General features: G+C 44.5%; 50 protein-coding genes and 1 tRNA gene (1 of these 51 only partly in view). 30 read left to right on the forward strand and 21 right to left on the reverse strand.

What is annotated here, in order from left to right:
• The 7 genes from BQ5375_RS02995 to BQ5375_RS03025 all read left to right on the forward strand — a co-directional run.
• Positions 1 to 314: the 3' portion of a response regulator transcription factor gene (locus BQ5375_RS02995; protein ID WP_022131452.1), read on the forward strand. It extends 361 nt beyond the left edge of the window; the window shows 314 of its 675 coding nt (coding positions 362-675); the start codon falls outside the window, past its left edge; it ends in the stop codon at positions 312 to 314.
• Positions 311 to 1,555, forward strand: a complete 1,245-nt coding sequence (locus BQ5375_RS03000) for a sensor histidine kinase (RefSeq protein WP_022131451.1) — start codon at positions 311 to 313, stop codon at positions 1,553 to 1,555. Before BQ5375_RS02995 ends, BQ5375_RS03000 begins: the two co-directional genes overlap by 4 nt.
• 210 nt (positions 1,556 to 1,765) lie before the next feature.
• The gene (locus BQ5375_RS03005) at positions 1,766 to 2,740 is read left to right on the forward strand and encodes a S1C family serine protease (protein WP_022131450.1); all 975 of its coding nucleotides are present in this window, start codon (positions 1,766 to 1,768) and stop codon (positions 2,738 to 2,740) included.
• A 216-nt stretch (positions 2,741 to 2,956) separates the two neighbouring features.
• Positions 2,957 to 4,540: a carbohydrate-binding domain-containing protein gene (locus BQ5375_RS03010; protein ID WP_022131449.1), complete on the forward strand. Its 1,584-nt coding sequence runs from the start codon at positions 2,957 to 2,959 to the stop codon at positions 4,538 to 4,540.
• A gap of 40 nt (positions 4,541 to 4,580) precedes the next feature.
• On the forward strand, positions 4,581 to 5,192 hold the full coding sequence (locus BQ5375_RS03015) for a GTP pyrophosphokinase (protein ID WP_235849971.1): 612 nt from the start codon (positions 4,581 to 4,583) through the stop codon (positions 5,190 to 5,192).
• A gap of 203 nt (positions 5,193 to 5,395) precedes the next feature.
• A complete protein-coding gene (locus BQ5375_RS03020; RefSeq protein WP_022131447.1) occupies positions 5,396 to 5,686 on the forward strand; it encodes a zinc-ribbon domain-containing protein in 291 nt (96 codons plus the stop codon).
• Positions 5,687 to 5,689: 3 nt separating this feature from the next.
• Entirely contained in the window at positions 5,690 to 6,055 is a 366-nt protein-coding gene (locus tag BQ5375_RS03025; protein WP_022131446.1) for a DUF2085 domain-containing protein, read from the forward strand.
• Positions 6,056 to 6,096: 41 nt separating this feature from the next.
• Here BQ5375_RS03025 and BQ5375_RS03030 read toward each other — a convergent pair whose 3' ends face one another.
• On the reverse strand, positions 6,097 to 6,408 hold the full coding sequence (locus BQ5375_RS03030; RefSeq protein ID WP_022131445.1) for a hypothetical protein: 312 nt from the start codon (positions 6,406 to 6,408) through the stop codon (positions 6,097 to 6,099).
• Positions 6,409 to 6,559: 151 nt separating this feature from the next.
• Here BQ5375_RS03030 and BQ5375_RS14315 point away from each other — a divergent pair, with 151 nt between their 5' ends.
• Entirely contained in the window at positions 6,560 to 6,736 is a 177-nt protein-coding gene (locus BQ5375_RS14315) for a hypothetical protein (protein WP_022131444.1), read from the forward strand.
• 428 nt (positions 6,737 to 7,164) lie between these two features.
• Here the strand turns inward: BQ5375_RS14315 and BQ5375_RS03035 are convergent, their stop codons facing one another.
• The 3 genes from BQ5375_RS03035 to BQ5375_RS03045 are packed head-to-tail and all read right to left on the reverse strand — an operon-like array spanning position 7,165 to position 10,116.
• Positions 7,165 to 7,836, reverse strand: coding sequence for a DUF6320 domain-containing protein (locus BQ5375_RS03035; protein WP_022131373.1), 672 nt, complete (start codon positions 7,834 to 7,836; stop codon positions 7,165 to 7,167).
• Positions 7,833 to 9,107 carry a hypothetical protein gene (locus BQ5375_RS03040; RefSeq protein ID WP_022131372.1) on the reverse strand — a complete coding sequence of 425 codons (1,275 nt, stop codon included), beginning with the start codon at positions 9,105 to 9,107 and terminating at the stop codon, positions 7,833 to 7,835. The genes BQ5375_RS03035 and BQ5375_RS03040 overlap by 4 nt, the downstream gene beginning before the upstream one ends.
• Positions 9,088 to 10,116, reverse strand: a complete 1,029-nt coding sequence (locus tag BQ5375_RS03045) for an alpha/beta hydrolase (protein WP_022131371.1) — start codon at positions 10,114 to 10,116, stop codon at positions 9,088 to 9,090. The genes BQ5375_RS03040 and BQ5375_RS03045 overlap by 20 nt, the downstream gene beginning before the upstream one ends.
• A gap of 302 nt (positions 10,117 to 10,418) precedes the next feature.
• On the opposite strand from BQ5375_RS03045, the gene BQ5375_RS03050 reads away from it, so the two are divergent.
• The 3 genes from BQ5375_RS03050 (at position 10,419) to BQ5375_RS03060 (ending at position 16,740) form a co-directional block, all read left to right on the forward strand.
• Positions 10,419 to 11,558, forward strand: a complete 1,140-nt coding sequence (locus tag BQ5375_RS03050) for a cysteine desulfurase family protein (protein ID WP_022131370.1) — start codon at positions 10,419 to 10,421, stop codon at positions 11,556 to 11,558.
• A gap of 31 nt (positions 11,559 to 11,589) precedes the next feature.
• On the forward strand, positions 11,590 to 12,765 hold the full coding sequence (thiI, locus tag BQ5375_RS03055; protein WP_022131369.1) for a tRNA uracil 4-sulfurtransferase ThiI: 1,176 nt from the start codon (positions 11,590 to 11,592) through the stop codon (positions 12,763 to 12,765).
• 147 nt (positions 12,766 to 12,912) lie between these two features.
• Complete coding sequence (locus tag BQ5375_RS03060) at positions 12,913 to 16,740, forward strand: Ig-like domain-containing protein (RefSeq protein WP_022131368.1); 3,828 nt, start codon at positions 12,913 to 12,915, stop codon at positions 16,738 to 16,740.
• Positions 16,741 to 16,799: 59 nt separating this feature from the next.
• On the opposite strand, the gene BQ5375_RS03065 is transcribed toward BQ5375_RS03060, so the two are convergent.
• The 4 genes from BQ5375_RS03065 to BQ5375_RS03080 all read right to left on the reverse strand — a co-directional run bounded on the left by BQ5375_RS03065 (position 16,800) and on the right by BQ5375_RS03080 (position 22,511).
• Positions 16,800 to 17,762 (reverse strand): SpoIID/LytB domain-containing protein, encoded by a 963-nt coding sequence (locus BQ5375_RS03065; RefSeq protein WP_022131438.1) that lies wholly within the window; start codon positions 17,760 to 17,762, stop codon positions 16,800 to 16,802.
• A gap of 38 nt (positions 17,763 to 17,800) precedes the next feature.
• A complete protein-coding gene (gene srtB, locus BQ5375_RS03070; RefSeq protein ID WP_022131437.1) occupies positions 17,801 to 19,783 on the reverse strand; it encodes a class B sortase in 1,983 nt (660 codons plus the stop codon).
• A gap of 175 nt (positions 19,784 to 19,958) precedes the next feature.
• Positions 19,959 to 21,896 (reverse strand): threonine--tRNA ligase, encoded by a 1,938-nt coding sequence (thrS, locus tag BQ5375_RS03075; RefSeq protein WP_022131436.1) that lies wholly within the window; start codon positions 21,894 to 21,896, stop codon positions 19,959 to 19,961.
• Positions 21,897 to 21,929: 33 nt separating this feature from the next.
• A complete protein-coding gene (locus BQ5375_RS03080) occupies positions 21,930 to 22,511 on the reverse strand; it encodes an NUDIX hydrolase (protein WP_076917395.1) in 582 nt (193 codons plus the stop codon).
• 966 nt (positions 22,512 to 23,477) lie between these two features.
• Between BQ5375_RS03080 and rny the strand changes: the two genes are divergently transcribed.
• The 7 genes from rny (at position 23,478) to phnX (ending at position 31,809) form a co-directional block, all read left to right on the forward strand.
• Complete coding sequence (gene rny / locus BQ5375_RS03085) at positions 23,478 to 25,046, forward strand: ribonuclease Y (protein ID WP_143529417.1); 1,569 nt, start codon at positions 23,478 to 23,480, stop codon at positions 25,044 to 25,046.
• Positions 25,047 to 25,340: 294 nt separating this feature from the next.
• Positions 25,341 to 26,222, forward strand: coding sequence for a MurR/RpiR family transcriptional regulator (locus tag BQ5375_RS03090; RefSeq protein WP_022133419.1), 882 nt, complete (start codon positions 25,341 to 25,343; stop codon positions 26,220 to 26,222).
• Positions 26,223 to 26,432: 210 nt separating this feature from the next.
• Positions 26,433 to 27,200 (forward strand): ABC transporter ATP-binding protein, encoded by a 768-nt coding sequence (locus tag BQ5375_RS03095; protein ID WP_022133418.1) that lies wholly within the window; start codon positions 26,433 to 26,435, stop codon positions 27,198 to 27,200.
• 9 nt (positions 27,201 to 27,209) lie between these two features.
• Positions 27,210 to 28,874 carry an ABC transporter permease subunit gene (locus BQ5375_RS03100; protein ID WP_022133417.1) on the forward strand — a complete coding sequence of 555 codons (1,665 nt, stop codon included), beginning with the start codon at positions 27,210 to 27,212 and terminating at the stop codon, positions 28,872 to 28,874.
• 18 nt (positions 28,875 to 28,892) lie between these two features.
• The gene (locus BQ5375_RS03105; RefSeq protein ID WP_022133416.1) at positions 28,893 to 29,894 is read left to right on the forward strand and encodes an extracellular solute-binding protein; all 1,002 of its coding nucleotides are present in this window, start codon (positions 28,893 to 28,895) and stop codon (positions 29,892 to 29,894) included.
• Positions 29,895 to 29,926: 32 nt separating this feature from the next.
• Positions 29,927 to 31,036, forward strand: coding sequence for a 2-aminoethylphosphonate--pyruvate transaminase (locus BQ5375_RS03110; protein WP_022133415.1), 1,110 nt, complete (start codon positions 29,927 to 29,929; stop codon positions 31,034 to 31,036).
• Positions 31,033 to 31,809, forward strand: coding sequence for a phosphonoacetaldehyde hydrolase (gene phnX / locus BQ5375_RS03115; RefSeq protein ID WP_022133414.1), 777 nt, complete (start codon positions 31,033 to 31,035; stop codon positions 31,807 to 31,809). Before BQ5375_RS03110 ends, phnX begins: the two co-directional genes overlap by 4 nt.
• A gap of 48 nt (positions 31,810 to 31,857) precedes the next feature.
• Here the strand turns inward: phnX and BQ5375_RS03120 are convergent, their stop codons facing one another.
• Entirely contained in the window at positions 31,858 to 32,094 is a 237-nt protein-coding gene (locus BQ5375_RS03120; RefSeq protein ID WP_022133413.1) for a hypothetical protein, read from the reverse strand.
• 162 nt (positions 32,095 to 32,256) lie between these two features.
• Positions 32,257 to 33,633, reverse strand: coding sequence for an MATE family efflux transporter (locus BQ5375_RS03125; protein ID WP_022133412.1), 1,377 nt, complete (start codon positions 33,631 to 33,633; stop codon positions 32,257 to 32,259).
• 205 nt (positions 33,634 to 33,838) lie between these two features.
• Between BQ5375_RS03125 and BQ5375_RS03130 the strand changes: the two genes are divergently transcribed.
• Positions 33,839 to 34,444, forward strand: a complete 606-nt coding sequence (locus BQ5375_RS03130) for a flavin reductase family protein (protein ID WP_022133411.1) — start codon at positions 33,839 to 33,841, stop codon at positions 34,442 to 34,444.
• 71 nt (positions 34,445 to 34,515) lie between these two features.
• Positions 34,516 to 34,602, forward strand: a tRNA-Leu gene (locus BQ5375_RS03135).
• A gap of 173 nt (positions 34,603 to 34,775) precedes the next feature.
• Here the strand turns inward: BQ5375_RS03135 and BQ5375_RS03140 are convergent.
• Positions 34,776 to 35,129, reverse strand: coding sequence for a helix-turn-helix domain-containing protein (locus tag BQ5375_RS03140; protein ID WP_022131664.1), 354 nt, complete (start codon positions 35,127 to 35,129; stop codon positions 34,776 to 34,778).
• A gap of 371 nt (positions 35,130 to 35,500) precedes the next feature.
• On the opposite strand from BQ5375_RS03140, the gene BQ5375_RS03145 reads away from it, so the two are divergent.
• Positions 35,501 to 36,022: a GNAT family N-acetyltransferase gene (locus BQ5375_RS03145; RefSeq protein ID WP_076917397.1), complete on the forward strand. Its 522-nt coding sequence runs from the start codon at positions 35,501 to 35,503 to the stop codon at positions 36,020 to 36,022.
• Between the two features lie 106 nt (positions 36,023 to 36,128).
• Here the strand turns inward: BQ5375_RS03145 and BQ5375_RS03150 are convergent, their stop codons facing one another.
• Complete coding sequence (locus tag BQ5375_RS03150; RefSeq protein ID WP_076917398.1) at positions 36,129 to 38,213, reverse strand: glutamine synthetase III family protein; 2,085 nt, start codon at positions 38,211 to 38,213, stop codon at positions 36,129 to 36,131.
• Between the two features lie 336 nt (positions 38,214 to 38,549).
• On the opposite strand from BQ5375_RS03150, the gene BQ5375_RS03155 reads away from it, so the two are divergent.
• Both BQ5375_RS03155 and BQ5375_RS03160 read left to right on the forward strand, forming a co-directional pair.
• Positions 38,550 to 40,196, forward strand: a complete 1,647-nt coding sequence (locus BQ5375_RS03155) for a peptide ABC transporter substrate-binding protein (RefSeq protein WP_235849981.1) — start codon at positions 38,550 to 38,552, stop codon at positions 40,194 to 40,196.
• Between the two features lie 60 nt (positions 40,197 to 40,256).
• Complete coding sequence (locus tag BQ5375_RS03160; RefSeq protein WP_022131668.1) at positions 40,257 to 41,039, forward strand: 4Fe-4S binding protein; 783 nt, start codon at positions 40,257 to 40,259, stop codon at positions 41,037 to 41,039.
• 37 nt (positions 41,040 to 41,076) lie between these two features.
• On the opposite strand, the gene rsmA is transcribed toward BQ5375_RS03160, so the two are convergent.
• From rsmA to deoD, 5 genes are all read right to left on the reverse strand, one after another.
• The gene (gene rsmA, locus BQ5375_RS03165; protein ID WP_022131669.1) at positions 41,077 to 41,931 is read right to left on the reverse strand and encodes a 16S rRNA (adenine(1518)-N(6)/adenine(1519)-N(6))-dimethyltransferase RsmA; all 855 of its coding nucleotides are present in this window, start codon (positions 41,929 to 41,931) and stop codon (positions 41,077 to 41,079) included.
• Positions 41,932 to 42,048: 117 nt separating this feature from the next.
• Entirely contained in the window at positions 42,049 to 42,249 is a 201-nt protein-coding gene (locus BQ5375_RS03170) for a DUF4177 domain-containing protein (protein ID WP_022131670.1), read from the reverse strand.
• A gap of 23 nt (positions 42,250 to 42,272) precedes the next feature.
• Positions 42,273 to 42,689 (reverse strand): cytidine deaminase, encoded by a 417-nt coding sequence (gene cdd / locus BQ5375_RS03175; RefSeq protein WP_022131671.1) that lies wholly within the window; start codon positions 42,687 to 42,689, stop codon positions 42,273 to 42,275.
• Between the two features lie 15 nt (positions 42,690 to 42,704).
• A complete protein-coding gene (locus BQ5375_RS03180; RefSeq protein ID WP_022131672.1) occupies positions 42,705 to 43,889 on the reverse strand; it encodes a phosphopentomutase in 1,185 nt (394 codons plus the stop codon).
• Between the two features lie 15 nt (positions 43,890 to 43,904).
• Positions 43,905 to 44,612, reverse strand: a complete 708-nt coding sequence (gene deoD, locus BQ5375_RS03185; protein ID WP_022131673.1) for a purine-nucleoside phosphorylase — start codon at positions 44,610 to 44,612, stop codon at positions 43,905 to 43,907.
• A 216-nt stretch (positions 44,613 to 44,828) separates the two neighbouring features.
• Between deoD and BQ5375_RS03190 the strand changes: the two genes are divergently transcribed.
• From BQ5375_RS03190 to BQ5375_RS03210, 5 genes are all read left to right on the forward strand, one after another.
• Positions 44,829 to 45,701 (forward strand): DegV family protein, encoded by an 873-nt coding sequence (locus tag BQ5375_RS03190; RefSeq protein ID WP_022131674.1) that lies wholly within the window; start codon positions 44,829 to 44,831, stop codon positions 45,699 to 45,701.
• Between the two features lie 28 nt (positions 45,702 to 45,729).
• Positions 45,730 to 46,218: a deoxycytidylate deaminase gene (locus tag BQ5375_RS03195; protein ID WP_022131675.1), complete on the forward strand. Its 489-nt coding sequence runs from the start codon at positions 45,730 to 45,732 to the stop codon at positions 46,216 to 46,218.
• A 149-nt stretch (positions 46,219 to 46,367) separates the two neighbouring features.
• On the forward strand, positions 46,368 to 47,786 hold the full coding sequence (locus BQ5375_RS03200) for a TlpA family protein disulfide reductase (RefSeq protein ID WP_076917400.1): 1,419 nt from the start codon (positions 46,368 to 46,370) through the stop codon (positions 47,784 to 47,786).
• Between the two features lie 258 nt (positions 47,787 to 48,044).
• On the forward strand, positions 48,045 to 49,109 hold the full coding sequence (locus BQ5375_RS03205) for a transglutaminase domain-containing protein (RefSeq protein WP_022131662.1): 1,065 nt from the start codon (positions 48,045 to 48,047) through the stop codon (positions 49,107 to 49,109).
• Between the two features lie 351 nt (positions 49,110 to 49,460).
• Positions 49,461 to 50,372, forward strand: coding sequence for an AraC family transcriptional regulator (locus tag BQ5375_RS03210; RefSeq protein ID WP_076917401.1), 912 nt, complete (start codon positions 49,461 to 49,463; stop codon positions 50,370 to 50,372).
• A 36-nt stretch (positions 50,373 to 50,408) separates the two neighbouring features.
• Here BQ5375_RS03210 and BQ5375_RS03215 read toward each other — a convergent pair whose 3' ends face one another.
• On the reverse strand, positions 50,409 to 51,017 hold the full coding sequence (locus BQ5375_RS03215) for a DUF3267 domain-containing protein (protein WP_076917402.1): 609 nt from the start codon (positions 51,015 to 51,017) through the stop codon (positions 50,409 to 50,411).
• Positions 51,018 to 51,198: 181 nt separating this feature from the next.
• On the opposite strand from BQ5375_RS03215, the gene BQ5375_RS03220 reads away from it, so the two are divergent.
• Together BQ5375_RS03220 and BQ5375_RS03225 are read left to right on the forward strand one after the other, a co-directional pair.
• On the forward strand, positions 51,199 to 52,548 hold the full coding sequence (locus BQ5375_RS03220) for an MATE family efflux transporter (protein WP_143529429.1): 1,350 nt from the start codon (positions 51,199 to 51,201) through the stop codon (positions 52,546 to 52,548).
• A 9-nt stretch (positions 52,549 to 52,557) separates the two neighbouring features.
• A complete protein-coding gene (locus BQ5375_RS03225; protein ID WP_076917404.1) occupies positions 52,558 to 53,442 on the forward strand; it encodes an MBL fold metallo-hydrolase in 885 nt (294 codons plus the stop codon).
• Between the two features lie 56 nt (positions 53,443 to 53,498).
• On the opposite strand, the gene BQ5375_RS03230 is transcribed toward BQ5375_RS03225, so the two are convergent.
• The 3 genes from BQ5375_RS03230 to ypeB form a co-directional block, all read right to left on the reverse strand.
• Entirely contained in the window at positions 53,499 to 54,029 is a 531-nt protein-coding gene (locus BQ5375_RS03230; protein WP_235849972.1) for a GNAT family N-acetyltransferase, read from the reverse strand.
• Positions 54,030 to 54,051: 22 nt separating this feature from the next.
• The gene (locus tag BQ5375_RS03235; RefSeq protein WP_022131656.1) at positions 54,052 to 55,833 is read right to left on the reverse strand and encodes an Rqc2 family fibronectin-binding protein; all 1,782 of its coding nucleotides are present in this window, start codon (positions 55,831 to 55,833) and stop codon (positions 54,052 to 54,054) included.
• Between the two features lie 426 nt (positions 55,834 to 56,259).
• Positions 56,260 to 57,618, reverse strand: coding sequence for a germination protein YpeB (gene ypeB, locus BQ5375_RS03240; protein WP_022131655.1), 1,359 nt, complete (start codon positions 57,616 to 57,618; stop codon positions 56,260 to 56,262).
• Positions 57,619 to 57,671 lie beyond the last annotated feature (53 nt).

Genomic DNA, 57,671 nt, shown 5'->3' on the forward strand with positions numbered 1-57,671 from the left:
CTCAGGCAAACTCACAGCTGCATATCGGAAATGTAGTGTTGGATCGTGCCACCTATGAGCTTTCCACTCCATCCGGAAGTTATCGGCTGGCAAACAAGGAATTTCAGATGATGGAAATGCTGATGAGCAATCCTAAAAATTTGATTTCTTCCGAACGGTTTATGGAAAAGATTTGGGGATATGACAGCGAAGCAGAAATCAATGTGGTTTGGGTGTACATTTCCTATCTGCGCAAAAAATTAGCTGCACTGCACGCCAATATCCAGATTAAAGCCATGCGAAATGCCGGTTATACTCTGGAGGAAATTGTATGATACGAAAACTTCGAATAAAACTGATTCTTGCATCCATGCTGTCTTTGCTGCTTGTTTTAACTATAATTTTGGGTGTTGTAGGGGTCCTGAATCATAGAAAAATCGTACAAGATGCAGACAGCATATTGGCACTCCTGCAGGAAAATGACGGCAACTTTCCACTCGATGAACGTATGGGAAACGATTTATTTTCCATAGAAAAACATCTTAGAAACAATCACCGCTTTTCTCCGGAGCTGCCTTATGAGTCCAGATACTTTTCTGTGTTTTTGACAGAAACCGGTGATGTCATTTCTGTAAATACCGGTAAGATTGCAGCTGTGGATACCACAACAGCGATCAACTATGCACATACGGTACTCCGTACAGGGCTTTTAAAGGGATTTGTGGATGATTATCGTTATACAACCTATACGGTTGGAAATGAAATTCACATTATTTTTCTTGACTACGGTCGTGAAATGACTTCGTTCCGAAGCTTTTTATTTACCAGTATGGGGGTTTCCGTAGTTGGGCTGATGGCTGTATTATTTTTGCTGATCTTTCTTTCCGGTCGAATTGTTAAGCCATTTTCAGAAAACTACGAGAAACAGAAACGCTTTATCACCGATGCAGGTCATGAGTTGAAAACACCATTAACAATCATTGATGCGGATGCAGAAGTGCTGGAAATGGATATTGGCGAAAACGAATGGCTGCGTGACATTCAAACACAAACAAAACGTCTGGCACAGTTGACCAATAGCTTGATTCTGTTGTCTCGAATGGAGGAACAGCCTCGCACCGAAAAAATTGAGTTTCCAATTTCTGATCTGGTGGAGGAAACGGTAGAAACATTCCAGGCATTAGCAAAAACACGCAACAAAAATCTTTCTGCAAATATTCAGCCTATGCTTTCCATGAGCGGAGATGAAAAAGCGGTCCGGCAACTGATCACAATCCTTTTGGATAATGCTATCAAGTATGCTAATGATGGGGGTAAAATTGAGATTACGCTCAAAAAACAAAAGAATATGATATACCTCAGCACATTCAATACGGTAGAGTCGATTTCCAAAGAGAACATAATGCATCTGTTTGATCGTTTTTACCGAGTAGATCAATCAAGAAATTCTCAAACAGGTGGTTATGGACTGGGACTTTCCATTGCGGCAGCAATTGTGAATGCTCATAAAGGAAAAATTACAGCAAGTACCGAGGATGAAAAGTCACTTCTAATTACGGCAGCTTTTCCGGTATAACGAAAAATAAGATATATTATAAGACTATTATAAAACGCCATCTTAGAAAAGATGGCGTTCTTTTTTGGCTTAAATTTGGAAAAATATCAATTTTAAGTTGAATTAAGTTTGTACTTTAAGTTTGCCTAAGGTTTAAAATCTATACTTTATTCAAACAAAAGATATTACAACAACCAATTGAGAATACGATAAATTGAAAGGAGCTTGTTTATGTATAACAATCAAGAATATATTTCCGCAAACTTTACAACAGAATCGAATTTACCAAAATCTCCAAATTACAAAAAAACTCCGCATAAGAAAAACAAGATTGCAAGAAAAATCGTTGCACTAGGATTAAGTGCAGTTTTCTTTGGTGGTATTGCAGGAGGAAGCTTTTATGGGGTCAATAATCTGCTTGAAAGTTTCCAGACACAGGGGGAACAGAATTCTGTTTCGAGCAGTGATCTTTCCCTCTCCAATGTGTCATATACGTCCAACTCATCGAGCCAATCTCTGGATGTGTCGACTATTGCAGAACAGGGACTTTCCTCTGTTGTGTCGGTAACTAATAGCTCGGTTCAGGAAGTGCAGAGTTTCTTTGGACAGTTTGGCCGAAATGGCCGTGGCCAGATGCAGCTGCAGGAAACAACAAGCTGTGGATCAGGTGTGATTATCCATTCAGATGATTCTTATCTCTATATGGTTACCAACTACCATGTTGTGGAAGGTGCAACTACCCTATCTGTAACGTTCGTGGATGACCAAACCTATGAAGCTCAATTGTGCGGCTACGACGAATCAATGGATATCGCATTGCTGAAGGTACCGGTTGGTTCGCTGTCTTCGGATACACTGTCGCAAATTTCTGTAGTTACCATTGGTGATTCGGAGGAACTGGTTGTAGGCGAACAGGTTGTTGCGATCGGAAATGCTCTTGGATATGGTCAATCGGTAACCACCGGTATTGTTAGTGCTCTGAATCGTACCATCAGCACAGATACAGGTGCTTCTGCATATATTCAGACCGATGCAGCAATTAACCCGGGCAACAGCGGCGGCGCACTGTTCAATATGAATGGTGAACTGGTTGGAATCAACACCGCAAAGGTTTCATCTACGGATGTTGAAGGAATGGGTTATGCAATTCCTATCTCTCAGGTGCTGGAACTGATCGAATCCATGATGAATGGATACCAGGTCTAGTCGTTTTAAGAATTTCAGTTTTCATCAAGAAGCCTCTTCCTGTGGTTGATATTGGTCAGGTAATCTGAAAAATCTGATCTGACCATACAATCGATTTTGAACTGAACCAGTAACAAGCAAGAAAATCAATAGATAAGCTGCGTTACCAACGTAAGGAGCTGAAGATTTCAATTTGCATCCAGGAAACGGTGATGAATGATAAAAGGAGGTTCACTCATGAATAAAAAATCCATATTGTCGCTGGTTCTTGCTGTTCTTTTTGTTTTTTCAGCATGTGGCTCCACAGATTTGGCAGAATCAGAAAGCTCCTCTACAGAACAAAGTGAGACAGAATCTGAGCAGCCAATATCAACAGCAGGTTCGTCTGATATGTTTACGGACAAAGACATGGAAATCGGGTATAACGAGGAAACAAGTACATGGATTACATTGTCTGGAGATAATGCTTCCAGTAATTCGGATACAGTGCAGGTTTCGGGCAGTACAGTTACGATTACAGATGCAGGTACCTATATTCTGTCCGGTTCGCTGGAAGATGGAATGATTGTTGTCAATGCAGAGGACACAGATAAAGTCCAGTTAGTGCTCAAGGGGGTGCAGATAACAAGCTCTACCTCAGCAGCCATTTATGTTTTACAAGCAGATAAGGTATTTATTACCACTGCATCCGGCACACAGAATACCCTTGCAAACGGTGGAGAATATGTCGCAATGGATGATAATAACATCGATGGGGTGATTTTTTCAAAATCAGATCTGACACTCAATGGCGATGGAACGCTGACAATTTCTGCTGATGCCGGTCATGGAATAGTTTCCAAAGATGACTTGGTTATTACAAGCGGAACTTACAATATCACAGCTGCAAGCCATGGAATTTCCGGCAAGGACAGTGTGAGAATTGCAAACGGAACTTATATGATTGAATCCGGCAAGGATGGAATTCATGCCGAAAATACGGAAGACAGCAGTATGGGATTTCTCTATGTTGGAGGTGGAACCTTTGATATTACAGCGGACGGCGATGGAATGAGTGCCAGCTCATATTTGCAGATTGAAAATGGAACCTTTACCATTACTTCCGGAGAAGGAAGCGCCAGTGTTTCCACCACAAGCAACACAACGGAATTCGGACAAAGCAGCAGCTTACAGGTAGAAACAACAACCGCACAGGATGACACCATCAGTCAGAAAGGCATCAAGGCAGATGGAAATATCAGCATTACAAGTGGTACCTTTAATCTGGATTCAGCTGATGATGCTATCCATGCAGCAAATGAAATTTCCATTGCTGCCGGTGAATTTAATATAGCCAGCGGAGATGATGCTATTCATTCGGACTCTTCTGTTGTGATTGAAGATGGTTCTTTTAAGATCAGCGATTGTTATGAAGGAGTAGAAGGCATGTCCATCACTGTTGATGGAGGAACTTTCGATATTACATCCGAGGATGATGGCTTGAATGCTGGCGGTGGAAATGACAGTTCTGGCTTTGGCGGCAGGATGTCTCAGCAGGACGAGTTTTCGACTAGCTCAGGCGGATTTATTACCATCAATAATGGCAGTCTTACCATAGTCTCAACGGGTGATTGCATTGACTCTAACGGTGATTTGACGATTAACGGAGGTGTGCTGAATCTTACCTGTAACGGTAGCGGAAATACAACGCTGGATTGCGATGGAAGCTACACCAATAATGGAGGCGAAATAACCACCAATGATGGATCGGAAAATAATCCTGGACAGATGGGCGGAATGGGAAAAACTGGCGGAAAAGGACAAGGTCATTCCGGATTTTAAAAAAGCCCAAAATTAAAAATACGATTTTTCAAAATGGAGAATGATGGCATTGACTTACGAAGAATATTACGGGGATGATTTTTTTCGTCTGAAGCGTGTGGAAGAAATTTTGTTGGACACCATTCGTCAGTACCCGGCGAAGGATTATGCGGACGGTGTGGAGCCGATTTTATACTGCAAATCCAGAATCAAAAATCCAGATAGTATGATTCATAAATTGAAAAAGCGCGGCGTTGCAACAGATGGAAAAACTGCAATCAGAGAAACGCATGACGCAGTGGGAGTGCGCATCATATGCTCCTTTATAGATGATGTCTATAAAATTTCTCAATGGCTGAGCACACAAAATAATTTTACGATTGTTGCTACCAAGGACTATATTGCCTATCCAAAACCAAATGGATACCGCAGCCTGCACCTCATTTTAAAATTTCATGATGGACCCGAACAGGGCATTCAGGCAGAAATTCAGCTTCGCACCATTGCTATCGACTTTTGGGCAGCTTTGGAACATCAGATGAAGTACAAGAAAAATATCCAATATGAAAAGACAATCTGTGATGAGCTCAAGCGCTGTGCAGATGAGATTGCTTCGGTGGATATGTCGATGCAGGCTTTGCGGGATATCATCCAAAACGATAAATGGGATTAAGTTTGTATTTGGGTTGCTAAAAGACGCAGCATAAGGTCAAAAATCCGGCAGAAAACCTAAGATAGCACGGTTTAGAGTCAACCTTGATTCCCCAAGAAATCATTTTCTGTTTTGCTTTTTTTACAATTTACAAAATTTCTTCTTGACGAGAGAATTGCTTTTAGATAAACTGAAAGTAATCCAAGATAAGGAGGAATTTTGTCATGTATTGCAGAAATTGCGGACAACCAATCGATGACAACGCAACGGTATGCCAGAACTGTGGGGCATATCAGAATAAAAATCCAAATGTGGAAGATAATGGCGGAATCGGCTGGGGACTTTTGGGATGCTGTATCCCTGTTGCGGGACTGGTCCTGTTCCTGGTTTGGAAGGATACTAAGCCCAGAACAGCAAAGGCAGCTGGAATTGGTGCACTGGTGTCAGTGATTCTGGGTATCCTGTATTATTTGCTTGTTTTTGTAGGAGCCCTCACCTTTGGTTTGTTGAGCTAGGTCATGCAGGCTTGGCTGTATCGCTGGCTGCCGATTATTTTCGGCTGTCATTGCCGGAGCGACCGTTCGTTTTTCTATCGTGGGAAACAGTTTCCAATCTGCGCCCGATGTACCGGTGAACTGATAGGAATTTTGTGCGCACTTCCCTGTTTTGTGCTTTTCTCAGTGCCCGACTTGAAAACGTGCCTTTTCCTGATGCTGCCGCTGCTGCTGGACGGTTTTGCTCAGAAACTGACAAGCTATCAAAGCGGAAATCTTCGCCGTTTGGTGACGGGGGTTCTGTTTGGTTATGCTTTGGTGGGTCTGGTGTCGATTACGACGATTTTTGCAGCGCAGGCAGGATTTGAGTTTGGAAAAAATCTAAAATAAAAACGTCCCATTCGGGACGTTTTTATTTTTATATCGATACTTTAAAGAAACAGAGAGTAAATGATTTTAGGATTTTCCAGCACCCTGTCAAAATCCAGCCGAAGCATCATGGTGACATGGCAGCAAAAATCGACCTGCTGTGAAATGGGCGAAATTCCCATCTCCTTGAGAAACTGTGTAAATTCGGGATACAGCGGCAGCAGGCTGCTGATTTCGGTATAATAGTCCCAGTGGGGAGTATCAATGTGATGGTCGGAAACAGATAAAATCAGGTCAGCTTGTCTTTGCTTCTGAATTTTTTCCATTAAGCCGCTTTCCTTAAAAAAATCCAGAATTCTTTCCGCGTCCGTCATCTGATCTTCCCCCTCAAATGATATGATTTCCTGAAAATAATATATCATATTTTAATATATAAAATCAATATCTATAACAAATATCTTATTTTGAGATATATCAATGATAGATAAAACTATATATGATATAAATATCATAGGAGGGATAAAGATGGAATTTTCACCGGGCAAAGTTGAGAAAATTTTAATTTCTTTAAGGATAGAAGAGCCTTTTTTAAATAAAATAGATGTGGCAGCCACAGAAAGAGAAATGTCTCGAAATGAGTTTATTTGTCAGGCTATTGCTTACGCGATGGACCACATGGAAAAAAAGAAACTTGAGGAATAGTTGGTAAACGATTTATTTTTCCTATATTCAAAAATGTAACAAAACAGGCTCACTTGATATCAAGTGAGCCTGTTTCAATACGGTAATATTTACAAATATTGGTGCGTGTGATATACTACAGCTTGTCAGAAAGATGGCACGGTTATTTCCCCAAAAAAGGGGGTGACCGTTATGACGATTTTAGAAGTGATTGCACTTTTAAATTTACTTGCAACGGTTATCTTTGGTATTTTAATGTACATAAAGAAATAACCACCCCTAAGTAAAAGGGGCGGCGTTTCCTCAAGTAATTCAGTTGTTTGGGAATGACCGCCGTCTGGCACACGGGAGCCATCTCTCTGACATTCATTATATAACCAAGGTTTACGTTTTGTCAAGAAAGCTGTTTCAAAAGCGGAAGCGGTATTATACCGCTTCCGCTTTTGTGCTTATAAATGCAGTCTCTTTTTTAGCTCGGACCAGGTGTCCTTTCCGATAAATAAAACCAGCGCCGCAAGGTAAATCACGCTTGCCGCAGCGGTCAGGACAGTAGGCCACAAAACCGTGGTCCAGCCTGTCAGCAGGAAGATTACCGGAACCATACTGAATACCGCTGAAACAACCATATAGATGATATAATTTTCAATCGAGCGGTGTCCTGTTGCGGCAATCGAAGCAATTACAATCATGGAAAAACTGCACAATGCCGGAATCAGGTAGTTAAACGACCAGCGATGAAAGCCGGTCATCAGGTCAAAGATGACCACTACCAGTGCAATGGTGACCAGCTGATACAGAACATGTTTGCAGAAGGAACTGCGTTTGCGGATTGCCTGTGCAACGGTGGCCCATCCAGCCCCCACTCCTGCCAGCACAAACAGTGACCACCAGCTGTGCGTCCAGAACAGCAGATTGCAGGTGATGCAGATAACGCAGATGGTGACAGATAAAAACAGCAAAAACCGAATCAGAAGATTGTATTGATGGTAGATTGTCGGGATATAGGGAAAAATCTCGTCATCATATCCCTGCTGATCGGTCTCGGTCAGAAAGCGCTGGCACAGCGGACAGCGTTCCCGACCGGATGGAACAACAACCTTGCACTTTTCACAGTATTTCATTGCAGATCATCCTCCAACTTATTGGACTGAATTTCCACCGGAATGCCCGCCTGGGTCAGCTGGCGGAAAAAGTGCTTTTGAACATTGGTGCTGCGAAATGCAGAAGTGAAGCTGACGGTCAGTTCCCCGCCATAAGAGCAGACACACGCCTGAAGCTTATCGGTGCTGACAAAAACATCAAAGCGTTTGACAAACGGCTTTGCAGCCTCAGGCAGATCAATTTTACCGATATTGGAGATGGAACCGGCAGTATAGCTTTCGCTGATGGTGTCGGCAGTCCACAGAATCAGGTCCTTGATGACCAGAGGAATCGCGCGGGCAACATAGTTGTGTTCTGCCTTGGAGAGTGCAGCCATTCTGGCACCCAGCTGTTCGGCGGTCAGTTCCCGCTTAAATTCTTCCTTCACGCAGGCAATAACATCTTCCAGCGTTCCAGGCCCCTGGGAAAAGTTATAGCCGACCTGAATGACACCAAAAAAGTTTCGGGCGGTCTCCGACTGAAAATAGTTTCGCAGATTGACCGGAACCGAAAGGATCACCGGCTTTTTCTTTTGGCGCAGCGGGATTTCCTCGGCAAAAGCAATCAGCATCATCGAGGTAAGCATTACGGTAAGGGTGGTATTATAGGATTTTGCAAGCTGCAAAACCTCCTTGACCGGCATGATTCCTTCGATGATTTTGAGTCTGCCCTCCGGTACACGAAGACCTTTGAGCTGGCAGGATTTTCTGCTTTTGGTTCTCTTTGCGCTGTGGTGAGGGTCATAATACTTGGAAAAGCTGTCTTCGTCCCGTTCCGAAACCGAGGCATCATATTCGATCTCGGACAAAAGATCCTCTTTCAGCGGTGGATATTTGATTGCAAGATAATTGCATACCAGTGTTTTTAAAAACTGCAGTGCACCGGTGCCGTCGGTCAGGGAGTGGTAAACCTCCAGATTGATGCGGTTGCGGTAACAGCTTACCTCAAAAAGCAGGTTTCGGCTGCTGGGGTCATAGATCTGTCCGCAGGGTGGACGATACTCCGGCTCCACAACCGGTACAAGTTCTGTCTTTTCCAGATAGTACCAGAACAGACCATGCTTTAATACACTGCGAAAGATGGGAAAAACATCCAGAGATCGCTCGGTGGCCTGCTGGAGAATATCCCGGTCAACCCACTCGCTCAGCTGGCAGGCAAAGCGAAACACCTTGGTGTCCTGCTTGTTGCTGGTAGGCGGGAATATTTTTGCGGCATTGTCTAAACGGGTCCAATCAGCACTCTTCTGGCTCAAGACCGTTCACCTCTTTGTTTGTATTCTCTGTCAGCGAGATTTTGTTTTCTTCCGTTTCACTGATTACCTCGCCGAAAGTATCCGACTCATTCTTTAGGAAATTATTGATATAGCGATAGGCTTTTTTAACATGTTTAAAGCTTGGGTTCAGGGACATAAATCCATGCAGCGCATCATGGATGCGATGGATTTCGACGATGTTGCCAGCTTCAGAAAGCTTTCTTCCGTAAGCTTCTCCCTCATCCCGCAGCGGGTCAAACTCCGCTGTAATGATCAGTGTTTTTGGCTGGTGACTTAAATCCTTGCTGATAATAGGGGCGTAATATGGGTTTTGCAAATCCTCATCCGAAGATCGGTAAAGCGCCATATAATCAACCATACGCTTACTGGTCAACAGATATCCTTTTCCATTGGTGCGCACCGACTCAAACGGTGAATTTTCGGTGTGGTCGTTATTGGTGGCAGGATACAGAAGAATCTGGCGTTTTGGGAAAAACTCCCCGCGATCTCGCGCCATCAGAGAAACGACCGCTGCCAGATTTCCGCCCGCACTGTCTCCAATGAGTGTGATATCGTCCGGTGTGTTGCCAAACATATCGCAGTGTGCAAAAATTTCTTTTGCAGCACGATAACAGTCTTCCGGAGCTGCCGGGAATTTGTGTTCCGGTGCTAGCTGATAATCGACCGATACGACGATGTGACCAGTGATCTTTGCCATATTGGTGCAGACCTTGTCATACGAGTCGATGTTTCCGGTGACCCAGCCGCCGCCATGGAAAAAGAGCAGGACAGGGTGTGGACCTTTTACATCGGGAGCAAAGATGCGGACTGGAATGTTGTGATCCCCTGCCCAGATCTCCCTGTCCCAGATTTTATAAAATGGGCGAAGAACATGGGGATGGGATGCATTGACGAAGGTTCGCTGAATTTTATAGCCGTTTTTCTTATCCAGTAGTTCCGGATAGGAAAGAGCTTTTAACGTTGCGCGCATAAACTGATTAATTGCCATAAATGATAGACATCCTTTTCATTTGAAAGAGGGTTAATGGTGAATCAAGATTTCGGAGTATAAAAACTTTTTGTACATCCGTCAATTCTTTATGCTTATTATAGCGTATATCCTCTCTAAAACAAAGAAGGAAATGTCGTGTATTTTGGAAATTTTTTAAACAGCGTGAAAAAGTGATTGGATAGCTGTAAAAATACTGTAAAAAGAGGCTTTGATATTTGAAAGATCGTGTCAGATGCAGTATAATAAAAAGGTATGTACTCAATAGATGAAGACGATGTAAGATGAGGGAAGTGTAGTTTTTGCCGGACGAAATTTATTATGATAACAGCGCGACGACCAGAACAAGAGAGGAAGCCGCAAAATTAGTATACGAAATGTTGACCGAGTGTTATGGAAACCCTTCTTCCCTGCACCGAAAAGGCTTTGAGGCACAAAAACGCCTGGACAAAGCGCGGGAGCAGGTGGCATCATCGCTTGGCTGTCAGAGTTCGGAAATCTACTTTACCTCTGGCGGTACAGAGGCGGACAATATTGCAATTCTGGGTGCGGCAAGAGCGCAGAAACGCCGCGGCAACCGCATTGTAACGACTGCGTTTGAACATGATGCAGTGCTTAATACCGTAAAATATCTGGAGAGTGAAGGCTGGGAAATTGTTCGACTGATGCCGGATGCAAACGGACAGATTACACCGGAGCAGGTACTGGAAGCAGTGGATGACAAGACCGTGCTGGTGTCGATTATGGCAGTCAACAATGAGATCGGCAGCATTCTGCCAATTGGTGCAATTAGCCGCCAATTGCGCCGGAAATATCCACAGCTGCTCATCCATTGTGATGCGGTTCAGGCTTATTGCAAGGAGCCGATCAAACTGGGAAAAACAATGGACGTTGATTTCCTTTCGGTCAGTGGACACAAGATCTATGCACCAAAAGGATGCGGCGCACTTTATATCAAAAAAGGAACCCGGTTCCGTCCGGTCACCTTTGGCGGTGGACAGGAAAAGAATGTGCGCCCTGGAACTGAAGGAATTGCTAATGCATGTGCGATGGGACTGTCCGCCAGCCTCCTCATGCAGGAACGGGAAGAAAATCATAAAAGAATTACCCAAATCCGCGACGCACTTTTGGAAGGATTGACAAATCTTCCGGATATCTGCATCAATTCCCCTGCTGATGCGACACCTTATATTTTGAACTTCTCAGCATTGGGTGTGCGCTCGGAGATCATGCTTCATTTTCTTGAGGAAAAAGGAATTTATGTATCCAGCGGTTCAGCCTGTGCCAAGGGAGGAGCAAGTCATGTGCTCGCCTCGATGGGAATGGATCACCAGCGTGCGGACAGCGCAATCCGGTTGAGCTTTGGAAGATACAATACGCTGGAAGAAGTTCCCGTATTTTTGCAGGCTTTGCAGGAAGGCCTGAATCGGTTTCGAAAATAATTCATAGGAATAGTAGAGTAAGAGGTGTAACATGAAAGAAGTTATCTTGTTAAAGAATGGCGAGATTGCCCTGAAAGGTTTAAATCGCCATGCGTTTGAGGATCGTCTGATCAAAAATGCCCGCCGCAAATTGATGTCGGTCGGTTCCTTCCATTTCCGCAAGGCTCAGTCCACCATCTATGTTGAGCCAGATGAAGAAGGATATGATCTGGATGAAGCGGTTGACCGCCTGCAGAAGGTATTCGGAATTGCGGCATTGACAAGAGCCTGTGTAATCGATAAAGATTTTGAGCTGATCAAAAAGACTGCAGCAGAATATCTGAAGGATGAGCTGGAAAATGAGGCTACCTTTAAGGTAGAGGCAAAACGTTCGGACAAGAGCTTCCCGCTTAAGTCTCCGGAGATCTGTGCAGGTGTCGGCGAATATCTGCTCGAGCAGTTCCCACATCTGGAAGTTGACGTGCACAACCCGGACATTGTCGTTATGGTAGAAGTACGCGATTATGCAGCTTATGTTCATGGAAGTCAGATCAAAGGTGCAGGCGGTATTCCGGTTGGAACCGGCGGCAAAGCAATGCTGCTGATCTCCGGCGGTATCGACAGCCCGGTAGCGGGTTATATGATGGCAAAACGTGGTTTGGAAATCAGTGCCATCCATTTTGTATCTCCTCCGTATACATCGGAGCGTGCAAAACAGAAAGTAATTGATTTGGCGCACAAGATGTGCTCTTACTGCGGCAGAATCAAGATGTACATCGTGCCATTCACCGAAATTCAGGAAGCAATTCGTGATCAGTGTCCGGAGGATCTGTTCACCATTATTATGCGTCGTTACATGATGAAGATTGCCTGCCGTGTAGCCAGACAGAATGAATGTGAGGCTCTGGTTACAGGAGAAAGTGTGGGTCAGGTAGCCAGCCAGACCATCCAGGCAATTGCCTGCACCGATGAAGCATGTGATATGCCGGTTCTTCGTCCTGTAATCGGTATGGATAAGGATGAAATCGTTATCATTTCCAGAAAAATCGATACCTTTGAAACATCCATCCTGCCATATGAGGATTGCTGTACTGTCTTTACTCCAAAACATCCAAGAACCAAACCTCAGTTAAAATTTGTTAAATTTGCAGAGGATGAGATGAACGCAGAGGAATTGATCAACCGGGCAATCGAGAATATCGAACAGCTCAATATCTCTAATTCCTGAGTCTGAGGTGTTTTAAGAAGGATTTACCGCTTGAAACCGGAATTTGTTTGGATTATGATATTGATATAACAGGAGATGTCCTTTTAAAATGAGTCCAGGCTGTCGGTTCGGACAGCAAAAACGGATCGTAGATTGAGGTGGAAAACATTGAAAGTCTATATCGTAGGGGTGGAAGCAGGAAGCCAAAAGGGTTTGCTGGCATCACCCTATATTGAAAAAGAACTGCGTGTTCTTGGCTATGACGTAGAGAAATTTCCGTCCAGGGATATTGGCAGTTTAAATCGTTCCTTTCAGGCCTGTGCGCAGTCGGAGGCACTGATCCTTTGTCCCCTCACCGGAAATCTTTCAGTAGATGCAGCCTGTGTTCATGCAGCGGCTCAGGCAAGTCAAAAAGAATTGATCGAAAGAGAAGAGGTTGCACGGCATCTTGCAAAGAGAGGAAAACTTTCGCAGGAGCAGATTGAGGAGCTCGCTCTGATGCCGGAAGGAGCACGAATTTTCCCATGCCACCGTTCCCTGATCCCAGGATTTGAGGTGGCAGGTGACGAATTCCACATTGTGGTGCTGCCTTCCAATCCAGAGGAACAGACCAGCCTGTTTTTTAGCTACCTGTTCCAGATTCTCAATAAGACCAGCCCAACCCCATGTTACAGCCGCGTGCTGCGCATTATGGAGATGGGATTTGAACAGGCACAGGAGGTCTTGCAGGATTTAACCAGTAAAGAGCTTCCCTGTGTGGCAATTTATGAAAAACGTTCCGAGCTCATTATCCGAATTTCGGATAATGATTCAAACCGTCAAAAAGCGGCAGAACGCTGCAACGAAGCAATGAGAGCCATCGTACAGCGTCTGGGAACCCATGTATACGGGATTGATGTAAACGGAATCGAGCATGCGCTGGCACTTAAGTGTGCCAAGAAAAATATTCGCATTGCATTTGCAGAGTCCGGCTCGGCAGGTCTGGCGGCAAAACGTTTTCATAATGTCGATAAGGACGAAAAACTGATCTATTCGGTATATCAGTGTCAGCCGGAAAAGATGGATCTGGAAAAGATTGGCATCAATGACAAGATTGGAAAAACATTTGGTCCAGTCAGCGCAAATGTAACAGCTGCAATGGCACTGGGAGCTTCCAAGCAGGAAGAAAAAGATATCCTGGGATTAGGATTAAGCCTGCCGAATGCAGCATTCAAGAGCCGCAAAGCCTATGTGGCAGCAGTGCTCAACGGAGTGTGTATGATGCAGGAACTGGATGCGGGGAATTATCATTCCCTTACCCAGATGACATCAGATGCCGTTGCAAAATTATTTAATCTGGCAAGGAAACTGGTCGACAGTTATCCACAGGCTCCAGAGGGAAGCTGTGATGCTGAAGAAGCGGTTCTGGAAGGAATGGGCGTTGTTCCACAGACTGCTGCTTTGAGCCTTGCAGAAAATAACCTGATGGAACCTGATAATCACAAGAAAAAGGGGCGAAAGACAGCGAAAGAGAAGAATCTTCCACAGGAAGTAAAAAAAGCGCCAAAAGGTTTTAAAGGTATTTTATACCGTATTTTCCCGAATCGGGATGACAGTGGATTTGACAAGGTCCGCAAGATTTTGATGTGGATCTGTGTGTGTGTGTTCATGGGATCGATGATCTATCTGATCGATTTTGGAGCCCAGAATAGAAAATCCCAGGCAAATCTGGCAAGCCTTCAGGATGAGATGGCACAGGCAGAAAAGGATATTGCAGATGGTAAGGTTAATGTATCCAATATTGAAGGATATCCAAATGACTATCTGCCAAAATTCTATTCTTTCTATCAGAGAAACGAGGATATCAAGGGTTGGATCAAGATTGATGATACCAACGTAAACTTCCCGGTTGTTCAGACTTCAGACAATGATTATTATCATCGTCTGGGATTCGATAAGGAATATGATTACTATGGTACCCCTTACATCGACTATGAGTGCGATGTTAAAACACCAAGTACCAATATCATTATCTATGGACACAATATCCGCAACGATGGACAGATGTTCAATGATCTGACCAAATATAAACAGCTCTCCTTCTACAAGGAGCATCCGACAGTAAGCTTCGATAGTGTTTATAAAGAGGGTACATACAAGATTATTGGTGCATTCATCACCAACACAGAAGCTTCGCACGATAATGGAAATGTATTTGAGTACAACCACTTTGTCAATGCAGAAACGGAAGAAGAGTTTAATGAATTCATCGATGAGGTAAGACGCCGCAGCATTTTTGATACTCCGGTTGATGTGGAGTATGGAGATGAGTTGCTGACACTCTCTACCTGTACCTATGAATTTAAGGAAGCACGCTTTGTCGTAGTTGCACGCAGAGTGCGCGATGGCGAAGATGCAAGTGTTGATGTAGATCAGGCAGTAGTCAATGAAGATGCATACTATCCGGCAGTTTATGCAGATGCAGCAGAATATGCAAAGAAACTGGGTCAGGTTAAGAGCATTACCATTGATGGCAAACGTGAGCTCACCATGAATGTGGGTGACACCACCACTCTGACTGCAAAAGTAAGCCCTTCTGATGCGGCAATCCAGTCCTGTACTTGGGATTCCAGCAATAAAGCAGTTGTGACGGTAGACAAAAATACCGGTCTGATAACAGCGGTTGGAGCGGGTACAGCTCAGATTACGGCAGTGGCAGATGATGGCGGTTATGTAGATAACATTACCATTACAGTAAAAGGCAGTGGAAAGGAACTGACTGGTATTACACTGGATTCCTCTTCTATCAGCCTGAAACCAGAAGAAACCAAGACATTGACTGCAACCCTCCAGCCAGAAGGTGCACAGGCAAGCCTGACCTGGAAGAGCAGCGATGACAGTATTGTTCATGTATCTGGTAATGAAACAAAAGCAGAGATTAAAGGTATCAATGCAGGAAGTGCAGAAATCACAGTAGCTTCCTCTGATGGAAAATACAGTGCAACCTGCAAAGTAACTGTAACGGCTTCAGGTGCGGATGAAAACAATCCAAGCATTGTCTTTGCACAAAGTAAACTGAGCCTGACTGTTGGACAGCCGCAGAACATCAAACTGTCGGTTGCACCGGCAAATGCAGATATTGGAACCGTTTCCTTTAGTTCCAGCAGCGATGCAATCAGTGTACAGAACGGATACAGCAATACCGATGTTATCGTAACAGCGCAGAAAGCGGGAGAAGCTGTCCTGACAGCGACAACCTCCACCGGCTTACAGGCAAGCTGTACCATTACGGTAAAAGAAGAAGGCAGCGGAGAAACAACCGATAAGGCAAAACTGAGCGTAAATCAGTTGGTACTCAATCCAGGTGAGGAAGCACAGCTTCAGTACAGCGTTGATCCGGGAGGAACCGAGATTGTATGGTCTTCCAGCAATCCTCGAATTGCAGATGTTGACCAGAACGGTTATGTAACCACCATTATTTCTCTGGATCAGACCACAGAGGTTACCATCACCATGGCAACCAAAGATGGAAGCGCTTCTACCCAGACAACCGTTACTGTTATGGGAACTTCGGGCGGAAGTTCTTCCGGCAGCAACAATAATGGAAACAACAACCAGAACAACAATAACCAGAATAACAACAATCAAAATGGCAATCAGGGAGCACAGTCAGACCTTGGACTGGAAGCCAAAGGTGCTTCTGTTGAGGTTGGCTACGATAAGTGGCTGGACATCTATGTTGACAGACCGGAAGGTGAGGTAACAGTCGTATGTTCTTCCAGTGACCGCAGCATTGCCCGTGTTGATAATAATGGTATTGTTACGGGTGTTGGCGAAGGTACTGCAACCATTACGATTACCGCAACGGATAATAATACCGGCGAGTATCAGACTGTAACCGTACCAGTAACGGTTACTGGCGGCGGATATGGTTATGGAACCAATGACCCAGTTCCGGATGAAGGAGAAGATGATTCTAATTCTTCGCAGACCGGTGGATTTGGTACAAGAGAATAAACCACAATAAAAAATCCCGAAAGCAGTAAAACTGCTTTCGGGATTTTTGTTATGTACGTTTATCGAACTTCAGTACCGGTATAATAGTGGGTTAGAATATCAACATAGTCCCAACCCTGCATTGCGTAGTAGTCAGCACCCTGCTGGCTCATGCCAACGCCATGTCCATAACCATAGGTTGTGAAGGTAAAGGAGTCGCCATCATAGGAAACCTCGAATGCTGCGGAATTGATCTGTGCACCAAGAATGGTTTCACGTACGGTTCTGCCGCTGACAGTTTGTCCGCACACTTCAATCGTGTCAACATAAAGTCCATTGATGTATTCCGGATTGGAGAACCAATCTTCCGGATCACTGTAAGAATAAGGATCCATATCGAGGTAATCTTCCAGATAATCTGCAATCTCGCTTTCCGAGAAGGTCTTGGTAGCGCCGAATGCTTTTAAAGAGGTATCGCCAGGGCTTTCTACGCTGACCAGATATGGAAGATATCCGCCCCAAACATGTTCAGCATCCATCGACTGGCCTGCATTGGATGCACAATAAGTTGCATCAATGTATTCACCATCATAATAAATAGCTTGTCCAATTACTTCGTTGACAGCATCCTCAACCTTGTCAGATACGTCATCTTTGGCAACAACCTGAGGGCAGGAGCCGTTTTCGTTGTGATAACGGACATAGGTATAAGCGGCAACGGCCTGTGCTTTTAAAGCCTCTTCCTGGAAGCTGGCACCCATCTCTGCTTCTACCATACGGCCAACAATCTCAGCAGCATCGCCGTAAATGGTTTTTCCATTAACCTTTACGCCGAGGGTCCATTCATCTGTATTCTCAACAGAGCCGCTGGATGAAGTGGATTTACTGCTGCTTTTCTTGATGACTTTTCGGGTAGAACTTTTTTGGGTGGAGGTTTCATTTTCCACACCCGGTTTTCCCAGTGCCAGGTAATCCTCAACCTGACTGTAAAGTTCAGCAGTTACTCCCTGTGCAGGCTGCTGCATGTTTTGAACCTGTATCATAATTAAAAAGCCTCCTTTAATGTAGGTTACGATTTGACTTAGCTGTGAAGATTTGCTTTGAGCTGTGCTTCATCCGGTTTTGTGCCGCCAAACAGCTGATACCACACATCCGGATAGAGCGGATTTGGATTCATGGATGCCTGAGAAGTATCGACATCAGCACTTTCCCCTTTACGAACTTTTCGTGCCACCACAACATAGCGGGCATCCTTAAATTCATAGGTACAGGTGGAAAGTGTCAGCAGCTCATCCGATGGAAGGACATCCACACCGGTATTGATAATGCTGCGAATGAGCACATCATCGATATATTCCTGTGTCTGTGCTTCGCTTTGTGAGTCAATGAACTCATGATATGGGAAAATTTCTCCATGCTCGGAATGGGTGTTGGTATAGAAAACCGAGATGATTTTGTATTGCCCCTCGTGGTAAACGCTATTAAATTCGACGACAGGATGCTGCTGGTAATATTCCAATTCTTTGTAGCCTTTGAGAATATTGAACATCTGACCATCGGTACGGATGTTATGTCCATAAATAATGGTGTTGGTGCTTGGCTTTTTCAAATCCACCGCTGCATCGACAAACGGAACAGCGTGTTCGCTGTACTCCCCTTCAAAGTTCATGCGGTAATACTTGGTGTTGTCTGTAGTTTGTACAACCGGATAATCCAGTCCGGTTCCATCGATGTTGATCCATCCGACGATATCCGGGTTGATCTCCCAAAGTCCCGCAAAATCTTTGTCATATCCTGAAGGATAACCAGCAGGGGCAAGAAATCCAGGATTGTCATATACTTCTCGAAGAGATTGGTAAGTACTTCTGTTCTGGGCAGATTTCCAATAATAATATCCCAGATATCCCACGGACCCTAAAAAGATCAGGATAAAAATGAATAATAAAAAGCTGATGATAGGAGAACGCTTTCTTGCAACGGCTTCTCCCCCGATATCTTCGGAAAAATCTTGTTCCCATTTGTTTTTGGAAGATTTTTCTTTTCGCTTTTTCCATCGAGATTTTTTTGGAATGTCCTCTTCCTCGAAATCATCTTCGAAATCGTCGTCTTCAAAATCATCGTCCAAATTTCCCTGATATAGGTAAGAAGAAGCAGATTGGTAAGAGGGTACTGCTACGGTTGGTTCCTGATTTTGTGTTGCCGAGGAAGCATAGATGGAAGCCGAACGGCTGATTCGCTGTGGTCCTGAGGATGCAGGTACTGTGCCGGAAGAAAAATTAAGATCGCTTAGATCTTCTTTCTGCATCTGTTTTTCAACGGCTCTCAGGCCCTTCCTGCCAATGCCGGAGATGGTAGTTATCTTTCCGCATTCACTGACCAGATCCTCCAGAAAGCTGTCACAGCACTGACGGGAACGCTTTTCGCTGTCACAGGTTGCGATCAGACGAAGAACGGGACTGCTGGAGGTTCCGCCCAGTAGAGGAAGAAAATCTGCAGAGCGGTTACGGATACGGTCAATGTAGTCTGATACATCCTCCTGCCGGTCAGAACGGATGGGGATGTCTACCGTAACAGAGCCGGGATAAAAGGTCTTGAGCAGAAGAGGGAACAGCTGGTTTGCCAGCAGACGAAGCATAGTTTTTGCTTCCGCCGGCAGCACAGCAATGTTGGTGCTGGTAAAGTGAAGCAGAAATCCAGCTTCCTTGCAGCTGGGATCACTTAAAGGGATGGCATCCTGCGGGATCATGGCGCTTTGCAGCTGAGAAATATTTCCGGCAGCGCGCATATCCTGCGTGGCCTTAGGGTCTTGTCTTAAAGGCTTGTTAAAGCCCTGTGCCAGAATCTCCCTTGCCCGAAGAACAGGAGCATTGTCCAGAATCAGAATAAACTTGCTGTCCCGGACAGACTGGCTGATTTGGCTGATCAGCTGCTGTCGGTCGCTGACCATGACCTCATTGCCAAAGTCAAGCCCTAACAGCAGAAATTGCTGACATAGATTGGGGTTTGCTCGCATCAGGCTGTGAAGGGAGTATCCGGTGTTTAACAGTAATATCTTATGTTTCACCGATTCATACCTTCCTGTTGACGGAAAAATTCCGATTAATACCATTGTAATTATAGAGGAATTAAAGTTTTCGTGCAAGAATACTTTTACAATTTTGAGGAAAACGATGAAAAATGTAAAAATGAGCCGTTATTTTAAGCACTTTGCTCAAAATAACGGCTCATGATAAGGTTATTTATCTTTTTTTGTTTTTGATATCGTCCAGAATCAGAGCAATACATTCATCAGCACTCATAACACCATTGTCGCCTTCCTTGCGGGTACGAACAGAAACAGTGCCATCAGCAGCCTCTTTTTCACCAACAACCAGCATGTATGGAATCTTTTTCAGCTGTGCTTCACGAATCTTGTAGCCCATCTTTTCAGAGCGCCAATCTGCCTCAGCACGGATTCCCGCAGCCTTGAGTTTGCCGAGCAGCTGCTGTGCATAGTCATGATATTTTTCGCTGATCGGAACGATCATAGCCTGTGTTGGCATCAGCCATGTTGGCAGGGCACCTGCATATTTTTCCAGCAGCAATGCCAGAGTACGCTCATAACATCCAATGGAGGTACGATGGATGATGTATGGATAATGATCCTTACCATCTTCTCCAACATAAGTCATGCCGAATTTCTGAGCCAGCAGCATGTCAATCTGGATGGTGATCAGGGTGTCTTCCTTACCGAATACGTTCTTGATCTGGATATCCAGTTTTGGTCCGTAGAAAGCAGCTTCGTCAACACCAACTTTGTAGTCCAGACCCAGATGATCCAGAATCTTCTTCATTGCGTTCTGTGCTTCTTCCCACTGCTCTGCAGTACCTTCGTATTTATCGGTTCTGTTTGGATCCCACTGGCTGAAGCGGTAGCTTACATCCTCAGCAAGACCAACTGTTTCCAGACAGTATTTTGCAAGTTCCAGACAGCCGCGGAATTCGTCTTCTAACTGGTCTGGGCGGAGAATCAGGTGACCTTCCGAAATGGTGAACTGACGAACACGGATCAGGCCGTGCATTTCGCCGGAATCTTCGTTACGGAACAGAGTGGAGGTCTCATTGAGTCTCATTGGCAGATCGCGGTAGGAGCGGGCACGATTGAGGTATACCTGATACTGGAATGGGCAGGTCATTGGACGCAGTGCAAAGCATTCCTTGGTTTCATCATGTGGGTCGCCCAGAATGAACATGCCATCCAGATAGTGATCCCAGTGACCGCTGATCTTGTACAGTTCACGTTTTGCCATATAAGGAGTTTTGGTCAGCTGGTAGCCCCAGTCTGCTTCAGTATCCTCGATCCAGCGCTGGAGCTGCTGGATTACCTTTGCACCGTTTGGCAGGATAACCGGCAGACCCTGACCGATAACATCTACTGTGGTGAAGTATTCCAATTCACGGCCGATCTTGTTGTGGTCACGGCGGAGTGCTTCTTCCTGCTGTTTGAGGTATGCTTCCAGCTCACTTGCTTTCGGGAAAGCGATACCATACATACGGCACATGGTGTCGCGGCTGGAATCGCCTCTCCAGTATGCACTGGTTGCCTGTGTCAGTTTGATTGCTTTGATGGTACCGGTGCTCATCAGATGAGGACCAGCACAAAGGTCAGTAAAGTCACCCTGTGTATAGATGCTCAGTTCCCAGCCTTTTTCAGCATACTCTTCCAGGAGTTCCAGTTTGTAATCCTGACCTGCGAAAATAGTGCGGCCTTCTTCCACGGTGATGATTCGTTTTTCTACCGGGATATTTTCTTTAACGATCTTTTTCATTTCAGCTTCGATAGCAGCAAACTGGTCTGGAGTAAATGGTTTTACGCCGCCGATATCGTAGTACCAGCCGTTTTCCAGAGCAGGGCCGATACCGAATTTTGCTTCTGGATACAGATGCTGGATAGCCTGTGCCATAACATGAGCAGCAGTGTGCCAGAATGCTTTTTTGCCGTCTTCATCATCGAAGGTGCAGATTTCCAGATTGCAGTCTTCGTTGATTGGGGTTCTCAGGTCAACAACCTGATTATTGATTCTTCCTGCACAGGCAGCTTTTGCAAGGCCTGCACCCAGACTTTTTGCGACATCAATGACGGATACGCCTGCTTCAAATTCTTTGACGCTGCCGTCTTTTAAAGTTACATGGATCATAGTGATTAACCTCCTTATTCTATCAAAAGACTCTCATTCATTGTTGTGTTTTTTAACTTTGTTCATAGAGCTTTGACGCCTCCTGCGTTCTTCTAAAAAGCGGACAACATCAAAAAACTCGGGATAGCGGTAAAAATCTTTTTTGCTTGCCATCTGTTTGAGTTGGGAAACAGTGACCCATTTGATCTGGCTGACCTCTTCCTCCTGCAAAACTGCGTCGCGAACATCAAAATCCTGTTCCACAACGAAGTTTTCCGAAAGAAGCCGTCCTCTCAGTTTTCGATTCAATTTGTGAATCTGCGATGGAAGAATGTGGATGCCGATCTCTTCCAGTGGCTCACGGATACAAGCCTGCTGGGAAGTCTCCCCTGCCAGTACACAGCCACTGTGGGTAGCCCAGGTATCTGGAAGATCTTTTTTATATGGAGAACGCTTTTGGATCAGAATTTCATCTTTGCTGTTGACAATCCATACATCGACAACCATGACAAACTGTCCATCTGACAATGGTTCCCCGCGAATGAAAGTTTTTCCAGTGCGGTTTCCATAGATGTCATAGATATCGCAAATCTCAATGTTCGACTTTTTTGACGTTGGGGTCTGACAATCTTCCATGAGCATCCTCCTCCTCGGTGTCCAATTTCTGCCAGAAAAACAAAAAGCTTCATCCCATCATCTGGGATGAAGCAAATCTTTACTCCACGGTTCCACCCGTATTATGCCTTCCATAAGCAGAAAGCATCTCTCTTTTCGGCCGATAACGCTGCCGTTACGTCGTGTTTTCCCTTTGGGCTTTCACACGCTCTCAGGGGGCGGTATCAAAAAGTGTTTTGCAAAGGTGCTTCCAGCAAGCGATAACGCTGCACCTTTCTCTGGTTTGCAAAGAGTACGATTTGACTTCCCCTTCAACGATTTTGGGATGTTCTCTTTATTTTAATTTTCATGTTACCACCCAAACTCGGAATTGTCAACACAATTTTCTTGACAAGTCTTCTCATAACAGATAAAATGAATATGTACCATTCTTGTTTTATAAGAATGTGACGCTAAAAGGAAAAAACATGCTACTGGCAAAAGGAAAAGATCTCCGGCAGACGCCGGATTTTTTTCATCGGTCTGTCTGGATTTGTTTTCTGAAAGATACAGCATGTTTTACAGGTTGCAATATTTGGAAAGTTTGCAGCAAATTTCCGATATCAGAGTGTATTCTCAGATTATTTGAGATAGATATAATTTTCGAAACGACCCTGTTTTCAAGAAGAATTTTTATGCTCAAACAAGCCCTTTTTCTGCTTTGTATGAGGAAACTGTTTCGGTGTAAGGGCACAAAAAGATGGTTTGACCGCGTGTCTTTCCATTTGTTTGTATTCTTTTTGGAATTTGTTCTGATTTTATTACAAATAGTAAAAAAGGAATATCGAAAAACTTTCTCCTGTATTTTGGGATTCTCTGAGCTTAAGCATCAATTGCGGTTAGTTCGGATATTTTGTTGTGTCTGGAAAAAGCAACAGGTTTCAAAATCCCCACAGCCAGATCATTTCTGCGCTGAAAAATCTTTGCAAAAATTGGTAAAGGAGGAAGATGATTTTCATGGGAGGATCACTCATCAGTTATCTTGCGTGTATCCTGCTTTCCCTGGCAGCAGGTATCGCAATTGCATTCCCATTGGGAATTCAGTATCGAAAAAAGGTTGCGGAGGCCGAACTTGGCACCGCTGAAGAAGAAGCAAAACGCATTGTTGGTGACGCTATCAAGGATGCGGAGGTAAAGAAAAAAGAAGCTCTGGTAGAAGCAAAGGACGAAATCCACAAGCAGAGAACCGAAGCAGAAAAAGAAGTAAAAGAACGCCGCAACGAAGTACAGCGTCTGGAACGCCGCGTACAGCAGAAGGAAGAGTCGGTTGACCGTAAGCTGGATAACCTAGAAAAGAAAGAAGAAACACTCCAGAATAAAATCAAAGAAGCAGAATCCAAGTTAAAGGAAGCTGCTGAGATCAAAGCAAACCAGTTTGAAGTGCTTGAAAAAATTTCCGGTTATACTGCAGAGCAGGCAAAAGAATATCTGCTTTCCAGCCTGGAAAATGAACTGGTACACGAAAAAGCGCTCAAGATCAACCTGTATGAGCAGAAATTCAAGGATGAATCGGAGCAGAAAGCAAAGGAAATTATTGCAACTGCAATTCAGAAATGTGCTTCCGATTATGTTGGTGAGGTAACTGTTTCGGTAGTTCCTCTGCCAAACGATGAAATGAAAGGCCGCATTATCGGTCGTGAAGGAAGAAATATCCGCACACTGGAAACCCTTACCGGTGTGGATCTGATTATTGACGATACACCGGAAGCGATCACTCTTTCCAGCCATGATGCTGTGAAGAGAGAGGTTGCCCGCACTGCACTGGAACGCCTGATTCAGGATGGACGTATTCATCCAGCAAGAATCGAAGAGATGGTTGAAAAAGCGCAGCGCGAAATTGAAACCAAGATTAAACAGGACGGCGAACGTGCTGTTCTGGAAACCAACGTACACGGCATGCATCCAGATATGATTAAACTTTTGGGACGTATGCGTTACCGCTCCAGCTACGGTCAGAACGTGCTGCAGCACTCCATTGAGGTTGCAAACCTGGCAGGCGTTATGGCATCGGAACTGGGTGCAGATGTTGCTACTGCAAAACGTGCAGGTCTGATTCATGATATTGGTAAGGCCCTCACCCATGAAATCGAGGGAAGCCATGTCAAGATCGGTGTGGACCTTGCAAGAAAATACAAAGAAAGTGCTGCTGTTATCCATGCGATTGAAGCACATCACGGCGATGTAGAGCCAAAGACCCTGGTTGCATGCATCGTTCAGGCAGCAGATGCCATCAGTGCAGCAAGACCAGGCGCAAGACGTGAAAACCTGGAAAACTACATTAAACGTCTGGAAAAACTGGAGGAGATTGCAAACTCCTTTGAGGGCGTTGAAAAATGTTATGCTGTACAGGCTGGTCGTGAAATCCGCATTATGGTTCGTCCAGACGTTATCAGCGACGATCAGATGTCGATTATCGCAAGAGATATTGTCAATAAGATTGAAGCAGAGATGGAATATCCTGGTCAGATCAAGGTCAATATTATCCGCGAAAACAGAGCAGTCGATTACGCAAAATAAAGAAAACGATTCCCCGTTGTTCTGCAAAGAACGACGGGGATTTTTTTGTATACATCAAGCTTTAATCTAGGTTTGATGTTTTCTGGATTGATAGGAAAACAGGCCAACGATATAATATAATAGGATTGGTGTTTGCATGAAATGTAAAAACATAATCTGTGACAAAATATGGATCCAATAAGTGATAAAAACTTTATTTTAAATTACATCGGGATGTTGTTTTTTTGTAGGTTTTCTTTCATCTTTGATTTTGATTTCCTGTAATTTTTCTACATCCGATAAGGAGGCTTAGCCATGGGAAACCAGATCAAACTTCTGGACCGAATCAGAAGTTCTTATGCAGCACTTCGTCCGTCAGAACAGAAGGTTGCTGATTATATTTTGTCCGATCCGGACAGAAGTGCAAAATGTACTATTTCTGAAATTGCAGATGCAGTACAGGTCAGCCAGCCAACCGTAATTCGCTTTGTTCAGGCACTGGGATTTGATGGATACCGAAACTTTCGTTACTGTTTGCTGCGGGATGGACAGGCAGATAAAAAATCCGCTTCCTATTTTGACCATATGGGAAACTTTGACCTGAAACCATGGGATCAGCTCAAAGATTTGCCACTCAGAGAGGTTCGCGCAGCCAATGGGTTGTTGGAGCAGACGTTAAAATGTCTTTCTCAGCAGGAATTAAGCAAGGCGGTACATCTTCTTACAACATCACGATTAATCGATATTTATGGGGTGGAGAACTCTTTTACACCAGCAAACGATTTGTTGACCAAACTTACCTATTTGGGACTTGGCTGCCGAATGCATACCGATGCTTACTTACAGCAGATTGCAGCAGCGCATTTACAACCGGGAGATGTAGCAGTCGCCTTTTCCCACTCCGGCAGTTCGATTGATACCGTAAAAGCGATGCGTCAGGCGAAAAAAGCCGGTGCTGCCACCATCGCAATTACCAGCAGAAAAACACCAGTCCTTGCTAAATATGCTGATGTTTGCCTTTGCACAGGTGGGGAGCAATCTACTATTTATGGTTCGGCAATCTTTTCAAGAGTTCCGGATCTTGCAGTGGTTGACCTCTTGTATATGGGTGTCATATTAAGTGATTATGAGCGCTTTTCCCGCAATTTGGATAAAAGCGGTGCTGTCATTTCAGATCGTGGCTATCCGGAAGAATAAAAAAACAATAGAGCCAGTTCTTGTAAAAAACTTACAAGAACTGGCTCTTGCTTTTGAGCGATTTTTACATTGAACTAACCAAAACTTAAATTTGCTATGATTGTTACACAAGGCGATGCTCTGCTATGATGGCATCGTTGACTGAAATGATAATCACTGATGTAACGCGTCAAATAACGAATTGATGTACCGACGAAAGGAGCAGCTTTCATGTTAAAACTCGATCATATCCAAAAATCTTTCGATGGGGTACCTGTACTGCGAGATATTACCCTCCAGGTAGAGGACGGAGAAATTGTGTCTATTTTGGGACCTTCCGGCTGCGGAAAAACAACATTACTGAACCTGATTCTTGGAATCGTGGAAGCAGATAACGGAACCATCAGCTATAACGGTGAGGACCTGACCCACATGGCGATGGAAAAACGCGGATTTAATATTGTATTTCAGGATTATGCTCTGTTCCCGAACTTAAATGTATATCAGAATATTACCTACGGACTGCGCAACAAACCGAATATCTCCTCCAAAGAAGAGGTAGAGGATCTGATCGATCTTTTGGGACTGCGTGAGCACCTGACCAAACGTGTGGATCAGCTTTCCGGCGGTCAGAAACAGAGAGTTGCTCTGGCAAGAACTATGGTAATGAAACCACGCATCCTGCTTCTGGATGAACCACTTTCCGCATTAGATGGTGTTATCAAAGAATCAATTAAGGACAGAATCAAAACAATTGCACGGGAATATCATCTGACCACCATCATCGTAACACATGATCCAGAAGAAGCACTGACCTTATCTGACCGTGTATTGATTATTGATAAGGGAAATATTTCACAGTATGCAAAGCCGGAGGAGATCGTTCATCAGCCAAAGAATGATTTTGTTCGCAAATTTATCCTCAATCAGCTGGAAATCAAGCGCAATAATATCTACGCGTTGTTTGGCGATATGACCCAGCTGGCAGCTACCATGTAAGAGGGAATTATGAAACACAAAAACTGGGAATTAAAACTGATTTTCTTTCTGATAGTCTTTCTGTTTGCGGCGTTTTTGGCAGCACCAATCCTTCTGCTGCTGGGAAAATCTCTGTGGAACCAAGGCTTCACAGGAGAATTCTATGCAGCAGTTTTGTCGCAGAAAGGTTTTTTGGAAGCTTTAGGCAACAGCTTTACGGTTGCAGCTGCTTCTGCAGTACTGGCATCTCTGATTGCTTTCTTGATGGCTTATGCAGTCCATTATACAGGACTGCCGCAAAAGATGAAAAAAGCGATCAGTGCTATTGCAACGCTGCCAATGTTTCTCCCCACCATCACCTATGGATTCGCCATCATTTATTCTTTTGGCAAGCAAGGATTGCTCACCAGACTGCTGGGGCGTCAGTTCTTTGATATTTATGGCTTTGGCGGGTTGCTGGTTGGATATGTGATCTATACTGTGCCGGTTGCCTTCCTGCTGATTCACAACACGATGGATTTTGTGGACAAAAAAACATTGATTGTTTCCAAGGTTATGGGAGACAAAACACTATCAACCTTCTGGATTGCTGTTCTCAGACCACTTTTGGGAACGCTGGCGGGTGCATTTATCCAGGCATTCTTTCTGTGCTTTACTGATTTTGGAATTCCAGCATCTGTCGGCGGAGGGTATGAGGTAATTGCAACCCTGTTGTACAACCAGATGTTGGGTGGAATACCGGACTTTAACCGCGGCGCAGTTATCGCAATGATTATGCTGATTCCTTCGATTGGAAGTATCTGTATTCTCCAGATTCTGGAGCGGTTCAACATTCGATATAATCGAATCTCCAATCCTGAGCTTAGAAAAAACACTGCAAGAGATGTCGGCTGGGGAATTTCCAGCTCGGTTATCTCAGTAGCAATTCTCTCCATCTTTGCTGTAATTTTTGTGGTCCCGATGGTAGAAGAATGGCCGTACCGAACTGCGTTTTCTCTGGAACATTTTGTGGCAGTCTTTTCGGACAGTGAACTGCTGAGTGTATATGTCCATTCCCTGCTGATGGCAGTGATGACCGCTCTGCTGGGAACGCTGACTGCATACGGTGCAGCACTGATTGTGGCAAGAAGCAAGCTTTCTGCTGGATACAAAAAAACCATCGAGAGCATTGCACTGGTGACCAACGCGATTCCAGGTATGGTGCTTGGTGTTTCTTACCTGTTTCTTTTTTCTGGAACAGGACTTCAGAACACGCTGCTCCTGATGATTTTGTGTAATATCGTTCACTACTTCTCCACTCCCTATCTGATGATGAAGAACGCACTTTCTAAGATGAATGCCGGATGGGAAACCACCGCCATGCTGATGGGAGACAGCTGGTTTAAAACGATTTTAAGGGTGGTCACACCAAATGCGATGTCCAGCCTGATCGAGGTGTTCAGTTATTACTTCATCAATTCAATGGTTACCATCAGTGCACTGATCTTTATTGCCGGTGCCCGCACGATGGTACTTACAACCATGATTAAACAGCTGCAATATGTAAACCGCTTTAACGAGGTGTTTGTATTGTCTCTGTTAATCCTGGCCACCAATCTGGGAGCCAAAGCACTTTTTTCCTGGATGGCCAATCATAAATTTGTCAAAAAAGAAAAAACAAACGCAAAGCAAAAAGAAAATTTCAAAAGAGCTTGAAAAGGAAGGGTTTTGATTATGAAGTTAAAACGTTGTCTTGCGCTGATTATTTCCTGTGCAATGGTTGCCTCTCTGATGAGTGGGTGCGCTTCGAGTGCTTCTGATAGCAAAAGCGGAGAAAATCAGGTTGTCATCTATTCCAATGCAGATGAAGAGGCGGTTACTGCAATGGAGAATGCGCTGAATGCAGCCGGATATGAAGGAAAATATATTCTTCAGACCTATGGTACCTCAGAACTGGGAGGAAAACTGCTGGCAGAGGGAACCAATCTGGAAGCAGATCTGGTAACCATGAGTACTTTCTATCTTCAGAGTGCACAGGAACAGAACAATATGTTCAAGCCTCTGGAGTTTGATGTAAAAACACTGGAAGAAGTTGCTGACTATACCGCACCGATCACCTCTCAGGAAGGTGCAATTATTCTTAACACAGAGCTGATGGAATCAGAAAATCTGCCCGTTCCAACCAGCCTGAAAGACTTGGCTGATCCGGTCTATGAAGGACAGATTGCAGTGACCGATATCCTTTCGTCTTCTACTGCATGGCTGATGATTCAGGCTTTGGTGGATGCTTATGGAGAAGATGGTGCAGAAGAGGTGCTTTCCGGTATCTATGAAAATGCAGGAGCACACATCGAAACTTCTGGTTCCGGTCCGCTCAAGTTGTGCCGTGCTGGTGAGGTTGCAATCGGTTTTGGTCTGCGTCATCAGGCAGTTGCAGATAAAGCAGATGGTCTTCCAATCGATTATGTTGATCCAGAAGAAGGAAACTTCTCTTTGACCGAGTCGGTCGCAGTTCTGGACAAGGGTGAAGAAAGCAATCCTTTGGCAATGGAGATGGCACAATGCATTATCGAAAATGCCCGCGAAGAGCTGATTCAGACCTATCCAAACCCACTATACGAGGGTGAGACTGCAGATCCGGCAAACCAGTCTGCACATCCAAGTACCTTTGCAGAACCATTAACATTTGAATTGTTCCAGGCGCATCAGGAACTTTCTGAACGCGCAAAAGGATAAAAACAGATACGAAAGGAAAACGGTGATTTCTCATGACAAATACATATAAACTTTTGACACCCGGTCCATTGACCACAACCGATACTGTAAAACAGGAAATGATGGTAGACCGCTGTACTTGGGATGACGATTACAAAGCAGTCACTCAGAAAATCAGACGTCAGCTTCTGGAATTAGCACAGGTTTCCGAGGATGATTATACTGCTGTTTTGATGCAGGGAAGCGGAACATTCGGTGTGGAAAGTGTCTTTTCCAGTGTAATTGGAGATCAGGATAAGGTACTGATCTGCTCCAATGGTGCATACGGAGAAAGAATGACCCAGATTTGTGATCATGCCAAGATTCCTTATCTTCACTATGCACAGACCTATGACAAGGTTCCAGATGCATCCCATATTGCAAAACTGCTGGCAGAAGATCCATCCATCACACATGTGGCAATGGTCCACAGCGAAACTACCAGCGGAATCCTCAATGATATTGAGTCGGTAGGACGAGTAGTTCGTCAGGCAGGACGCACCTTCATCGTGGATGCAATGTCCTCTTTTGGCGGCGTTGATATCCCGGTTGCTTCTTGGGGAATTGACTTCCTGATTTCCAGTGCAAACAAATGTATTCAGGGTGTTCCAGGTTTCTCCTTTATTATTTGCCGAAGAGATAAACTGCTTGCAAGCGAGGGAAAAGCCCGTTCCCTTTCTCTGGATTTGCTGGATCAATGGAGAGGAATGGAAAAGGACGGAAAATGGCGCTTTACTTCCCCGACTCATGTTGTACTGGCATTCTCCAAAGCGCTGGATGAGCTTGCACAGGAGGGCGGAATTGCAGCACGTAACCATCGCTATGTTCAGAACAATCAGATGCTGATTGAAAAGATGGAACGCATGGGATTCTCTACTTATATTGATAAAGTACATCAGGGTCCAATCATCACGACCTTCTTCTATCCAGACGGTGTTTCTTTCCAGTTCCAGGAATTCTATGCATATATCAAAGAAAACGGATATGCTATTTATCCTGGAAAGCTTACCAAAATGGATACCTTCCGAATCGGTAATATCGGAGAAATTTATCCGGAGGATATTGAAAAACTGACCAGCATCATTGCAAACTTTATTGAAAAGAAGAAGGAGAATGTAGCATGATTGAAGCTGTAATTTTTGATTGGGCAGGAACCGCTGTTGATTATGGATGTTTTGCGCCGGTACAGGCATTTCGTGAAGCATTTGCGCACTATGATGTTCCAGTTACTATGGAAGAAACAAGAAAACCAATGGGAATGCTGAAAAGAGATCATATCCGTACCATGATGAAGATGGAACGCATTGCAACAGAATGGAAACGCGTACACGGAAGAGAAGCAACCGAAGAGGATGTGGAAGCAGTATATGCACAGTTTGAGCCAAAACTGTTTTCTATCCTAAAAGATTATTCTTCTCCAAAACCATTTGTTCTGGAAACTGTAGATACCTTAAGAAAAATGGGAATTAAAATTGGTTCCAGTACAGGCTATACCGATGCCATGATGGATATTGTAGTAAAAGGTGCTGCTAAAGAAGGTTACAGCCCGGACTTTTGGATCAGCCCGGATGGTGTTGGTGGAAAAGGACGTCCGTATCCTTACATGATTTTTGAAAACATGAAGGTCCTGGGTGTATCTTCTGTCAAGAATGTGGTAAAGGTTGGAGATACGGTATCCGATATTCGTGAAGGTGTCAGTGCCGGCGTATGGTCGGTTGGTGTAATTGAGGGAAGCTCGGAACTTGGTCTGACTCAGGAAGAATTTGAGCAGATGTCTCCAGAACAAAAGGAAAAAGAATGCTGCCGTGTGGAACAGGTCTTCCGCAAAGCAGGAGCAGATTTTGTAATAGATAATCTTTCCCAGCTGCCGGCATTAATCCGAATGCTTGGAAAATAAAGAAAAAGAAAAAAGGTCGGGATGTTTCCCGACCTTTTTTGATGCTTTTTATTCTGCTTTCAGCTGGTATTGATCGATCAGCTGTTTCATGTGCTCTGGACCTTCTACCAGAATGACATCGTTATCGATGACAAGGCAAGGAATGCCGGCACGATGCTGTTCACGAACTTCCTTACATTCTTCTGCAGTATCGCGGATCTTTAAAAAGCTTTTGAGTTTGCCGACACTTTCGCAGATATCAACATACATGTATTTGATGTTATTTTCGGAAAGAACCTCTTTCACTGGTGGGCAGCCGCCTCATGTACCGGTACCATATAAAACGATTTTTCTCATACAATTCAGCTCCTTTACAAAACAAAGGGATTCATACACTTAACTGTGTTTTTATTATAATGTTTTTTGAAATCGCTGTCAAACAGCGTATAGAAACATTCTATGAATATTTTATTCCTCTTCTGTGGCCAGATATTCCATATCGTGGATTTTGCTTTTGTAGGTAAGTTTAAGCAGCAGAATACTGACAATCAGCGCAAATACCTCTGCGATTGGGAAAGCAAGCCATACCTGATTGAGGGTACCGATGCGGGAAATCAGCCATGCAGCCGGAAGCAGGATAAACAGCTGACGCAGAACAGAGATCAAAAGGCTGTTTTTGCCTTCGCCAATTGCCTGGAAGAAGTTGGAGAAGGAAATACCCAGAGCAGCAGCAGGGAAACAAAGGCTGATGGTGCGCAGAGCCGAGATACCAATTTCCATCATTTCCTCGCTTGCATTAAACATCATCAAAAGATATTTTGCACCAAACTGGAAGATCAGGAGGCCGACAATCATGATGCAAAGAGAGATGGTGGAAGAAAGCTTGAGTGTGTGCACCAGACGTTTTTTGTTGCGGGCACCGAAGTTGTATCCCATAATCGGCATGGAGCCGTGTCCGAGTCCGAATACCGGCATAAAGATGAAGGATTGCAGTTTGAAGTAAACGCCGAGGACAGCAACAGCAGCCTGAGAGAATACGATCAGGATATTGTTTAATACCATAATCATAACTGAGCTGATGGACTGCATGATAATGGATGGGAATCCGACAGCAAAGATATCCTTGACAATCTGTCCGGAAAAACGGAATCCCTTAAAATGAATCTGAACAGCATGTTCTTTGCGGACGATAATATAGATAGCGAAGAACATGGAGAGAATCTGTCCGCCAACGGTAGCGATTGCAGCACCTTTTACTCCCATGGCAGGAAGTCCGAACCAGCCAAAGATAAAGATTGGATCCAGGATGATGTTGGTGATGGCACCCGTCAGCTGAAACAGCATTGGATAGATCATGTTTCCAGTTGCCTGAAGGGTTTTCTCCAGAGTAATTTCAACAAAGCATCCAAAGGAGAAAATGGTTACAATGGAGGTATAATCAATGCCCATCTGAATAACGGTTGGGTTATCTGTGAAGGCTTGGAAAAAGATGCGGCAGAAGAATAAACCGAAAATCAAAAATCCGACCCATTCCACCAACGCAATCAGGACACCATGAGTGGCAGCAAGGCTGGCTTCATGTTCACGACGTTCTCCAAGACGGCGGGAAATCAGGGAGTTTAAACCGATGCAGGTACCGACGCTGACCGCAATCAGAAAGTTCTGAACTGGAAATGCGAGCGAAACGGCAGTCAGTGCATCTTCGCCGATCTGTGCGACATAAATGCTGTCTACGACGTTATACAGGGCTTGAATCAGCATAGAAAACATAGCAGGCAGCGACATGGAAATCAGCAGCTTTCCTACCGGCATGGTTCCCATCTTGTTTTGAGGGTGTTGTGACATAAAGACATCCTTTCCTTGATATTTTGGTTAATCGAAGATAAATCAACATCATATTATTATATCATAGTTTAATCAAAAGACAATGACTGATAAAATCAGAACAAAAACTTCTGCCAAAATGATAAAACGGGTTCTTGTGAGGAAGAGTCGGATTGTGTATAATGGTAAAGAAAAAAGAACGTTATGGAAAGGAAGTTTCAAACAGATGGCGAAAGTATTCTGGAAAGGCTCTACCCTGCTGGCACCGGTAGCTCCAACAATGGTCAGCTGCGGCAGCGAAGAAAAACCAAATATCATTACCATTGCATGGACCGGCATTGTCAACTCTAATCCGCCAATGACCTATATCTCGGTTCGTCCCAGCAGATATTCCTATGATATCATTAAAGAAAGCGGAGAGTTTGTTATCAACCTCACTCCATCCAGACTGGTCCGTCAGGCAGACTGGTGCGGCGTAAAATCTGGACGAGACGTCGATAAATTCAAGGAGTGTCATCTGACTCCAGGAAAAGCAAATCAGGTTTCGGCTCCACTGATTGAGGAGTGTCCGATCAATCTCGAGTGTAAAGTAAAGAATATCACTCCACTTGGAAGCCACGATATGTTTTTGGCAGAGATTGTGGGAATCGATATCGATGAACAGTATCTGGATGAGGACGGCAAGCTGCATATGGAACAGTGCGGACTGGCTTCCTATATGCATGGAGAATATTTTGCTCCGGGCAAGAAAGTAGGCAGCTTTGGGTACAGTGTTCGCAAACGTCCAAAACGAAAACCAGAAGGCAAAAACAAAAAAACAAAGAAAAAATAATTTTTCTAAAAAAATTTGAAAAAAGGTGTTGACAGATCCGAATTGCGATGCTATAATAATACTCGTGATTCGCGGATATGGCGGAATTGGCAGACGCGCTAGATTCAGGTTCTAGTGAGGTTAAACTCATACAGGTTCAAGTCCTGCTATCCGCACCACAAAGAAAACGCTCCGACCGATTGGTCGAAGCGTTTTCTATTGCTTTGATATAGCTGGACTCGTGACTTTTTGATCCCCTGCCGCCCGTATCACAAAAATGCTTTAATCCAATATTCAAGATATGGGGCTAACATCATAATAGCTGTGATAAAATAAAAAAAGACGCTGGATATTATTCCGCGTCTTTTTTGTTCTGATTTTGAGTTTGTCGATTATATTCCAGCTGCAGCATCCAGTGGATGTTTTCTTTTCCTCTAAAATCCAGTTTGGAAAATTTTTTAAGTAGGTCTCGTTCTTCCAAAGATAAATAAAATAATTGCTCGGGATTATCTGTTCGTCCGAATAGATAATCAATATTGACTTGATAAAAATCGGCGATGGTACATAGAATATCGTATCCTAACTGCCTTTTTCCAGTTTCGTATAAAGCGTATGCGGAGCGGGAGATATGCAGCTCCTGAGCAAGCTGCTTCTGCGTTAAATTTCCACTTAAACGAAGGTCTTTTATTCTTTCGTGCAAAAGCAATTATCCACCACCTCCTTGTATGAATTATATTGGTCTTCGATAACAGTTACAATGATTGTTTCAATTAGTATCATTTAAGAGGCTGTATTCAATTTTATATCTTGATTATGTTTCGATTTGTTGCTATAATGAATTCAGACGAAATAAAGGAGGGGCTATCATAGCGAAAAGGAACGGAAGTTATTGCTGACATCATTTCTTGCAGGATGATGGATATCAAGAACATAGTCTGCACAGAAAATCGCAATTAGCTATGATAGGATAATCCGAAATAAAGGAGCTGTTCGTTGACAGCTCCTTTATTTTTTGCTATAATTGCGAAAATCATTCCAGAGAGATGGAATGAAAAAATAAAATCAGGAGGGAATATCATGGACAGATTGATGCTGGTTCTGCCCACAGAACAACACAAACAGGCAGTGTGGGATTATCGTGAGGAGTTTTTGCGCAATCAGGATAGCATGGATGGTACAGGTGGCCTTGCAAACGCACAGAGCTTTGAGGAGTGGTATCAGAATAACGTCAATAACCGTTCTGAGGAAACTGTCCGTGAAGGTTTGGTTCCAGCAACTACCTTCCTGGGAGTAGAAAAAGAAAGCGGCAAATTGGTAGGAATGATCGATATTCGTCACCGACTCAACGAATATTTGCTTCAGTTTGGCGGAAATATTGGATACAGCGTACGCCCTTCCCAGCGCCGCAAAGGCTATGCCACCGAAATGCTTGCTCTGGCGTTGGAGGAATGTCGGAAACTGGGACTTGACCGGGCTTTGGTTACCTGCGATAAGACCAATATCGGTTCGGCAAAAACCATTCAGAAGAATGGCGGCGTATTGGAAAATGAAGTTTTAGAAGGTGACAGAATCACCCAGCGCTACTGGATTGCATTATAAAACGAAGAATTTTAACAGAAACCCCCGTTAAATATTCAGGACAACTTGCTGAATATCTAACGGGGGTTCTTTTTGTCACAGCATTGACATCATGTTTAGGTAAAGTTTAAATGCGGTGCAGCAGATCGGTATAGGTTGGCATTGGCCAATCTTTCTGGTCCACAATGGTTTCCAGTGCATCGCAGCGGGCACGCAGTCTCGCCATTGCATCACAGACATCTCCTGCCATGTACTGAGCACGGCGATATGGGTCGGTGAAGCTGGTGGACAGATTCAGGATACGCTCCAGTTCATCGGTCAGAGCCATGATACTTTCCACCGATTCGGTGACAGTTTCCAGATGGTTCTGAATTCGTTTTGGAGTCATGCCGCAGGCAGTGATCTCGTGCAGGCTCTGGGCAATCTTTCCGCTGTATTTAATGCAGCTTGGAATGATCTGACGTTTTGCGATTTCCAGCATGGTGGAAGCTTCGATCTGAATAACATGGATATAGTTTTCCAGCTGGATTTCATAACGTGCAGAGCTTTCCTTTGGAGAAAAGACATGGTAACGATCGAACAGATCGATATTCTTTGGATCGATGAGGGTTCGGAACGCATCTGCCGAGGATTTAAGGATCGGCAGTCCGCGACGGATTGCTTCTTCTACCCAATCCTGAGAATAGTTGTTGCCGTTATAGATGATGCGCTTGTGATCGTGCATGGTATCGGTGATGATGCGGCGAATTTCATCTTCCACATTGTCAGCTTGTTCCAGACGAAGCGCAAATTCATGGAAGGAATCAGCGAGGATGGTATTGAGCACAACCTCGGAGTAAGCCAAAGACTGGGAAGAACCTACCATACGGAACTCAAATTTGTTTCCGGTAAAGGCAAACGGAGAAGTACGGTTTCGGTCGGTCTCATCTTTCAAAAATTCCGGAATGGCATCTACACCAACATTCATGGTTTCGCGGGTGAGTTGTTCCGGGCTGCTGCCATTTGCAATTTTGTCCAGAATATTGGTCAGATGGTGACCCAGGAAGATAGAGATGATCGGAGGTGGAGCCTCACAACCGCCCAAACGGTGATCGTTTCCAGCACAAGCTGCAGACATGCGCAGAAGGTCAGCATAAAGGTCGACGCCGCGCAGGAAAGCACAGAGCACGAGCAGGAACTGCAGATTATTTTCTGGATGTTTTCCAGGTTTCAGCAGGTTTTCTCCGGTATCGGTACAGAGCGAGAAGTTGTTGTGCTTGCCCGAACCGTTTACGTTGGCAAATGGTTTTTCGTGCAGCAGACAAGCAAGTCCATGTTTTTTGCTGATGGTGCGCATGGTTTCCATAATCAGCTGGTTGTGGTCGCAGGCAATGTTTGCGGTGGAGTATTCTGGAGCCAGCTCATGCTGTGCAGGAGCAGCTTCGTTGTGTTTGGTCTTGCTGGCAATACCCATTTCCCATAGATTTTTGTCCAGATCCTGCATGAATTCTCCAACACGAATCCGGATTCGTCCGCAATAGTGGTCATCCAGTTCCTGACCTTTTGCAGGTTTTGCACCGAACAGAGTGCGTCCGCAGATTTTCAGGTCAAGGCGCTGGTCATACAGCTTGTAATCTACAAGGAAGTATTCCTGTTCTGCACCGACCATTGGAATGATCTTGGTAACGGTCTGGTTGCCCAGAGCGCGCAGAAGACGTACACCTTCCTGAGAAACTGCCTGCATGGAACGAAGCAGAGGTGTTTTTGCATCCAGTGCCTCTCCGTTGTAGGAGCAGAATGCAGTCGGGATAAACAGAGTTCCATCACGGACAAATGCCGGGGAAGTTGGGTCCCATGTGGTGTATCCTCTTGCTTCAAAGGTAGCACGCAGTCCACCGGATGGGAAGGAGGAGGAGTCTGCTTCACCTTTGATTAAGGCTTTGCTGGAAAATTCCAGGGAGATGCGGCCATCCTTGCCGGTAGTGGACAGAAAAGCATCGTGTTTGCCGGCGGTAAAGTTGTTCATTGGCTGGAACCAGTGGGAGTAATGGGTTGCCCCCTGTTCAATTGCCCAGTCCTTCATAGCACAAGCAACCACGTCCGCAATGCTAGGGTCAAGGTTTTCTCCCAGACGGCGGGTACGGGAAAGACTTTCGTATACTCTTTCAGGAAGGCGTTTTCGCATGGCGGCATCGTCAAAAACACGGATGCCGAAGATCTCTTCGATGTTCATTTCTACTTCTACTTCCTCTCTGCACGATTTTATTACACAGTTTACAAAATTAAAGCGGACTAAATTGATTCAAATGCCTTAGTTTAGTGCTTTAATGAAATAATAGTACCATCTTGTACACAGGATTTCAAGAAAAAAGTGGGATTTCCTTAAAATTAGGGAAATCTGTGGGGTAAATTGGGAAGTTTCATAATATTGGAATTGAATTTATTTTTGTGTCATGATAAACTGAAAGCTGACTATATCGCGGAAACATTTCCCGGGAAAAAGTTATGGGGTAATATGAGATTTTGGGAATAAAAAGATAGAAAAAAGGAGTGTGTTGTCTTGAAAAAGATGCACCGATTTTTGAAAATAAATTGTATCATGATGGCTCTGGTCCTGGTTTTTGCCCTGACAGGGTGCGGTGCAGAACCTTCTCTGCTTCGGTATGACCTTTCTGGCGGTGTCACCAGTCTGGACCCGCAGTTTGCGGATGGAGAGAGCGAACAGCTGGTTATTTACAATATGATGGAAGGTTTAATGCGCCAGCTGCCTTCGGGAGAACTGGAAAATGGCGTGATAACGGGATATGAAGTGTCAGAGGATCAGACTGTTTATACCTTTTCTCTAAAAGAAGGGATGGTCTGGGATGATTCGGAAAACACACCAGTGACAGCACATGATTTTGTGTTTGCATTCCAGAGAATTTTTAATAACATCTACCCTTCCCCATTTGCTTCGATGTATTCATCCATTCATAACAGCCAGAAGGTTTTGTCTGGACAGGCTTCGGCGGAAGAATTGGGTGTAAAGGCGCTGGACGACATGACCGTACAGTTTACGCTGGACTATGCAGATCCAGCCTTTCTGGAAAGTCTGGCACATTCTTCGGCAATGCCGTGCAGTCAGAAGCTGTTTGAAAATGCAAATGGAAAATATGGAGCAACCATCAAGGAAACTTACTCCAATGGTCCTTTTTATCTGATGCAGTGGGAAAACGGAAACCGCATCTATTTAAAGAAAAACGATAAATATTATGGAGCTGCTGAGGTACAGTCTCCGGGGATTTATCTTTATATGAACCGTGATGTGCAGACTGCTGCGCAAAAAGAAGCTGGTCAGGAGGCTCCAAGTTATTTTGATCTGCTGATGGATGGAAAATCGGACGGCTGCCTTGCAGATTACGAACAGTATAAAAAGGCAAAAGCCAAGGGTATGACCTGCGAAGAAACAGAAAGCACCGTTTGGGCATTAGTATTTAATCAGACTCACACGGCATTCTGTAATCAACAGGTGCGTCAGGGATTTATTCGTGCAATTGATCGCAGCGTGTTGGAGGAATATTTTCAAAAGAGCAAGCAGGAAAATCTGCGGGTATATGATCGCCTGATTCCGCCGACGATTTCTCTGTTTACTCAATCCTACACAGAACAGACATCGGTTACCACCAAGAATACATACGATCCACAGGCAGCATACCAGTCCTACCGGGCAGGTATGGATGAACTGGAAGCAGATACTCTGCGGAAGATTCAGCTTTTGGTTCCGTCTGACAGCTCAATTCCGGAAATGTGCGGGTTGCTGCAGCAGGCATGGCAGAGCACTTTGGCAGTTTCGGTTAATATCGAGGAAGTTTCCCGCGATGAACTCAGCTCCCGTTTGAGCATAGGAGATTATCAGGTCGCTTTGGTTCCACTGAAGGCATCGGCGAATACTCCAACCGATATTCTTTCCAGATTTACCTCCTCTTCTACCTCAAATATTTCAGCATACAAGAATCCTTCTTTTGATTCGATTGTGGAGGGAGCAGGAAATTCCCATGACCCGCAGCAGATATTAAACCGTTATGTGTCGGCTGAAACTATGCTGCTGGATGATGCAGTTGCCTATCCGCTGATGGTGGAAACCAGTTACTTTGTACTGGGAGAAGGAGTTTCGGGAATCCAGTTCTATCCTTATGGCGGAAAGGTCATTTTCCGGGATGCAGTTGCCCTGCGTTAGGATAGCTTGTCAAGGATTTTCTCCGGTGCTATAATCAGCATAAAGAAGGAGGAATCCAATATGGCAAAGAAGGTAACATTGGTTTATTTCAGCAGTACAAAAACAACAAAGAAAAATCTTCTGGCAATGGCAGAAGGAATGGGCTGTCCATTTGAAACGGTTGATTTTACACTGCCGGCAAGCCGCGAACGGGATGTCTGTTTTGGAGAAGATGATTTTGTCATCTTTGGTTCACCAGTATACGGAGGTGTAATGCCGCTGCTGGTACGGGAGTATCTTGAAAAGCATATCAGTGGAAACAATACTCCTTGCGCTATTGTGGCGGTTTATGGAAACCGACATTTCGATGATTGTCTGGTTGAGATGGAAGATTTGCTCACCGAAAAAGGTTTTCTGGTGACAGCAGCTGCAGCTTGCTTGGGAGAACATTCCTATACCACCCAGATCGCGACAGGACGTCCAGATGAATCTGACCTTGCATGGGCAAAAGAATTTGGACAGAAGCTTCAGGAAAAGCTGACAGGTCCGGTACAGGCTCTGGAAAAAGGTGTTATCCCGGGCAATCGTCCTTATAAAGAGAGAAAACCATCCGCACCGATGGCACCGGTCAATACGAATGGTTGTATTCACTGTGGAAATTGTGTCAGAAACTGTCCAGTTGGGGCAATCGATGCAAAAGATCCAGGCAAGGCAGATCCGGAAAAGTGTATCAAGTGCCTGTCCTGTGTCCGCCTGTGTCCATTAGGTTCCAAAGCCTTTACGGCAGAAGGCTTCCAGGCAAGCGTTGCATGGTGCCTTGCAAACTTTAAGGAGCCAAGAAAAGAACCAGTTGCTTTTCTGTAATATAAAAAAATCCCGCACCTAAAAGTGCGGGATTTTTTTATGGATTTAATGCGTTTGCAATGTCTGCAAACTGCTGCATGGAAAGCTGTTCAGCACGCAGGTTGGATACAACGCCGGCACGTTCCAGAAGCTCGGCAATCTGTGTTTTGTTCATCGAAAGACCGGAGGAAAGAGTGTTGGACAAGGTTTTTCTGCGCTGAGAAAAAGCGGCTTTTACAACGCGGAAGAAGTCCTCTTCCCTTTTGATATCCACCGCAGGCTGTTTGCGGATATCCAGACGGATTACAGTGGAATCGACGTCAGGAGCTGGCATAAAGGAGCCGCGGGAAACCTGAAACAGGACTTTTGGCTCGCAGTAGTAACGCACAACAATCGAAACTGCTCCTACTTCCCTGCTGCCCGGCATAGCGCAGATTCGCTGTGCTGCTTCCTTTTGTACCATAACGGTCAGGGAGGAAATTGGCAGGCGGGATTCCAGCAGATTCATGATGATCGGTGAGGTGATGTAATAAGGCAGGTTTGCGCAGACAGCTACCGGCATATTAGGGAATTCCTCGGCAATCAGCTTGTGCAGATCCACCTTCAGAACGTCTTGATTCACAATCTTGATATTGTTATATTCGGCAAGGGTTTCATCCAGAATTGGAAGCAGGCGGCTGTCGATTTCGATACAGACAACCTTGTCGGCACGCTGTGCAAGCTCTGCTGTCAGAACACCGACACCGGCACCGATTTCGATCATTCCCCAGCCAGGCTGTGCGTTGCCCATCTCAGCCATTCTTGGGCAGACGGTCGGGTTAATCAGAAAGTTTTGTCCCAGCCCTTTGGAAAAGGAAAATCCATGACGGGACAGCACATCCCGGATGACCGAGATGTTGGAAAGGTTTTCCATGAAATGCTCCTTTCAGCACAAAATAACGGCTTAATCAAATTTTTTCCATTATAGCACAAACTTCCCCTTTTGGTCTAGTTCAAAGGGGAAGTTTGTAGTTTACAGGAACAAAATTGTTTAGCCGACTTCTTTTTCCAGAATAATCAGATAGCTGTTTGCATTGCGAACATTTGCCTGTGGTTCCATGATCTGTTTTAATCTCCAGCCGCCTTTAGACTCTGCGGTGATGATCTGGGCACAGATTTTGAGCGGAGCATTTGCTTCCTTTCCATTTTCGGAAGTTGGAACTTCAACAAATTTGTATTCGTAGTTTTTCATGGGGAAAACCTCCTGATTTGATTTTAATAATTAAGATTGGTTGGACCAAATCCTTTTGGCAATAGTTGTGCTAAGGTATAGGCTTTGTAATTTTCCGGACTGGATGCACAGAAAATCAAAAAAGTTTGTGGATTGCAAAATTCCATCATGACCTGACGGCAAACGCCGCATGGGGTGGTGATAGGAAGAATATCCGCATCTTCCCTGCCTCCGGCGACCGCCAGACAGATAAACTCCCGCTTTCCTTCTGAAACTGCCTTGAAGATGGCAGTCCGTTCTGCACAGATGGTCGGAGTATAAGCAGAAGATTCAATATTACATCCAGTATAAATGGTGCCGTCCTGACAAAGCAGTGCAGCTCCTACTGCAAAATGAGAATAAGGGCAATAAGCGCGTTTTCTGGCTTCCAAAGCAAGATCGATCAGCCTTTTTTCATACATACACGACACCTCCCTTTAAGTTGAAGAAATTTCCTGGGAAATATCATGCAGAAAAGAGTCGAATTTCCCAGGAAATTCGATGCAAAAATAATCGGCGATAGTCGCTGCCAGGTCACCAAAAGAACTGCGGGTATGAAGATTGCAGTTTTGTTTAACCGGATTTCCAAAGCACAGAAGCGGAACATATTCCCGGCTGTGATCGGTAGATGGAGTGGATGGATCGCATCCGTGGTCAGCGGTAATAAACAGCAGATCATCTTCGCGCAAAAGAGGAATCAGTTCACCCAACTGCTGGTCAAAGCGGTTGAGTGCCTGTGTGTAGCCTAAGGCATCGTTACGGTGACCGTAAAGCATATCAAATTCGACTAAGTTTACAAAGCACAGACCGGAAAAGTCGGTTTGACAAAGTTCCAGCGTGCGCTGCATCCCCTCATCATTGGAGTGGGTGACAATTTTTTTGGAAATTCCCTTTCCAGCAAAGATATCGGAGATTTTTCCAACACCGATAGTTTCCAGGTTTGCTTTCATCAGATAGTCAAGCAGGGTATCCTGCGGTGGGACAAGGGAAAAATCACGTCGGTTTGCAGTGCGAGTGAAGGTGTCAGGGGAATTGCCAATAAATGGGCGGGCAATGATCCTTCCCACACCATGTTCCCCCTGCATGATCTTTCTGGCAGTTTCACAGATATGGTAAAGTTCCTCGAGTGGGATTTTCTCTTCATGGGCAGCAATCTGTAGAACGCTATCTGCAGAGGTATAAACGATCAGATCACCGGTGCGCAGGTGTTCCTCACCATAATCACGGATGACTTGTGTGCCGGAGTAAGGCAGATTGCAGAGGATGCCGCGACCGGTTTCCTGCGAAAGACGGTTCAGCACTTCTTTAGGGAATCCATTTGGATAGGTCGGCATCGGTTTTGGGGAGACAAGTCCCATCAGTTCCCAGTGACCGGTTGTGGTATCCTTACCAGCAGAACGCTCTGCCATTCGGCCATAAGCGGCAGCAGGCTGTTCCACAGGCTGTCCAACCGTAACTCCATCGATCTGGTACAGCCCCATTTTCTGCATATTGGGAATCTGGAGTTTTCCAGTTGCAAAGCAGGCAGCCAAGGTATTGCTGCCACTGTCTTTATAATTTGCGGCATCAGGGAGTTCCCCGATGCCAAAGCTGTCAAGAACAATGACAAAAACACGTTTCATAAGGGGACCTCCTGATTATTTGGCAAGAGAAAGAGCAACTTCCATCATCTGGGTAAAGGCATTCTGACGCACCTCGGCAGGAACAGCTTCCCCGGTGAAAGGGTTGTCTGAGATGGTCAGCAGACACAGCGCCTGTTTTCCAGCGCGGGCAGCTTCCATATATAAAGCAGCAGATTCCATTTCGACAGCCAGTACACCCATTTTCTGCCATTCAGGAAGTCCCTGAGACTCATCGTAAAACCAGTCGGAGGTAAGCACTGTTCCTGCTTTATAACGGAATCCTTTTTCTTCGCAGATTGCAGCAGCACGGCATGCAAGAGAAAAGCTTGCGGTAGGAGCAAAGGAGCCTGGCAGATGATATTGAGCGGAATAACTGGAGGTTGTGCAGGAAGAAACGGCGATCACGATATCGCCAATCTTTAAGGAAGGGTCGATTGCTCCGGCAGAACCGATGCGGATGATGGTATCGACCCCATAAAAGTGAAACAGCTCGTGGGAGTAGATACCCATGGATGGCATACCCATACCGCTTCCCTGTACCGAAACCGGAATGCCCTGATATTTTCCGGTAAAGCCCAGCATGCCGCGGACTTGATTATAGCATACAGCATCCTGCAGGTAGGTTTCTGCAAGCAGTTTTGCACGCAGGGGATCTCCCGGCATCAAAACGGTTTTAGCAATATCGCCAGGTTTTGCGTTGTTATGAGGAGTTGGAGCAGACATAAAAACACCCTTTCTTTTTTGAAGATATTATCTTTATTATACGCGAAAAAGATAAAAAAAGGAAGCTTAAGTTGGATGAAAAAGGTCAGAATGAACAAATTATAAACTTTGCGAAAAAAAGGTTGAAGGGATAAGCAGAAATGATTAAACTAGTATTTATACGTATTGAAGAAATATCTGGAGGAGAATTTTCTAATCAGGTAAAGGAGAGAGTTTATGCAGAGAATAAAAATGATGACCGATTCTGCTTCGGATCTTCCGCGCGAATCGGCCCAGGAACTTGGCATTGACATTATCCCCATACCGATTGCAGTGGATGGTCAGGGATATCTGGAAGGGGTCGATTTTACTCCTCGTGAATTTTACAGCATCATGCAGTCGGCAAAGGAAATCCCAACCACCTCGCAGATCTCACCGGTTACCTACTGTGAATACTATTACAGAGCGTACCAGGAGGGATACACCGATGTTATTCTGGTAGGAATTTCTTCCACTGCATCGGCAACCTATCTGCGCGCAAAAGATGGGGTAGAACTATTTTTTGATAACTGTCCGGATGCAAAGGGAAAAATCAACATTCACATTGTGGATTCCAAAACCTTTTCTCTTGGATACGGCTATCCAGTTATGCAGGCAGCAAAAATGAGCAGGGAAGGAAAGACAGTCGAGGAAATTCTGACATTTTTGCAGGACTGGTTTGAAAGACTGGATATTTATATCACAGCATTCTCTTTTGAGTTTATCAAAAAGTCGGGAAGAATCAGCTGTGCTGCCGGTATTGTCGGGGAAGCGCTGGGGATTCGTCCGATTATTCAGATCCGACAGGGTGAGATGAAGATTATTGCCAAAACCAGAGGAAATAACGTTGTAGTGCAGAAAATGGCACAGATTGTTGCAGACAAAATCGGGAAAGATTCTCCATTTTTGATGCTGACAGGAACACAACCTGATGTCGGAGAAGAAATGGAACAGCTGGTTTACCAGAAGACAGGCAAAAAACCAAGCTTTGTTGCGGATGTTGGATGTGCGGTCAGCATTAACAGCGGTCCGAAGATGATCGGTGTTGGGTTTTTGTGGCCGAAAAAATAGCGAATAGAAAAGGGAAAGAAGGAAGAATATGAAAAGGGTAGATAAGATTAACTATTATCTGGACATTGCGCAGACTGTGGCAGCAAGAGGAACCTGCCTCCGCCGCAACTTCGGAGCAATCATCGTAAAAAATGATGAGATTATTTCCACCGGTTATGTGGGTGCACCAAGAGGCCGTCAGAACTGCTGTGACCTGGGATACTGCACCAGAGAAAAGCTGAATGTTCCAAGAGGCGAGCGCTATGAGCTGTGCCGCTCGGTCCATGCTGAGGCAAATGCTATCATCAGTGCACCACGTTCGGAAATGATTGGAAGTACATTGTATCTGGTAGGTCTGGAATACAAAGATGGCAGCTATGTTGTCAACGCAAATCCATGTGCAATGTGTAAGCGTATGATTATCAATGCAGGTATCGAATGTGTGATTGTACGTGATACAAAAGACACCTATCGCATCATCGATGTTTATGAAAGCTGGGTCAACCAGGACGCTTCGATGGAACAGATTGGATATTAAGAAAAAGCCGGAAATCTTCCGGCTTTTTTTATGTGAAAGTTTGCTTTTCTTCTGAGAATTGGTTGACGAAGAGAAAAGAAACAGTGTATAGTAAAAGAAAGATTTGTGCCAAAACAAAATTGGGGTGAAACGACGAGGAGGGAATGCATATGTCTTTCAAAAGGAAATCCCATCGGATTATTAGTATGTTTTGTGTGGCTGTACTTCTTCTGCCAATGGTATTGGGATTGTCAGTCAGTGCAGCAGAAAAGCGCTATCTGGGCTATCCGGTTAATCTGTTGATTGGAGAGAAGCTTCCGGTAAATTCCTTTGTGGATGAAAAAGGGAAAGCTGCCAAAATTGAAATAGCTGAGGGGCAATATACGCTGATCACCTATTGGGCAAGCTGGTGCCCGGATTGTCAGGAGGAACTGGCATATCTGCCTCAATTAAAAGAGGTCCTCAAGGACTACCCGAATGTGAAATGGTATTTGGTTGACCGCGTGGATGGACAGGATGAAAGCATTCAGAGCGGATCGGAATATATCAAAAAATTAAATCTGGGACTTCCTGTTTTGTATGACCAGAATCTGACCTTCCGAAATGCAATCGGTATTCGGGAAATTCCAACAACCATCCTGCTCAATCCGCAGGGAGAATTGGTGTTGGCCACATCAGAAATTATCAAATCGCAGGGCAATCTCCGCGCTATGCTGGATTATGCTACCAAGGGCAGAGGAAAGGCTACCGAAGATTATGTGAGCAAAAATCTGCTGGTATCGGACGGTAGTGTAAAACAGTCAGCTGATTCTGTTAAGAAGAGCACACAGGCACAGAGTATCCTTGCTGAGTATGCAGCAGCTAAAAAGAATACTACCATTTTAAATCAGCAAAAATCCTGGCTTGCAAAAAATAGTGGTTTAACCGGAGATTTGGGCGATGATCTGCGGATGTACGGTGCATTTTCTGGAGTACAAGGTTATGAGCAGGATGCAAAGACATTGTCAGCGGCAATTATCAAGAAATATTTCCAGGGAAATAAACTGAACGGAACAGTTTCTTTGAGTGATTTTAATCTCGAGCAGATTTCCAAATTGGGAGTAAACGGGCTTGCCGATCAGGCTTTGTCAGTTGTTCAAAAGGGATATATCAGCGCAGACTTCCCATTTTATTACACACAGTATAATACCAAAACCGGCAAGTACGATCAGGGCGTTGTGGATATGGCAGAGTCTCTGCTCACAGTTTATCACCTTGCAAAACAGGGAAAGGTAAAACAGCAAACGCTGGATTGGCTGAGCAATGCAGTAAATACAAACGGAATTTTTGCAAAATACAAAAAAGACGGAACACCAGTCAACCGTTATCAGTATGAGACACCAGGTATTTATGCACTGACAGCGTTGATTGCACTGGAGACAGGGGAGAAGAGCTTATTTACTCAGTCGGTAATTCTGATGGAAAAGAGCAGAACCTTCCAGACAACCAGTGAGTCCAACGGTGCTTTCAGCAGTAAAAACAGTGATAAGGCATTGGATAACTGCCTGCCGCTTTTGCTGTATGCTTCAATGGAACAAAAGGGACTGTAATGGAAAGAATAGATACCCTCGGCTCTGCCGGGGGTATTTTATGAGATTCTTTCCAAGATTGAGTAAATCTTTTACATAATCTTATAATGTTGTGATAACAATGAACTTGGATGTGATTTTACATTCAGGTTTTGTTTTATAGTTTTATAAGTCTTTTGATACATCTGATAGATTAGCACTGCTGTTAAATCGAAAAGGGTTTCACCTTTTCTGTTATGTTTTAATAGAATAATTTTTAATAAGAAGGAGTGGTAGAATATGAAAAAACAAGGAATTTATCAGACAGATTTGGGAATTGGAAATGGATGGATTCATTTTGGAAGTAAAGATGGGGAACCTTTCAGCCAACTATCCTTCATTGACATTGGCGATATGAACAATGACTGTATAAAAACAGAACTTGATGGGGATCAGATAATCATTACCGTGATGCTCAACGATATGCCAAGCTCTATCCAAATTGATACTGAAACAGAAAAAGGTGTTTTTGATGTTTTTAGTATTGGTTTTCACAAGGAGTTGGAATTGCAGCTGATAAGCGATATCCCAGCTTTTGATCATCACCATATTGTTGTGCCGGAGAAGAATATTCACGAGCTGCAGGCACATCAGGATTATATAAGTGAACAGGTCGAAAATAAACTTCAGTTTACACTATCCGACCCAGAGGTACTTGCCTATGCTAAAAATCATGGAATAGATGTAGAAAATCATCACGATATCAAAAGCTGCCTTGCGATAATGGATAAGCTATGCTATACCATTCAGCAAGACGGGGTTAACTATACACATGATAAGCAAAACTGTGGTACCATTGCCCAGATGGAATATGCTTTCCAGCATAACCATCACACGAATTGTAGGGGATTGGCCCTTATCTTGGCGGGTATTCTGCGTGCTTATGGCTACCGAGCAAGCGCAGTAGAGTGCCGGCCGCTTTCCGGTGATGTACACGTAGTTTGTGAAGTTTATCTGGAAGACCTTAAGAAATGGGTAATGATGGACCCAACCAATGATCTGGTCTATTACCAGAACACAACGCCATTGTCCCTCATCGAGCTTCGAGAAGCCATGATTAACCACGCCGAGTTAAGTTTGAATGAGAATGCCAACAGAGACGGAAAAGAACTGGATATTATGTCTCTTTTGGCTTTCATGAGCAATAAAATGTTTTACTTTGTTAAGACTATCGACTCCTGTGAGGACAAGACAATTACGAATGACAATGCAATCTGCCTGACTTCGAAAGAGCTGATGAATGAGGAGTGTGAATGGAAGATAACCACGAACAATGTTGCTGCTTATTATCAGAAATTGTTCTAACTATTTTCCATAGCTATGGAAGCAAGGATTCCTTTCTTTGAATCAGAAATAATGTCAATTTGTTTAGAGGATAAATTCTAACAGATACATAAGCTTGTTAAAGGCAAGAGATTTCCGATACGAAAAATAGGTAAGGGTTATCTCATCCCAATGGAAGGCTTTGACCTCTGGCTGTGGGAAAGGGAATAGGAGAACTTGCAGAGCTTGTATAGATATAATATAGGTGAGGGTATAAAAAGGAGTCCCATTAAGGACTCCTTTTTTGTGCGATAAAGGAAAAATGAGCAGAAAAAGTCAGGAAGAAAATGCAGGCGGACGATATAATAGAGCCAGAAAGGAGGAGAGACAAAGATGAATGGGGTTTTTGCTCTGCAAAGGGCAATGGATTTTATCGAAGAACATTTAACAGAGCCAATTGACTATGGAGATGTAGCCGGACAAATCTACTGTTCGACCTACCATTTCCAAAGAATGTTTCGTGCGGTAACCGGGTACACATTGGGGGAGTATATTCGGTTCAGACGCCTTTCTATGGCGGGCAGGGAATTGCAAAATACACAGATTGGAATTTTGCAGCTTGCATTAAAGTATGGCTATGATTCTCCGGAAAGTTTCAGTCGTGCCTTCCGGAAGTTTCATGGAGTAAATCCTTCTGCGGTGCGAAAAAACAAAGTTGTATTAAATGACTTTGGCAGATTCCAGATATATTGTAACGAAAAGGACGGGGAGCAGATGAATTACCAGATGATACAAGCAGAAGAGATGCACTTTATTGGGTATAAAACACACTTTTCAGGGATTCCATCAGAACGCAGTCAGCAGGAAGAAGATTTTTTTGTCCACACCAGATTGCAGCAGTTTGCATTAAATGGTCTTGTAAAGGACTGTGAAACGCTCTATACGCTGGTCACCAATGTGGATGATAAAGGGTATGATTTTTATATCGCGCAAAGATATGCGCAGGAAGGATGTTGGCTGACTCAGGAGAGATACCAGAACCTTGCAAAGCTAAATCCACCGCTCGGAGATATGTTTGAAGAGATCGTCATTCCACCACGCTTATACGCAGTATTTCAGACACAGAGAAGTGTTTATCCAACAGAGCAGGAAGAAGAGTTGAGAAAAAGCATTTTGTTGGAATGGCTTCCGGGTTCGGAGTTTGAGTTGGAAGAGGGAATTGAGATTACAAAAATGCAGTGGAAGATGAGAGAAAAAAGGAACCAGAGATATCTGGAGTTGTGGATGCCGGTAAAACGAAGATAATAAAAAAATCTCCAGACTTTTTGTCTGGAGATTTTTTTATGTTTTGAAAAATGCAATCAAACCGGGTTCTGTTGGATGATCTACAACCAAAACATCCTTTTGCGGGATAAGGAGAAAGGAAATAGCAAGATCCCCGATTGCGGCAGCAATATTCATTGCGCCAAACAGAGCGAGACTGAAGTTTGGAATTAACAGAGAAAGCAGATAAGTGCCTATACCTAAAATCAAACAGGGCATCAGGGTACCAAGCAGATAGGGGAATTTTTTTAGAGGCTGTGCACAGTGGCAGTAAGGAGTAAGTGTTTTTAACTGAAATCCAAAATGAATGCTGTGAAACCGATCCGGACAAAAACAGGACCAGGTAAGGCCATGGATCAGTTCATGAATAAAAATGCTGGCAAGGAAGCATACAAAAAACATTGGTGTGATCGCAATAATCTCGGGATGCTTTTCAAGAAGGGCGTTCCATCGAAGCAGAAACAGAAAGATTGTCACAGCCAAAAGAGGGACAATCAGCAGGAATGCGATGATATTAAGCTTTTTGGCAGGGAGAATCAGTGGCTTTTGTTCAAATCCATTGGTTTCCATCTCTTTGCAGGTGCGTTCGAACAGTTCCTGACGAGATAATTTTTGCGCCGTTTTCACTTAAAAAACACCTCCCCATAAGATGGAATTATGATACACCCAAAGGTATAGTCTGTCAATTAAGATTTTATAAAAATTTATTTTAATTTCCTATCGACAATTGAGTGCGGTTATGCTATATAATATTAAGAACAATTCAAATTGAAAAAAGGTTTATGAGAGGAGAATGGATATGCAGGAAATGGAAACCAAGGAAAACCAAATTATACATGGTGTAATTTGGAAACAGCTGCTGATCTTCTTTTTCCCCATCCTGCTCGGTACGTTTTTCCAGCAGATTTACAACACGGCAGACACCGTAGTTGTAGGACGTTTTGTGGGAACAGAGGCTTTGGCAGCAGTTGGTGGTTCAACCAGCCAGATCATTAACCTGATCGTTGGTTTCTTTACAGGTCTGGCTTCCGGTGCAACGGTTGTCATCTCGCAGCACTATGGTGCAAAACAGGAAGATGGTGTGCAGAAAGCCCTGCATACTGCATATGCTTTTTCTGTTGTAGGCGGCATTATTATTTCCATCATGGGAATTCTGATAACACGTCCGCTGCTCAAACTGATGAATACCCCGGATAATATCATCGATTTATCCGCAACCTATCTGTGCATTTATTTTGCAGGCCTTGTTTTTGTTTTTATTTATAACGTGGGTGCAGGTATCCTGCGTGCAGTCGGTGATTCCCGCAGACCATTATACTTTTTGATTTTATGCTGCTTTATCAATATCGTTCTGGATATTATACTGATTGTATTTTTGAAGATGGGAGTAGCTGGCGCTGCTATCGCAACGACCTTCTCTCAGGGAATCAGTGCAGTGATGGTTACGGTGACTCTGTGCCGTACGACCGATATCTTCCGCCTGAGGGTGAAAAAGATCCGTTTCCATGCGCAGCCAATGGGAATGATCGTGAAAATCGGCTTGCCTGCTGGTTTGCAGTCGGTTATGTACAGCCTTTCCAACGTAATCATTCAAAGCTCTTTAAATACCTTTGGTACCGAAACAGTTGCAGCGTGGACAGCATTCAGTAAGATCGATGCAATTTACTGGATGATCAGCGGTGCGTTTGGTATCGCAATCACCACTTTTGTGGGTCAGAACTATGGTGCAGGAAAATTTGGACGAATGAAAAAGAGCGTTCGTGTCTGTCTGGCAATGGATATAGGTGCCTCGATTCTGATTAGCGCTGTGTTGTTCTTCCTTGGCGGATATGTATTCCAGCTCTTCACCGGAGATGCACAGGTAATCGAGATAGGCGTTAATATTCTTCGTCGAATGGCACCAGCTTATTTCTGCTTTACCTTTATTGAGATTTTTGCAGGTTCCCTGCGTGGTATTGGCGACGTTGTGCTGCCAATGCTGATGACCTGTGGTGGAATTTGTGTATTCCGAGTTATTTGGATTGTCTTTGTTCTTCCACTCAACCGCACCTTAAACATGATTGTTTACAGCTACCCGATTTCCTGGGCACTGACAGCAGTTTTGTTTATTATCTACTACTGGAAACGTGTACAGCAGCTTCCAGATACCGACGAATAGGAGCAGAATATGAAAACATATTTAGTGCTTTTGGGAACAGGAACCCCAAATGCCTGTCCCAATGCAAGCGGACCATCTTCCGCAGTCGTGGTGGGGGACAGAGCTTATCTGGTGGACTTTGGTCCGGGTGTGGTTCGGCAGGCATCCAAAGCGTATTATAAAGGAATAGATGCACTGCGTCCTGACCGCCTGACAACAGCGTTTTGTACCCATCTGCACACCGACCATACAGCTGGATATGCAGATTTGATCTTTACACCATGGGTGTTGGAAAGAGAAACCCCGTTGACCGTCTTTGGTCCAAAGGGAATTCGAAATATGACCGAGCACATTCAGGCGGCGTATGCGGTGGATATTGACTTTCGCCTGCATGGATTTGAACGTGCCAATGAGGTCGGTTATCAGGTAAAGGTCCACGAGATTGGAGAAGGGGTTATCTATCAGGATGACCGTGTAAGTGTAGAAGCATTTTTGGTCAGCCACGGAACACTGGAAAGCTACGCGTACAAATTTACCACCATGGATGGAAAGGTAATTGTAATCAGTGGAGATACTGCTCCGTTGGATGTTGTAGCGCAGAAGGCCAAGGGATGCGATATCCTCCTGCATGAGGTGGAGTACAGCGCAGGAATTGCCTGTCGAGAACCGAAGTGGCAGAAGTACCACCGTGAGGTACATACTCTGAGTACAGATCTTGCAAAGGTAGCGCAACAGGCACAGCCAAAACTTCTGGTAACCTATCACCGGATTTACCATATGAATATTCAGGACAATACACAAAACCTGGAACATGAAATGGCATGGTGCTGCGAGGCGATTTTACAGGAAATCAAAGATGCCGGATATGACGGTAAGGTCGTCAATGGACAGGATTTGGACATTTTTGAAGTGTAGAAATGTAAAAAAGGGGAACCGAGAATTTCTCGGTTCCCTTTTTAGTTTTTTAAAGTTTAATAGACCTGATGCATGATGGTGTTCTGGAGATAATCAAAAAACATCTGATATTCTGCCGAAGATAAGGTACGAGGGTAGCTCATCACAACCAGTTTATGAGGAGCTGTCTGCGGACGGTAAGGCGGATGGTAATGAGAGACATCATTGCTTACAAGTCCAAGCCTTTGATAAAATTTTTCCCGGCGGATGGAGATATCATCCTGAGGGGGATCGATCTCCAAAACGGTGAGCGGATGTGTTTTCAGAAATTCCCCAAGAATTCTGGAACCGGTTCCCTGACCGCGCAGAGAAGGAGAAACTGCAAAATGCTCGATGTAGGTAAGAGAGCCGATTTCCCAGGAAAAAAGAATTCCGCAGAAGGTATTATCTTCCAAAACAGCGTCACAGTGGTACTGTGGGTGGCTTAAAATATTTTGCTGGCTTTTGGACAATCGCTGTTCATGAATTGGAAAGCTTTGAGCATACAGGTCAAATGCATCTGCAAAAAATGGATGAGTATGTGCAGTAATACGGGAAAAGCGAATCAAAAATAATGCTCCTTTCCAATGATTAGTCAATCATCAGGCGTTTTTCTAGTTCAAAGTCGGGGGTAACATAAGCGGTCTGATAGTTTACATAAATTACCATGCCAGGTTTTGCGCCTCGCGGTTTCTTTACATTTTTAATCAGGGTGTAGTCTACCGGTACCTGTGCAGAATCTGCCGCTTTGGAGTTTGCCGCAGCAATAATGGCGGCCTGATTCAAGGTGGAGTCTGGAACTTCCTGTCCATCACTTACCACGATGGTATGAGAGCCCGGAATGTTTTTGGTATGGAACCAGACATCTCTGCCGCGTGCATCCTTGAGGGTGAGCTGGTCGTTCTGAACGTTGTTTCTGCCCACGAGAATCAGGAAACCATCGTCCGAGCGATAACGCTTTGGAGCAAGTTTCGCTTCCTTGCCTTTTTTAGGAGCAGGGCCTTTTTTGCGCAGATATCCCTGTTCTGCAAGTTCTGCTCGAATGGCGGAGAGTTCGTCATTGGTCTGGGCACGGGTAAGGGCATCGAAAACAGAATCGATATAAATTGCTTCCTGCTGTCCTTCTTCGATCAGTTCCCGCAATTTTTTCTCTGCAGTATCTGCTTTGCGGTATTCTCCATAGTATTTCTGTGCGTTCTGAGCAGGGGTCTTGCGCGGATCAAGCGGAATGGTGACTTCAGCCTGGTTTTCATCATAGAAATTAATTAAAGTTGCGGTGCGGTCACCCTTCTGAATGGAATAAAGATTTGCATTGATCAAATCTCCATAAATCTTCCAGGTTTCACGGTCAGAACAGTCAGCAAGTTCTTTCTGCTGCAAACTTAGTTTTCGGGCAATACGGTCAGCAGTGTTGGCAAGAACTTTGAGAAGGTCGGCGCTGCGATGGCGCATGCGCTGGATGTTGTCACGCTGGGTGTAGAAGTCATCAAGCAGCTGACTGTAAGTATCATAAGTTCGGGTGAACATCGAACCGCCGTACTGATGGATATCCATAAAGGAAAAATCCATTGGTTTTTTGCGGGAATCAATCACGCTGGTTGGTGTTCCAGTATAGTTCTTCGCATAATCGATGACTTTGGTCAGGAAGAAGCGCAGCCGGTCAAAATGATTTTCTGTCATTTCGGAAATGACGCGGTCATCGCCTAAAAAGACGTAATTTGCAATTTCCCGACAGACGATAGGAGAAACACCCTGCACAGCCGATAAAAGGGCTTTGGAGAGAGGAGTGTCCTTTCCGGTGCGCAGTCGCTGCTCAATTTGTTCTGGGGTAACATCGATTAAATCCAGTTTATCCTGAGCAGGCGGAAGGGTATAACGTACGCCCGGAAGGATAGGGCGAACCGAAGACATGGTATCATCGATTCGTTTGATTGAATCGATGACCCGTCCGGTTTCATCGATGAGGATGATATTGGAATGTCTTCCCATAATTTCAATTGCGACGGTGAGCTGGATGAGGTCTCCCATTTCGTTTCTGGTTTCAAATATCAGATGAAGGATACGGTCCAGTCCGATTTGGCGGATCTCAATCAGTTTTGCGCTGCCGAGATATTTTCTCATCAGCATGCAGAACATGGGAGGACTTTTTGGGTTTTCAAAAGAAGCGGAAGTCAGATGAATACGAGGGCTGTCCGCACCAGCAGAAAGATAAAGCTTAACGGTACGGGAACCATCTTCGGTTGGCTGTGGCAGACGCAGCACAAAAATCATCTCTTCGCGGGAGAATTGGTGGATTTTATCAATACGCGCTCCAATCAGGCAGGATTCCAATTCGTGTCTGATTTGACGCAGAAGGGTACCATCCAGTGCCATGAAAATCGTCCTTTCTATCTATATCTCATATTGGTAGTAATTCAGTTGGGGGATATCTCATTATACCACAAAATGAGTAAAACTGCGAGAGCTTGGTCTGCATGGTAGTCTGACAAAATAGACAAAAGAAATAAAATGCAATTTTTATTTTCAAAACATGCAAATTGTGACAGATAAAAGACAATCTGATTGTAAACAGTTTACTATTTTGTCGCGCATTGACAAAGAAAGAAGGGAGGTGTATAATAAAAAACGGCACAAGATAAAAACAAAAACTGCAAGTTTTATGATGCGATTTTTGCAAAAAAACAATTTTTGATATCTCCTACAATCAACATAATCCTTCCAAATATCACATCGTAACGCGTTGCGATGTGAAGCAAAACATCCCCTGCATTAGCAGGGGATGTTTTGCTTTTTGTGTTGTTATTTGGTAAGGGTTCCGTTCGGGGTTTGCATCAGAATTAAAATTTGTTCTTCTGCACCGGTCTGTGTATTAATATAGGAAAGAATTCGATCTCCGGTAGGAGATGTGCAGAGAAACTCATAAACGCAGACCTCATTTTGTCCAGAGGTTGGGATCAGGGCAAGGCGGGTGTTATCAACGGTGAGAATATCACTTAAGGATTGCTGTGCCTGTTCGACGGTGATGGATGGGGATTGCAGTGTGCGGTCGTGGTGGTTGACCAGATAGCCGCGTGCATCCAGTCCCACGATAGAACCATCCTGGAGGGAAACCTCCACCTTGATCAGGTCAGTGTAGCAGATTGTCTGGGTATTAGGTTCATAGTAGGCAAAATTTAGGGTCATGATACCGTCACGGGTCTCGTAATAGGTATCCTTCATGGAAGAATAGCCGTATTTCTCAAGGAACTGCTGTGCTTTGGCTACTGCATCCTCATAAGAGAGTTTTTCAGTGAGAGAATCCGGTTTATCGGTGATGAGGTAGCAAAGATAGCCGCCATTTTTGGTGATAGCAACTGAATTGCTGGTTCCGTCATGGAAAACATAAGAAGGAAGAGTGGAGTTTTCTTCCCGCATTTCGGTCAGATCTTTGCCGGCAACCTGATTAGCAAGCTGCTTTGCCTGGTCGACCGGGACTTCTGCCTTGCCTTCGGTCATGAGAGGAGTCTTGTCCAAGATGTGGTCGGAAAATGGGCCGTCATAAATTAAGGTTGGATAACCCATAAAGCTGTCTTCAATTTGCTGCATGTGAGAGGTGGTTCCAGGATTTTCTGGATCGTCTACAGTGGTTTTAGGTGTGGAGAGCTGTTCCAGTGTCAGGGTTCCGTTTTGCAGTCCGGTGGCGATCTCATCCAGTTGTCCGCTTAAACGGTCGGCATATTCGCGCAGGGAAGCAAACTGGCTGCGTTCCTCTTCGCTGAGCTCCTGACCGGAGGCGGATTTTTTGGAAAGGTACATGGCATAGTCGCCCGCCTGAGAGAGAAAGCGGTTGGTATTCTCCAATGTTTTGTCCGATACCGGAAGGGTGGAGAGGGCGGATTTTGCTTCCGAAGATTCCTTCCACATTTTGGAGGAGATCATCGACAGCTGCGATGAGGTACCGACATACATGCCCTTGACTAAATCGGACGAGAGATTTGCCAGATTGTCTGAAGCAAGGTCGGCGGCGCGCAGGTAGGTGTTCTGCAAAGCAGTGCGATAGGTATTGATCCTCATGTGATTATAGCTTGCCCAGATGGCAAGTCCGGTGGAAAGGACAAGAAGAAAACCAACCACCAGCTTGAGCGCGAGAGAGGAAACGGGAGTATCTTTTTCGTTCATAGGGGTTCCTGCCTTTCTGAAAATGGGATTTTCAGTGATAGTATTTCCCGTTT

The organism is Negativibacillus massiliensis (genome assembly GCF_900148495.1).
Classification (GTDB): domain Bacteria; phylum Bacillota; class Clostridia; order Oscillospirales; family Ruminococcaceae; genus Negativibacillus; species Negativibacillus massiliensis.

What these genes read in the sequence shown, in the direction of transcription:
- BQ5375_RS03045 (WP_022131371.1), bottom strand. Translation starts at nt 10,116, where the DNA reads ATGGCAATTAATCAGTTTATGCGCGCAACGTTAAAAGCTCTTTCCTAT.
- BQ5375_RS03160 (WP_022131668.1), top strand. Translation starts at nt 40,257, where the DNA reads ATGGCAAAGAAGGTAACATTGGTTTATTTCAGCAGTACAAAAACAACA.
- BQ5375_RS03170 (WP_022131670.1), bottom strand. Translation starts at nt 42,249, where the DNA reads ATGAAAAACTACGAATACAAATTTGTTGAAGTTCCAACTTCCGAAAAT.
- BQ5375_RS03155 (WP_235849981.1), top strand. Translation starts at nt 38,550, where the DNA reads ATGCACCGATTTTTGAAAATAAATTGTATCATGATGGCTCTGGTCCTG.
- thrS (WP_022131436.1), bottom strand. Translation starts at nt 21,896, where the DNA reads ATGATCCATGTAACTTTAAAAGACGGCAGCGTCAAAGAATTTGAAGCA.
- thiI (WP_022131369.1), top strand. Translation starts at nt 11,590, where the DNA reads ATGAAAGAAGTTATCTTGTTAAAGAATGGCGAGATTGCCCTGAAAGGT.
- BQ5375_RS03105 (WP_022133416.1), top strand. Translation starts at nt 28,893, where the DNA reads ATGAAGTTAAAACGTTGTCTTGCGCTGATTATTTCCTGTGCAATGGTT.
- BQ5375_RS03025 (WP_022131446.1), top strand. Translation starts at nt 5,690, where the DNA reads ATGCAGGCTTGGCTGTATCGCTGGCTGCCGATTATTTTCGGCTGTCAT.
- BQ5375_RS03190 (WP_022131674.1), top strand. Translation starts at nt 44,829, where the DNA reads ATGCAGAGAATAAAAATGATGACCGATTCTGCTTCGGATCTTCCGCGC.
- BQ5375_RS03010 (WP_022131449.1), top strand. Translation starts at nt 2,957, where the DNA reads ATGAATAAAAAATCCATATTGTCGCTGGTTCTTGCTGTTCTTTTTGTT.
- rny (WP_143529417.1), top strand. Translation starts at nt 23,478, where the DNA reads ATGATTTTCATGGGAGGATCACTCATCAGTTATCTTGCGTGTATCCTG.
- BQ5375_RS03080 (WP_076917395.1), bottom strand. Translation starts at nt 22,511, where the DNA reads ATGGAAGATTGTCAGACCCCAACGTCAAAAAAGTCGAACATTGAGATT.
- BQ5375_RS03100 (WP_022133417.1), top strand. Translation starts at nt 27,210, where the DNA reads ATGAAACACAAAAACTGGGAATTAAAACTGATTTTCTTTCTGATAGTC.
- rsmA (WP_022131669.1), bottom strand. Translation starts at nt 41,931, where the DNA reads ATGGAAAACCTTTCCAACATCTCGGTCATCCGGGATGTGCTGTCCCGT.
- deoD (WP_022131673.1), bottom strand. Translation starts at nt 44,612, where the DNA reads ATGTCTGCTCCAACTCCTCATAACAACGCAAAACCTGGCGATATTGCT.
- BQ5375_RS03000 (WP_022131451.1), top strand. Translation starts at nt 311, where the DNA reads ATGATACGAAAACTTCGAATAAAACTGATTCTTGCATCCATGCTGTCT.
- BQ5375_RS03125 (WP_022133412.1), bottom strand. Translation starts at nt 33,633, where the DNA reads ATGTCACAACACCCTCAAAACAAGATGGGAACCATGCCGGTAGGAAAG.
- BQ5375_RS03150 (WP_076917398.1), bottom strand. Translation starts at nt 38,213, where the DNA reads ATGAACATCGAAGAGATCTTCGGCATCCGTGTTTTTGACGATGCCGCC.
- BQ5375_RS03065 (WP_022131438.1), bottom strand. Translation starts at nt 17,762, where the DNA reads ATGATACAGGTTCAAAACATGCAGCAGCCTGCACAGGGAGTAACTGCT.
- BQ5375_RS03015 (WP_235849971.1), top strand. Translation starts at nt 4,581, where the DNA reads ATGATGGCATTGACTTACGAAGAATATTACGGGGATGATTTTTTTCGT.
- BQ5375_RS03095 (WP_022133418.1), top strand. Translation starts at nt 26,433, where the DNA reads ATGTTAAAACTCGATCATATCCAAAAATCTTTCGATGGGGTACCTGTA.
- phnX (WP_022133414.1), top strand. Translation starts at nt 31,033, where the DNA reads ATGATTGAAGCTGTAATTTTTGATTGGGCAGGAACCGCTGTTGATTAT.
- BQ5375_RS03235 (WP_022131656.1), bottom strand. Translation starts at nt 55,833, where the DNA reads ATGGCACTGGATGGTACCCTTCTGCGTCAAATCAGACACGAATTGGAA.
- BQ5375_RS03110 (WP_022133415.1), top strand. Translation starts at nt 29,927, where the DNA reads ATGACAAATACATATAAACTTTTGACACCCGGTCCATTGACCACAACC.
- BQ5375_RS03030 (WP_022131445.1), bottom strand. Translation starts at nt 6,408, where the DNA reads ATGACGGACGCGGAAAGAATTCTGGATTTTTTTAAGGAAAGCGGCTTA.
- BQ5375_RS03195 (WP_022131675.1), top strand. Translation starts at nt 45,730, where the DNA reads ATGAAAAGGGTAGATAAGATTAACTATTATCTGGACATTGCGCAGACT.
- BQ5375_RS03225 (WP_076917404.1), top strand. Translation starts at nt 52,558, where the DNA reads ATGAAAACATATTTAGTGCTTTTGGGAACAGGAACCCCAAATGCCTGT.
- BQ5375_RS03020 (WP_022131447.1), top strand. Translation starts at nt 5,396, where the DNA reads ATGTATTGCAGAAATTGCGGACAACCAATCGATGACAACGCAACGGTA.
- ypeB (WP_022131655.1), bottom strand. Translation starts at nt 57,618, where the DNA reads ATGAACGAAAAAGATACTCCCGTTTCCTCTCTCGCGCTCAAGCTGGTG.
- cdd (WP_022131671.1), bottom strand. Translation starts at nt 42,689, where the DNA reads ATGTATGAAAAAAGGCTGATCGATCTTGCTTTGGAAGCCAGAAAACGC.
- BQ5375_RS03180 (WP_022131672.1), bottom strand. Translation starts at nt 43,889, where the DNA reads ATGAAACGTGTTTTTGTCATTGTTCTTGACAGCTTTGGCATCGGGGAA.
- BQ5375_RS03210 (WP_076917401.1), top strand. Translation starts at nt 49,461, where the DNA reads ATGAATGGGGTTTTTGCTCTGCAAAGGGCAATGGATTTTATCGAAGAA.
- BQ5375_RS03145 (WP_076917397.1), top strand. Translation starts at nt 35,501, where the DNA reads ATGGACAGATTGATGCTGGTTCTGCCCACAGAACAACACAAACAGGCA.
- BQ5375_RS03200 (WP_076917400.1), top strand. Translation starts at nt 46,368, where the DNA reads ATGTCTTTCAAAAGGAAATCCCATCGGATTATTAGTATGTTTTGTGTG.
- BQ5375_RS03005 (WP_022131450.1), top strand. Translation starts at nt 1,766, where the DNA reads ATGTATAACAATCAAGAATATATTTCCGCAAACTTTACAACAGAATCG.
- BQ5375_RS03130 (WP_022133411.1), top strand. Translation starts at nt 33,839, where the DNA reads ATGGCGAAAGTATTCTGGAAAGGCTCTACCCTGCTGGCACCGGTAGCT.
- BQ5375_RS03090 (WP_022133419.1), top strand. Translation starts at nt 25,341, where the DNA reads ATGGGAAACCAGATCAAACTTCTGGACCGAATCAGAAGTTCTTATGCA.
- BQ5375_RS03205 (WP_022131662.1), top strand. Translation starts at nt 48,045, where the DNA reads ATGAAAAAACAAGGAATTTATCAGACAGATTTGGGAATTGGAAATGGA.
- BQ5375_RS14315 (WP_022131444.1), top strand. Translation starts at nt 6,560, where the DNA reads ATGGAATTTTCACCGGGCAAAGTTGAGAAAATTTTAATTTCTTTAAGG.
- BQ5375_RS03220 (WP_143529429.1), top strand. Translation starts at nt 51,199, where the DNA reads ATGGAAACCAAGGAAAACCAAATTATACATGGTGTAATTTGGAAACAG.
- BQ5375_RS03035 (WP_022131373.1), bottom strand. Translation starts at nt 7,836, where the DNA reads ATGAAATACTGTGAAAAGTGCAAGGTTGTTGTTCCATCCGGTCGGGAA.